The 57505-nt window shown below is 71.5% G+C and carries 48 protein-coding genes and 2 pseudogenes (2 of these 50 running past the window's edge); 27 read left to right on the plus strand and 23 right to left on the minus strand.

Going from position 1 to position 57505, the window contains the following annotated elements:
- The 3 genes from ABH928_RS05795 to ABH928_RS05805 all read left to right on the plus strand — a co-directional run.
- Positions 1–1284, plus strand: the 3' portion of a protein-coding gene (locus ABH928_RS05795; protein WP_370062706.1) for a M20/M25/M40 family metallo-hydrolase. Its footprint begins 63 nt before the window's first position; the window shows 1284 of its 1347 coding nt (coding positions 64–1347); the start codon falls outside the window, past its left edge; the stop codon is at positions 1282–1284.
- 85 nt (positions 1285–1369) lie between these two features.
- Positions 1370–2314 (plus strand): LD-carboxypeptidase, encoded by a 945-nt coding sequence (locus ABH928_RS05800; RefSeq protein WP_370062708.1) that lies wholly within the window; start codon positions 1370–1372, stop codon positions 2312–2314.
- Between the two features lie 99 nt (positions 2315–2413).
- On the plus strand, positions 2414–3247 hold the full coding sequence (locus tag ABH928_RS05805) for a M55 family metallopeptidase (RefSeq protein WP_370062710.1): 834 nt from the start codon (positions 2414–2416) through the stop codon (positions 3245–3247).
- A 7-nt stretch (positions 3248–3254) separates the two neighbouring features.
- Here ABH928_RS05805 and ABH928_RS05810 read toward each other — a convergent pair whose 3' ends face one another.
- Complete coding sequence (locus ABH928_RS05810) at positions 3255–4154, minus strand: SGNH/GDSL hydrolase family protein (RefSeq protein ID WP_370062712.1); 900 nt, start codon at positions 4152–4154, stop codon at positions 3255–3257.
- 461 nt (positions 4155–4615) lie between these two features.
- Here ABH928_RS05810 and ABH928_RS05815 point away from each other — a divergent pair, with 461 nt between their 5' ends.
- On the plus strand, positions 4616–5848 hold the full coding sequence (locus ABH928_RS05815) for an MFS transporter (protein WP_370062714.1): 1233 nt from the start codon (positions 4616–4618) through the stop codon (positions 5846–5848).
- 152 nt (positions 5849–6000) lie between these two features.
- Here ABH928_RS05815 and ABH928_RS05820 read toward each other — a convergent pair whose 3' ends face one another.
- Positions 6001–7455 (minus strand): glycosyltransferase family 39 protein, encoded by a 1455-nt coding sequence (locus ABH928_RS05820; protein ID WP_370062716.1) that lies wholly within the window; start codon positions 7453–7455, stop codon positions 6001–6003.
- Positions 7456–7498: 43 nt separating this feature from the next.
- Positions 7499–8215, minus strand: a complete 717-nt coding sequence (locus tag ABH928_RS05825) for a TetR/AcrR family transcriptional regulator (protein WP_370062718.1) — start codon at positions 8213–8215, stop codon at positions 7499–7501.
- 145 nt (positions 8216–8360) lie between these two features.
- On the opposite strand from ABH928_RS05825, the gene ABH928_RS05830 reads away from it, so the two are divergent.
- The gene (locus tag ABH928_RS05830) at positions 8361–8732 is read left to right on the plus strand and encodes a DUF3099 domain-containing protein (RefSeq protein WP_370062720.1); all 372 of its coding nucleotides are present in this window, start codon (positions 8361–8363) and stop codon (positions 8730–8732) included.
- A gap of 17 nt (positions 8733–8749) precedes the next feature.
- Here the strand turns inward: ABH928_RS05830 and ABH928_RS05835 are convergent, their stop codons facing one another.
- Positions 8750–9523: a nuclear transport factor 2 family protein gene (locus ABH928_RS05835; protein ID WP_370062722.1), complete on the minus strand. Its 774-nt coding sequence runs from the start codon at positions 9521–9523 to the stop codon at positions 8750–8752.
- Between the two features lie 234 nt (positions 9524–9757).
- Between ABH928_RS05835 and ABH928_RS05840 the strand changes: the two genes are divergently transcribed.
- A complete protein-coding gene (locus tag ABH928_RS05840) occupies positions 9758–12238 on the plus strand; it encodes a SpoIIE family protein phosphatase (protein WP_370062724.1) in 2481 nt (826 codons plus the stop codon).
- Positions 12239–12272: 34 nt separating this feature from the next.
- On the opposite strand, the gene ABH928_RS05845 is transcribed toward ABH928_RS05840, so the two are convergent.
- Positions 12273–13466, minus strand: a complete 1194-nt coding sequence (locus ABH928_RS05845) for an ROK family protein (protein ID WP_370062993.1) — start codon at positions 13464–13466, stop codon at positions 12273–12275.
- A gap of 107 nt (positions 13467–13573) precedes the next feature.
- Complete coding sequence (gene xylB / locus ABH928_RS05850; protein ID WP_370062726.1) at positions 13574–15058, minus strand: xylulokinase; 1485 nt, start codon at positions 15056–15058, stop codon at positions 13574–13576.
- Between the two features lie 115 nt (positions 15059–15173).
- Here xylB and xylA point away from each other — a divergent pair, with 115 nt between their 5' ends.
- Positions 15174–16346, plus strand: a complete 1173-nt coding sequence (xylA, locus tag ABH928_RS05855; protein WP_370062728.1) for a xylose isomerase — start codon at positions 15174–15176, stop codon at positions 16344–16346.
- A 15-nt stretch (positions 16347–16361) separates the two neighbouring features.
- Here xylA and ABH928_RS05860 read toward each other — a convergent pair whose 3' ends face one another.
- Both ABH928_RS05860 and ABH928_RS05865 read right to left on the minus strand, forming a co-directional pair.
- Positions 16362–17336 (minus strand): hypothetical protein, encoded by a 975-nt coding sequence (locus ABH928_RS05860; protein ID WP_370062730.1) that lies wholly within the window; start codon positions 17334–17336, stop codon positions 16362–16364.
- A gap of 69 nt (positions 17337–17405) precedes the next feature.
- On the minus strand, positions 17406–18551 hold the full coding sequence (locus tag ABH928_RS05865; RefSeq protein WP_370062732.1) for a glycosyltransferase family 2 protein: 1146 nt from the start codon (positions 18549–18551) through the stop codon (positions 17406–17408).
- A gap of 146 nt (positions 18552–18697) precedes the next feature.
- On the opposite strand from ABH928_RS05865, the gene ABH928_RS05870 reads away from it, so the two are divergent.
- Positions 18698–18877 (plus strand): hypothetical protein, encoded by a 180-nt coding sequence (locus ABH928_RS05870; RefSeq protein ID WP_370062734.1) that lies wholly within the window; start codon positions 18698–18700, stop codon positions 18875–18877.
- Positions 18878–19058: 181 nt separating this feature from the next.
- Positions 19059–20273 carry a beta-1,3-glucanase family protein gene (locus tag ABH928_RS05875; protein WP_370062736.1) on the plus strand — a complete coding sequence of 405 codons (1215 nt, stop codon included), beginning with the start codon at positions 19059–19061 and terminating at the stop codon, positions 20271–20273.
- Positions 20274–20284: 11 nt separating this feature from the next.
- On the opposite strand, the gene ABH928_RS05880 is transcribed toward ABH928_RS05875, so the two are convergent.
- From ABH928_RS05880 to ABH928_RS05905, 6 genes are all read right to left on the minus strand, one after another.
- Complete coding sequence (locus ABH928_RS05880; protein WP_370062738.1) at positions 20285–23251, minus strand: PKD domain-containing protein; 2967 nt, start codon at positions 23249–23251, stop codon at positions 20285–20287.
- A 26-nt stretch (positions 23252–23277) separates the two neighbouring features.
- Entirely contained in the window at positions 23278–24306 is a 1029-nt protein-coding gene (locus tag ABH928_RS05885) for a carbohydrate ABC transporter permease (protein ID WP_370062740.1), read from the minus strand.
- An 8-nt stretch (positions 24307–24314) separates the two neighbouring features.
- Entirely contained in the window at positions 24315–25664 is a 1350-nt protein-coding gene (locus tag ABH928_RS05890; RefSeq protein WP_370062742.1) for an ABC transporter substrate-binding protein, read from the minus strand.
- 90 nt (positions 25665–25754) lie between these two features.
- Entirely contained in the window at positions 25755–26651 is an 897-nt protein-coding gene (locus tag ABH928_RS05895) for a carbohydrate ABC transporter permease (protein WP_370062744.1), read from the minus strand.
- Positions 26652–26867: 216 nt separating this feature from the next.
- Complete coding sequence (locus ABH928_RS05900) at positions 26868–27992, minus strand: serine hydrolase domain-containing protein (RefSeq protein WP_370062746.1); 1125 nt, start codon at positions 27990–27992, stop codon at positions 26868–26870.
- Positions 27989–29260 carry an exo-beta-N-acetylmuramidase NamZ domain-containing protein gene (locus ABH928_RS05905; RefSeq protein ID WP_370062748.1) on the minus strand — a complete coding sequence of 424 codons (1272 nt, stop codon included), beginning with the start codon at positions 29258–29260 and terminating at the stop codon, positions 27989–27991. The genes ABH928_RS05900 and ABH928_RS05905 overlap by 4 nt, the downstream gene beginning before the upstream one ends.
- Before the next feature lie 161 nt (positions 29261–29421).
- Here ABH928_RS05905 and ABH928_RS05910 point away from each other — a divergent pair, with 161 nt between their 5' ends.
- Positions 29422–30348 (plus strand): MurR/RpiR family transcriptional regulator, encoded by a 927-nt coding sequence (locus tag ABH928_RS05910; protein WP_370062750.1) that lies wholly within the window; start codon positions 29422–29424, stop codon positions 30346–30348.
- Positions 30349–30388: 40 nt separating this feature from the next.
- Here ABH928_RS05910 and murQ read toward each other — a convergent pair whose 3' ends face one another.
- Positions 30389–31300: an N-acetylmuramic acid 6-phosphate etherase gene (gene murQ / locus ABH928_RS05915; protein WP_370062752.1), complete on the minus strand. Its 912-nt coding sequence runs from the start codon at positions 31298–31300 to the stop codon at positions 30389–30391.
- Between the two features lie 191 nt (positions 31301–31491).
- Here murQ and ABH928_RS05920 point away from each other — a divergent pair, with 191 nt between their 5' ends.
- The gene (locus tag ABH928_RS05920; protein WP_370062754.1) at positions 31492–32556 is read left to right on the plus strand and encodes a BadF/BadG/BcrA/BcrD ATPase family protein; all 1065 of its coding nucleotides are present in this window, start codon (positions 31492–31494) and stop codon (positions 32554–32556) included.
- An 84-nt stretch (positions 32557–32640) separates the two neighbouring features.
- Entirely contained in the window at positions 32641–33483 is an 843-nt protein-coding gene (locus ABH928_RS05925; protein WP_370062756.1) for a hypothetical protein, read from the plus strand.
- Positions 33484–33544: 61 nt separating this feature from the next.
- Here the strand turns inward: ABH928_RS05925 and ABH928_RS05930 are convergent, their stop codons facing one another.
- The 3 genes from ABH928_RS05930 to ABH928_RS05940 form a co-directional block, all read right to left on the minus strand.
- Entirely contained in the window at positions 33545–33928 is a 384-nt protein-coding gene (locus ABH928_RS05930; RefSeq protein WP_370062758.1) for a hypothetical protein, read from the minus strand.
- 123 nt (positions 33929–34051) lie between these two features.
- On the minus strand, positions 34052–35443 hold the full coding sequence (locus ABH928_RS05935) for a DUF4331 domain-containing protein (RefSeq protein ID WP_370062760.1): 1392 nt from the start codon (positions 35441–35443) through the stop codon (positions 34052–34054).
- A 93-nt stretch (positions 35444–35536) separates the two neighbouring features.
- Positions 35537–35860, minus strand: coding sequence for a hypothetical protein (locus ABH928_RS05940; RefSeq protein WP_370062762.1), 324 nt, complete (start codon positions 35858–35860; stop codon positions 35537–35539).
- Between the two features lie 479 nt (positions 35861–36339).
- Between ABH928_RS05940 and ABH928_RS05945 the strand changes: the two genes are divergently transcribed.
- Positions 36340–36912 carry an AAA family ATPase gene (locus ABH928_RS05945; protein ID WP_370062764.1) on the plus strand — a complete coding sequence of 191 codons (573 nt, stop codon included), beginning with the start codon at positions 36340–36342 and terminating at the stop codon, positions 36910–36912.
- Positions 36913–37049: 137 nt separating this feature from the next.
- On the opposite strand, the gene ABH928_RS05950 is transcribed toward ABH928_RS05945, so the two are convergent.
- Complete coding sequence (locus ABH928_RS05950) at positions 37050–37994, minus strand: S16 family serine protease (protein ID WP_370062766.1); 945 nt, start codon at positions 37992–37994, stop codon at positions 37050–37052.
- A gap of 229 nt (positions 37995–38223) precedes the next feature.
- Here ABH928_RS05950 and ABH928_RS05955 point away from each other — a divergent pair, with 229 nt between their 5' ends.
- Positions 38224–38520 carry a GYD domain-containing protein gene (locus ABH928_RS05955; protein ID WP_370062768.1) on the plus strand — a complete coding sequence of 99 codons (297 nt, stop codon included), beginning with the start codon at positions 38224–38226 and terminating at the stop codon, positions 38518–38520.
- A 219-nt stretch (positions 38521–38739) separates the two neighbouring features.
- Here the strand turns inward: ABH928_RS05955 and ABH928_RS05960 are convergent, their stop codons facing one another.
- Positions 38740–39774, minus strand: coding sequence for a LacI family DNA-binding transcriptional regulator (locus ABH928_RS05960; RefSeq protein WP_370062770.1), 1035 nt, complete (start codon positions 39772–39774; stop codon positions 38740–38742).
- 307 nt (positions 39775–40081) lie between these two features.
- On the opposite strand from ABH928_RS05960, the gene ABH928_RS05965 reads away from it, so the two are divergent.
- The 10 genes and pseudogenes from ABH928_RS05965 to ABH928_RS06010 all read left to right on the plus strand — a co-directional run bounded on the left by ABH928_RS05965 (position 40082) and on the right by ABH928_RS06010 (position 52204).
- On the plus strand, positions 40082–41542 hold the full coding sequence (locus tag ABH928_RS05965) for a GH1 family beta-glucosidase (RefSeq protein WP_370062995.1): 1461 nt from the start codon (positions 40082–40084) through the stop codon (positions 41540–41542).
- A 17-nt stretch (positions 41543–41559) separates the two neighbouring features.
- Complete coding sequence (locus ABH928_RS05970; protein ID WP_370062772.1) at positions 41560–42009, plus strand: LacI family DNA-binding transcriptional regulator; 450 nt, start codon at positions 41560–41562, stop codon at positions 42007–42009.
- Positions 42010–42021: 12 nt separating this feature from the next.
- Complete coding sequence (locus ABH928_RS05975) at positions 42022–43008, plus strand: ABC transporter permease (protein WP_370062774.1); 987 nt, start codon at positions 42022–42024, stop codon at positions 43006–43008.
- A gap of 3 nt (positions 43009–43011) precedes the next feature.
- Positions 43012–43995 (plus strand): ABC transporter permease, encoded by a 984-nt coding sequence (locus ABH928_RS05980; protein ID WP_370062776.1) that lies wholly within the window; start codon positions 43012–43014, stop codon positions 43993–43995.
- Positions 43992–44996 (plus strand): annotated as a pseudogene (locus ABH928_RS05985) (ABC transporter ATP-binding protein); the annotation flags it as partial. The gene ABH928_RS05980 and the pseudogene ABH928_RS05985, both read left to right, overlap by 4 nt.
- A gap of 233 nt (positions 44997–45229) precedes the next feature.
- On the plus strand, positions 45230–46384 hold the full coding sequence (locus ABH928_RS05990; protein ID WP_370062778.1) for an ABC transporter ATP-binding protein: 1155 nt from the start codon (positions 45230–45232) through the stop codon (positions 46382–46384).
- Between the two features lie 238 nt (positions 46385–46622).
- Positions 46623–48344 (plus strand): ABC transporter substrate-binding protein, encoded by a 1722-nt coding sequence (locus tag ABH928_RS05995; protein WP_370062780.1) that lies wholly within the window; start codon positions 46623–46625, stop codon positions 48342–48344.
- 152 nt (positions 48345–48496) lie between these two features.
- A complete protein-coding gene (locus ABH928_RS06000) occupies positions 48497–49453 on the plus strand; it encodes a GlxA family transcriptional regulator (protein ID WP_370062782.1) in 957 nt (318 codons plus the stop codon).
- 152 nt (positions 49454–49605) lie between these two features.
- Positions 49606–50604 (plus strand): type I glyceraldehyde-3-phosphate dehydrogenase, encoded by a 999-nt coding sequence (gap, locus tag ABH928_RS06005; protein ID WP_370062784.1) that lies wholly within the window; start codon positions 49606–49608, stop codon positions 50602–50604.
- Positions 50605–50782: 178 nt separating this feature from the next.
- Positions 50783–52204 carry an amino acid permease gene (locus tag ABH928_RS06010; RefSeq protein ID WP_370062786.1) on the plus strand — a complete coding sequence of 474 codons (1422 nt, stop codon included), beginning with the start codon at positions 50783–50785 and terminating at the stop codon, positions 52202–52204.
- Positions 52205–52492: 288 nt separating this feature from the next.
- Here the strand turns inward: ABH928_RS06010 and ABH928_RS06015 are convergent, their stop codons facing one another.
- Both ABH928_RS06015 and ABH928_RS06020 read right to left on the minus strand, forming a co-directional pair.
- On the minus strand, positions 52493–52855 hold the full coding sequence (locus tag ABH928_RS06015; protein ID WP_370062788.1) for a 5-carboxymethyl-2-hydroxymuconate Delta-isomerase: 363 nt from the start codon (positions 52853–52855) through the stop codon (positions 52493–52495).
- A 78-nt stretch (positions 52856–52933) separates the two neighbouring features.
- Positions 52934–54565: an APC family permease gene (locus ABH928_RS06020; protein ID WP_370062790.1), complete on the minus strand. Its 1632-nt coding sequence runs from the start codon at positions 54563–54565 to the stop codon at positions 52934–52936.
- A gap of 227 nt (positions 54566–54792) precedes the next feature.
- Here ABH928_RS06020 and ABH928_RS06025 point away from each other — a divergent pair, with 227 nt between their 5' ends.
- Positions 54793–55395: a chorismate mutase gene (locus tag ABH928_RS06025; RefSeq protein WP_370062792.1), complete on the plus strand. Its 603-nt coding sequence runs from the start codon at positions 54793–54795 to the stop codon at positions 55393–55395.
- 131 nt (positions 55396–55526) lie between these two features.
- Here the strand turns inward: ABH928_RS06025 and ABH928_RS06030 are convergent, their stop codons facing one another.
- Positions 55527–56249 (minus strand): dienelactone hydrolase family protein, encoded by a 723-nt coding sequence (locus tag ABH928_RS06030; RefSeq protein ID WP_370062794.1) that lies wholly within the window; start codon positions 56247–56249, stop codon positions 55527–55529.
- 439 nt (positions 56250–56688) lie between these two features.
- On the opposite strand from ABH928_RS06030, the pseudogene ABH928_RS06035 reads away from it, so the two are divergent.
- Both ABH928_RS06035 and ABH928_RS06040 read left to right on the plus strand, forming a co-directional pair.
- A pseudogene (locus ABH928_RS06035) lies at positions 56689–57022 on the plus strand (acyl-CoA dehydrogenase family protein); the annotation flags it as partial.
- 101 nt (positions 57023–57123) lie between these two features.
- Positions 57124–57505, plus strand: the 5' portion of a protein-coding gene (locus ABH928_RS06040; protein ID WP_370062796.1) for an SDR family oxidoreductase. 407 nt of this gene lie beyond the right edge of the window; the window shows 382 of its 789 coding nt (coding positions 1–382); its start codon is at positions 57124–57126; its stop codon lies off the right edge, out of view.

Below are 57505 nucleotides of genomic sequence, written 5' to 3' on the forward strand. Positions count from 1 at the left end.
GACGCGGTGGCCTGCTGCTCCCGCCTGATCCGTTTCGACACCAGCAACTTCGGCGGCGGCGAGAGCCGAGGCGAACGTCCCTGCGCGGAATGGGTCGCCGAGCGGCTGACCGACGCCGGGCTCACGCCCGTCGTGCTGGAGTCCGCCCCCGGCCGGGCCAGCACCGTGGTGCGCATCGCGGGCGCCGACCCCGCCGCCCCGGCGCTGCTGGTCCACGGACACCTGGACGTGGTGCCCGCCGAGCCGTCCGACTGGTCGAGCCATCCGTTCGCCGGAGAGGTCCGCGACGGAGCGGTCTGGGGACGCGGCGCGCTCGACATGAAGGACATGGACGCCATGATGCTGGCGTTCGTCCGCCACTTGGCGCGCACCGGCGCCAGGCCACCGCGCGACCTGGTCCTCGCCTTCGTCGCCGACGAGGAGGACGCCGGCGAGTACGGCGCCCGCTTCCTCGTCGAGCAGCACCCCGACCTGTTCGAGGGCGTCAACGCCGCGATCAGCGAGTCCGGCGGCCACGCCGTCCATCTGCCGGGCGGCGGCAGGCTCTACCCGATCGCCGCCGGTGAGCGGGGCAGCGCCTGGATGACCGCCACCGCGCGCGGCACCGCCGGGCACGGATCCCGGCACAACGACGACAACGCCGTGGTCAAGCTGGCCGCGGCGATCGGCCGGTTCGACGGGTACGAGTGGCCGGTCCGGGTGGTGCCGATCGTCGCGGCGCTGCTGGACGGACTCTCCCGGCACCTCGGCGTCACCATCGACCCCGCCGATCTCAGCCCGCTGGGCGCCGCGGCGGATCTGGTGTCGGGAACCCTGGCCAACTCGGTCAACCCGACCATGCTGCGGGCCGGTTACAAGCACAACGTGATCCCCGGCGAGGCGAGTGCCGCTCTGGACGGACGTATCCTGCCCGGCACCGAGGCGGAGTTCTTCGCCACCGTGGACGCCCTGCTCGGCCCGGACGGCACCCGCACGGGCGACTTCCGGGCCCCCGTCAGCGCCGACCACACCGCGCCGGACTTCGCGGCGATGGCAGCGGCCCTGCGCGCCCACGACCCGGAGGCCCTGGTCCTCCCGTACTGCATGACCGGCGGCACCGACGCCAAGGCCTTCGCCGCCCTCGGCATCCCCGGCTTCGGTTTCGTGCCGGGCCGCACCCCCGCGGATTTCGACGCGTGGCAGTACGTCCACGGCGTCGACGAGCACGTGCTCACCGACAGCCTCGCCTTCGGCGCCCGGGTGCTGACGAGCTATCTGATGACGGACCCCCGCGTCTTCGCCTGAACGCCTGGACACCTCCCGGCGGCCGACGGCTACCGTGCTGCTTGCACCTGCGCCACACCGACGCCCTCACGGAGACGGAGTCCGTATGCCCCTGCTGCGTCCACCCGCCCTTCGCCCCGGCGACACCGTCGCCGTCCTCTGCGGCAGTTCGCCCGTCGGCGACCAGGAGCGCCTGGAGTCCGGCCTGCGCGCCCTGACCTCCGTCGGGCTGAAGCCGGAGGTCCTCGCCTCGGCCCGGGCCGTCGGCAGCACGTACGACTACCTCGCCGGGGACGACGCGTTGCGCGCCGCCGACCTCACCCGTGCCCTGACCGATCCCCGTTACGCGGGCGTGCTGACCGCCTGCGGCGGCTACGGCATGCAGCGCACCCTGGAGCTGATCGACTGGGGTCGGATCGACGCCGCCGCGCCCAGGGTCGTGGTCGGCTACTCGGACGTCACCGCACTGTTGGAGGCGCTCGCCGCGAAGCTGGGCTGGGTCTCGCTGTTCGGTCCGATGGTGGCGAGCAGCGGCTTCTGGGAGGGCCCGGAGGAGTACGACTTCCGGGAACTGACGAAGCTGCTGCTCACCCCCGAGCGCGTCACGCAGCTGAGTTTCCCCGGATCCTGGGCGCTGGTACCCGGCGTCGCCGAAGGCGTGACGGTGGGCGGCACCGCGACGTTGCTGACGGCGAGCCTGGGCACCGACACCTCCTACCCGGCGCGCGGCGGGATCCTGCTCCTGGAGGACGTCGACGAGCGCCTGTTCCGGCTGGACCGCGCCTTCACGCAGCTCCGGCGGGCCAAGGACTACATCGACGGCGTGGCGGGAATCGTTCTCGGCACCTTCACCGAGTGCGGCGACCCGGCGCAGGTCGACCGGCTGCTGGACGACCGCTTCGGCGACCTGGGCGTCCCGGTGCTCGCCGGGGTGAACATCGGCCACAACACCGCGATGCAGACCTGGCCGATCGGCGTCCGCGCCCGCCTGGACGCGGACAACGGCACGTTGACCTTCCTGGGTCAGGTGCTGGCGGAGCGTCAGGACTGACGGACCGGCCAGTGATCCGCCCGCCACCGAACGCGGCAGCGTGGCAGACTCCGAGTCTTCGATCGGCGAGCGGCGACTGGCGAGCGGGAGTGGGGCATCATGCGCGTGCTGGTCTCGGCGGACATGGAAGGCGCCACCGGAGTCACCTGGCCGGACGACTGTGAACCGGGAAACCCCGCCTGGCAACGCTGCCGGGCGCTCTTCACCTCGGACGTGAACGCCGCGATCGCGGGCTTCTTCGCAGGCGGCGCCACGTCCGTCCTGGTCAACGAGGCCCATGCGACGATGCGCAACCTGCTGCTGGAGCAGCTCGACCCGCGCGCCGAGATGCTGACGGGCCGTCACAAGGACCTGACCATGGTCGAGGGCGTCCAGCACCCGGACGTCTCGGGCCTGGCGTTCGTCGGCTACCACGCCGGAGCCGGGGCCGAGGGCGTCCTCGCGCACACATACCTGGCCAACTCGATCACTCAGGTCGCCGTCGACGGGGTCCCGGCCAGTGAGGGATACCTGAACTCCCTGGTGGCTGCTGAGTTCGGCGTGCCCGTCGTCCTCGTCACCGGCGACGACCGTGCCTGCGCGGACGCCGCGTCCTACGCGCCCGACGCCGTGACGGCCGCGGTGAAGGACTGCGTCAGCCGGTACGCCGCGGTCTGCCGTCCGCCTGCGGTGACCTTCGAACAGATCCGCGCGGCGGCCGAGCAGGCCGCGCGGCTCTGTACGCGGGCCGAGCCGGTCAGCGGGCGCGGCTTCGAGGTCGAGGTCGAGTTCGACGCCAGCCACCTCGCGGCGGCGACCGCCGGCGTGCCGACGGTCCGGCGGACCGACGTCCGCCGGGTCGCGTTCACCACGGACACCGCGTACGCGATGATCCGCACGTTCAGAACCGTGGTGACGGTCGCTGCCGCCGCGATCGAGAACGCCTACGGCTGACCGCGAATCAGCCCAGCCCGAGGGTGGCCGCGATCTGGTCGCCCATCGCCGCCTCGCCGATCGCGTTCGGGTGGACCGGAACGTAGTTGGTGCCGAAGAGCAGCGGCTCGATCCACCGGGTGCCGACGGGTGCGCACGCGTCGTGGCCGTCGGAAACGGCGGACATGTCGACGTAGGTGACGCCGTTGTCCGCCGCGGCGTGCTGCGCGGCGGCGTTGAGGTGGGCCTCGATGTCGCGGAGGTAGGGGATGTCGCCGGACGCCAGCGGCATCTTGGCGTAGCAGCCGGGGACGGCCTGGGCCGGGACGATCCACGGGTAGCCGACGATGGCGACCCGCGCGTTGGGTGCCTTGGCCTTGACGGCGGCCAGCGCCGAGTCGACCGCGGCGTAGGTGGTGGTGTCGATGGTGTTGTCGAAGCTCGACCCGTACAGGCTCTGGCAGGGGTGCCCGATGCCTAGGGTGGCGATGCCCGCGGAACCGCAGGCGAGGATCGCGTCGATGAAGGTGTTGCTGTCGTTGCCGCCGATGGTCATCGTGACCAGACCGGTGTCGGCGTTCAACGCGTCCAACTGCGGGGCGACGCCAGGGTACTGAGAGCCGGCGAAGTCCTTGGTCTCCGCCCCGCCGCAGGTGACGTCGGTCAGGTTCAGGCCGAATCTCGCGGCCAGGTCGTGGGGGTAGTTCAGCGTCGAGCGCGCGCACTCCAGCGGCGCGCTCAGATCGAGCGGCAGCACCCCGGATCCGGCGCTGTAACTGTCGCCCAGGGCGACATAGTTGACGGAGGAGTCCGCCTGCGCCCGCGCGGGGAGCGCGAGGCACAGGCCGGCCAGGACGGAGACGGCGGCGGTGGCCGCGGCAAGACGCCGCGAGCGGGCACTGTGAACACGAGCCAGACGGAGCGACATGCGGGGATCTCCTTGGACCGGGTGGGGCCGTGACAGGGAGAAAAGCAGACGACGACACGTCAGCAGGCAGATGTCGTCGGCGTTTCCGCTAAGTTACCCGCGGGAAACGTAGCTCCGTCACCTGGAGAGAGCAAGACCTGTGCCGCGATTGCACGCTCGGCGTTCGGGACGATGCCGCTCCGGCTGGATCCCCGGCTCCGCCCGGATCCGGCTCTGGCCCCGACCCAGCGCCGGGCAAGGCCCCCGGGGGCGCGGTTCGCCGGTGGATGCCGCGGACCGTCCGTCTGACTCGGTCAGCCGCGCCCTGGTCGCGATGGTGCTGCCGCACTTCGCCCGCGGTGTCGGTCCGACCTGACGGTGGATCGCCAGCAGGGGCACACGAGCGCCGGACGAACATCGGCGCTCGTACCACCCGCTGATCACTGACATTTGACGATTGACGACAAGAACAGGGAGGCGCTGTGTCGCGTTCCGAACCACTACCCCGCACCGTCCGCTTGCTGTTACTCGCCCGGGTCGTCAACCAACTCGGGGCCTTCTCACTGCCCTTTCTCACCGCGCTGATCAGCACCAACCACGGCGCGAGCCTGACCACCGCCGGGCTGGTCAGCGCCTCCTTCGGGCTCGCGACGATCCCCTCACGGCTGGCCGGGGGACACTTGGCCGACCGAATCGGCCGGCGCACGACCATCGTCCTCGGGCTCTGCGGATGCGCCGCCGCACAGCTGGCGATCGCGGCCTCCGCGTCGCTCACCTGGGCGGTCGCCGGGGCGGTGCTGCTCGGGCTGGCGTTCGAGCTCTACGAGCCCCCGAGCCAGGCGATCATCGGCGAGTCCGTGCCGGAGCAGCACCGGGTGCGCGCGTTCAGCCTGTTCAGCGCCGCGCTCGCGGCGGGCGGCATGGGTTCCGGGCTGCTCGCCGCCCTCCTCGGCCGCTGGGACCTGCGCTGGCTCTTCGTCACCGACGCCGTCACGTGCCTGGCCTGCGCGCTGCTGATCCACCTGGCCCTGCCCCGCGACCGCCCGGCACCGCTCGCAGCGGACCAGGACGACACCGCCGTACGACCGCTGCGCGACCGAGCCCTGCTGGGCGTCTTGGCCACTGGCACCGCCTACGCCCTGATCAACCAACAGACCGTGATCACCCTGCCGCTCGTACTCGCGCGGCAGGGCCTGCCCGCCGCCGAGGCCGGCCTGTTGTTCACCGCCGCCGCGGCCACCACCGTGCTCGCCCAGCCGCTGATCCGCCTGCCCTGGGTGACCCGGCTCACCACCCCTGTCGCACTCGCCCTCGCCCATCTCCTCCTGGCTGCAGGGCTGACCGGCTACGCCCTCACCCGCACCCTGCCGGCGCTGCTCGCCTCGGCCGCCGTGAAGAGCCTCGGCGATCTGCTGGTCATGGGCCGCATCTACGCGCTCGTCACGGACCTCGCACCTCTCGGCGCAAGCGGCCGCTACCTGGCCGTCTTCGGTACCAGCTGGGGAATTGCCGCGACGCTCGCCCCCCTCCTCGGCACCCAACTACTCGCCCACGCTGGGACGATCGCACTGTGGTCGGCAATGGCCGTGTTCTGCCTTCTGCTTGCCGCACTGCATCTTCGTGTGACACCGGAGTCGCCCCGGTCACCGCAACGTCGCGTATCAAGGGAGCGCAGGTCGACCAGGCCAGTGGCTGCACCTCGCCTGCGACGCTGACCAACAGCGCTGTTCAGTTCCACCGAGACTCCCGTTCGACCGACACCCCTCAAGATCGGAACGACAAGAGCGACTCAAGTCCCCTGGGCTACTCCGCGAGTCCGGCTCGGAGGAGCGGCCGTGCGCGGACTCGGAGAGCCTGTGGGGCAACCTCAGTCGAAGTGGACGAGGGTAGGCCAGAGTTGGGCCCAGGTGCCGCGCGGCTGGCGGCAGACGTAGATCGCGGCGTGGTGGTCCGTCTCCTCGTCGTGCACGCCGTGCATCTGGATCGGGGCGACTTCGGTGACCTCGGCCCACGATCGGTGCAGCTGGGCGGGGCCGAACTCGCCCACGCACAGCGCGACGTCCGGGCGCCCGGGTGGCGGACCCCAGAGCGCGTAGGTGTTCTGCGCGCTGAACACCGGCTGCCGGAGGCCCTGCGCGGGGCCGAGGATCGTCAGTGCGCCCGCCTCGCCGTAGTTGCTGGTGAAGATCGGGGTCCCGGGTGGCAGCGTGGCGGCAGCCTTCCGCACCTGTTCGACGAACCCCGGCCACCCGTACGTCTCGATCACCGTGGGGTTCAGTGCCCGCACGGCGTCGGCCGCGCTCACCGGCAGCACCGGTAGCCCCATCAGCAGCGCGGCCAGTGCGGACACCCCGATCCGCCTCGCCCAGCTGTGCCGCCCCGTGGCCCGATCCCGGACCCACCCCGTCGACTCCACCCGCACCGCCCCCGCCGCGAACAGCGCGGCCAGTACCGGGGCCGGGTAGTACGCCTTCCCTCCACTCGCGGTGAACACCACTACCGCCACCACCGCGACCGCCAGCACCCACCGGTGCGCGCGGCCGGCCGGGGACGCCAGCCAGCGGACACCGAGCACCCACAGCGTGATCAGCGGCGGACCGGCCAGCAGCACCCCGATCACCGGGAGATGCTCCAGTGAGCCGAGCGGGCCGCCCTGTCCGGCGGCAAGCACCCGGGCCATCCGCAGGTTCGGCCAGCCGTGCGCGGCGTCCCAGACCACGTTCGGCGCGGCCAGTGCGAGCGTCATGACCCCGGCGAGCCACGGTCCGGCGGTGCGCAGCGCCTCGCGGCGCAGCAGCGCCAGACCGACCACGATGCCGAGCAGCAACACGGCCAGCGTGTCCTTGTTCTCCAGGCCGACACCTGCGGTGACTCCGGCGGCCAGCCATGACCCCGTGGTGCGCAGCCGCAGGGCTCGGGCGACCAGGACCAGCAGGGCCACCCACACCAGCTGGTCCACCACGGTCGTGCCGAACAGCAGCGACGCGGCCACGAACGCCGGACAGGCCGCGATCGCAGCCGCGGTGATGGTCTGGGCGCGGCGCCTGCCGCCGAACTCGGCCGCCAGCATGGGTGCGAGCAGCACGCATCCGACCTGCGCGGCCACCGCCAGGACCCGCAGCGGCAGCACGCCGCCGGGCAGTGCGGCGGCGAGCCGGGCGAGCAGCGGGGCCAGCGGCGGCTGGTCGGCGTAGCCCCAGGCTGGGTGGCGGCCGCAGATCACGTAGTAGAACTCGTCACGGTGCCAGCCGTACCGGGTGGCGACCGCCAGGTGCACCACCGCCACGGCGGTGGCGATCAGCACCACCGGGCGCCACGCCATTCGCTCGCGGCCGGGTGCCAAGGGGGCGGCGGGTAAGACGGATTCACCGATGTCCGTCATGGCTTTCCTCCGTGGTTGGGAAGGCGGCGACCAGAAGGTGGTGCACGGTGCGGCGGCAGTCGTCGTCGGTCAGCGTCTGTGAGTCCGGGTCGCCGTGGCGGTGCATGGCGAACCAGGCGACGGTCTCGACGATGAATCGGGCGGCGACCGGCACATCGGGTACTGGGCGCAGCAGGCCGGCCTCAATCCGGGCGGCCAGGTACGTGCCGACGTGTTCGACCATCGCGCGCCGCCGCTGCACGAAGTACCACTGGGCCAGCTCGGGCAGGTGCTCGGCGCAGCTCTCGACCAGTTGCAGCGCGATCCGGTTCTGCTCGACGAACGCGTACAGCTCATCGACCACGGAGCCCAACTCCGCGGCGGCCGACAGCCCGGACGGCCCGGCCGAAGCCCTGGCCAACAGCGGCAGTGCGGCCTGGTCGCCCGCCCAGGACTCGACCAGCTCGATGACCTCTTCGGCGGTCGGGGTCGAGACGGGCACGTCCAGCCCGGCCACCGCGTTCGGCCGCAGCACCCGCAGCAGTGCCAGGTGGAGCAGGGCCTGCTTGCTCTTCACGTAGGTGTAGAGCGCGCCGTGGCTGAGCCCGAGCGCGGCCGCGACATCGGAGATGCCCGCAGGCCGGAAACCCCGTGCCAGGAACACTCGCACCGCCGCGTCGGCGATCTCCTCCAACGGCCGTATCGGCATCCGTCCTCGCATGGACCGACCATAGACTGACTCAGTCAGTCATTCAATGCGCACGGGAACACCCTGGGGCCCGCTGTCACCCGTTGGGCGGCCGGTTGATCCAGGTCGGGCTCCCCGGCGGCCTACGATGAAACGAGGAGTCACAGGAGTCGACGCCATGCACTTCCCGTTGCACAGACACCCGGTCGTGCGGATCACCGACGCCCGCCCGAGCGTGACCGACGACATCCGCCATCGGCAGCGTCGGTATGCCCTGACCATGGGAATCCGTACGCTCTGCGTCATCCTCGCCGTCGTCCTGTGGCAGGAGAGCCGGATCGCCGCGATCATCGCCCTCGTCTGCGGCGGCGTGCTGCCCTACATCGCGGTGGTGTACGCCAACGCCGGACGCGAGACGACGGTCGACCCGCCCGAGGCCTACATTCCGCCGCAGGCGGGGCCGCCGCCCCAGCCGGGGTCCGAGCCGAAGCCGGAGCAGGCCGGGCCGGACCCGGACGATCCCTCCGACGCGCCGGGTGACGGGTTCTAGGGCCGTTCTATGCCGTTCTAGGCCGCCTTGTCGGCGTAGTGGACCGCGCCCTGCCAGTCGACGAGGACGACCGGCTCGTCACCGATCACCCAGGCGTCGTGCCCGGACGGCAGCATGGTCACGTCTCCCGCCTTCGCGTCGAACTCGGTCCCGTCGGCCATGTGGATGCGCAGGGTCCCGGAGAGGTGGTACTGGAAGTGCGGCGCCTCGCACCATTCGGTGCCCGCCAACGGTTTGACGTCCCGGGACCAGCGCCAACCGGGCTCGAGGGAGAAGCGGCCGACCACGCCGCCGCCCGCGTGGAGGAGCTCCGCGCGCCCGTTCGGGAAGGTGCGGATCTCGTCGGGGACCGTGAAGTCGAGGTGCTCGGTCGCCATGGCCGTCGTCGCTTCGCGGGACTCCGCCCCGCCGAGGCTCTCCTCGTCCCAGGCCTGCACGCTGGTCTGCGCGGTGATGCGCCCGTCCCGCAGGTCGAGCATGGACGTGCACGTGACCCGGGTGCCGTCCGGGTAGCGGCACTGCTCCAGGTACGCCGCATGGCTGCCGTCGGCGGAGACGACGACCTGTTCGAGGCGGTGCTCCATGTCCCGGCCGCACACGTCGTCGAGGAACTCGCCGATCGCGGTGGTCCCGGTCATCTCGTGGGGGTGGCTCGGCTGGTCGCGCTGGTCGACGACGGTCATGTGCGCGTTCTCCGCGTACAGGCCGCGCAGGGCGGAGACGTCACGCCCCTCGATGCCCCGGCGTAGGGCGTCGGTGTCGAACATCGGTGTGCTCTCCATCGTGCTCATCGGTTGCCCACCTTTTGTGATTGTTCGTCCGTGTATGTCGTTGTGGCCCTTCCACTGCATACCACCCTGGGGCGACCGTCAAGGCTTGGTCCCGCCACGCCCGGCCGCGACCTGCGGTTTCGCCTTGACAGGTGGGGTGGGCGAGCGTACAGAGAAGAGATGCACCCGGGTGGGCGGAACCGGCCGCACCGCACGGCCGGAACGGGGCGCCCGCCGACCGGCACGGGTGACCGCGTGCCGGACGCCGACCATCGCTGCGACGATCTTCAGGTCGACGCGCTGGAGCGCACGCTCACCGCCACCGGCGCCTACGGCGCCATGATCTATCTGCGCTCCCACGACCGGCGCTCCCTGCTGCTCAGCACGGCCGCCGGGGTCCCGGTGGCCGCACTGGAGCCGTTTCGGCGGGTCTCGGTGCAGGGGTCCCTGCCTGCACCGGTGGCCTACCGGTCCAGGCGGAGGGTGCACCTGGCCGGAGCCGAGGACACCATGCGGCGGTTCCCACAACTGCTGGCGGGCCTGCCCTATGCGTTCGCGTCCGCGTACGCGCCGGTGACCTGCGGGGAGGAGACCTACGGTGTGCTGTGCGCGCTGTGGCCCGCCATGCCGGAGGGAGTACCCGCGGCGGTCCTGCGGAAGCTGCGTCAGAGCGCGCAGCGGCTCGGCGCGGATCTCGGGAAGCTGGTCGCGCAGGGCGGGACGGTGGAGGGCCGGGCCACCGTCCTGGAACTCCCGTGGCCGCCCGGTCCCGTCGTCCGCTTGGGCCTCTTCGATCTGGATCTGGAGACCCGGTCGATCACGCTCGACGACGAGCTCCGCGCGATCCTCGGTCTCGACCCGTCGGCCGGTCCCCGGACAGCTGCCGGGCGTTCTGTCGCAGGGCTGAGGCCAGGGCGGGAGGCTCGGGAACTCGTCGACGCGATCGACCCGGGCGACCTGCCCAAGATGCGGACCGCGTTGCGCCATGCCGAGCGCACCGGCCGCTTCCGGCCGCTGCGCCTGCGGATCAGGGACGAGACCAAGCGGACACGCCCGGTCCAGGTCTGGGCCGAGGTCCGTGACGCCGGCGGTTCCGCAGGGCGGCATCTGACGGGTGCGGTGCTGGACATCGGGACCGCCGCGGCGGCCGCGCAGGCGGTGGAGCGGCTGCGCAGGGGCGTCTTCTCCCTCGACCCGGACGGGCGGGTCGACTACGTGAATCTGGGAGCCGAGCTCCTCTTCGGGGTCCGTCGTGAGGAGCTCCTCGGCGAACGGCTGTGGGAGGCGCTTCCGTGGCTGGCCGATCCCGCCCATGAGGACCGCCACCGGGCTGCGGCGATCTCCCGGCTGCCGACGGGCTTCCTCGCTCGTCGCCCGCCGGACCGGTGGTTGGCCTTCAGCCTGTACCCGGACGCGCACGGCATGACCGGGACGGTCGTGCCGGGAACCCACCCCGCCGGGGACGATCTCCGCGACTCCGGGAGCACTGCCGCCGCCGGGGCGGGCGGGGAGGAGGCCCGACCGGGACCGGGCGCGGGCGCGACGGCCATCTACCACCTGCTCCGGCTGGCCAGCGCTCTCGCGGAGGCGGTGTCGGTGCGCGAGGTCTGCGAGGTCGTGGCCGAGCAGATCCTGCCCGCGTTCGGCGGGCAGGAGCTCGCGATCTACGTGGCGGAGGAGGGCCGACTGCACCTCGCGCTGCAGGTCGGCTACCCCAAGGGCTTCCTGGACCCGTTCGAGGGCACGCCGATGCGGGCCCGGCTGCCCGGCGCGGAGACGCTGACGAGCGGCGCTCCGATCTTCTTCGCCTCCGTCGACGAACTGTCCAGCGCCTATCCCGGCATTCCCCTGGACGAGATGTGCGCCTGGGCCTTCCTCCCGCTGATCGCCTCGGGGCGTCCGGTCGGCAGCTGCATCCTGGGGTTCGACGAGCCGCATCCGTTCACGTCGGAGGAGCGCGGGGTACTGACCGCCCTGGGCGGTCTGATCGCCCAGGCCCTGGAGCGGGCCCGGTTGTACGACGCCGAGTACGCGCTGGCCCGGGGACTGCAGCGGGCACTGCTCCCGCATGCGCTGCCCCAGCTGGAGGGCGTCGCCGTCGCCGCCAGGTATCTGCCCGGCACCCGTGGCATGGAGATCGGCGGGGACTGGTACGACGTGATCGTCACCCCGGGTGGGGTCTGCCTGGTGGTCGGCGACGTCGAGGGGCACAGCGTGGCGTCGGCCGGGCTGATGGGGCAACTGAGAAGCGCGGTCCGGGCGTTCGTGGCAAGCGGCCACTCGCCGGGCGAGGTGCTGGAGCATCTCAACCGACTGCTGATGGACCTCGGCTCGGGGTTGCTGGCAAGTTGCTGCCTGATCGAGCTGGCCCCCGCCTCGGGGAAGGCCTCCGGCGTGCGCGCGGGCCACCTGCCGCCGCTGCTGCGGCACCCGGACGGCAGCACGCACGTCCTCGAACTGGGCGGCGGAGTGCTGCTCGGCGTCGACCCCTGCGCCGCCTACCCCGCCGAGGAGCTGACCCTGCCCCCCGGGTCGGTACTCGCGTTGTACACCGACGGGTTGGTCGAGCGACCGGGAGTGCCGATCGACCAGGGCATCGACCGGCTGCGCACCTCGCTCGAACGCGCGGACGCCGCCTCCCTGGAGGAGGTCGCGGACCAACTCCTCGCGGACACGCTGCCCCCGTCCCACCGAGCGGACGACGTGGCCCTGCTGCTCGCCGCGCTCCACGGGTGAACGCCTGCTTTTCAGGTGCGGCGCGCCCGGTGCCTCAGGCGGTCAGGGTGGATGCCGGAGATGCCGTCGGGCGGGAGGGGTCCGACCAGCGGGCGGGGTCGGCGAGGATGCGGCGGACGGTGGTGAGTGCCGCGCCGAGGAGCGGGCCGCGCCGGCCGAGGTCGGAGGCCTGCAGTGCGTCAGGGGTCCAGGGTCGTACCCGGACGCGGGCGGTGAGTTCGGCGCCGATCGCGGGGAGCAGCCACTGCGCCAACTCCGCGTAGGCACCGCCGAGGACCAGGGCCGAGGGGTCGACCAGTTGCACGGCCGAGGTGAGCGCGATGCCGAGCGCGCTCCCTGCATCGGCCAGCGCGGTCAGCGTGGTCGGGTCACCCGCTGCGGCCCGTTCGGCGAGGGGCGCGACCGGGTCGCGGTGACCTCCGCGCAGCCCGGCGGCGCGCAGGACGGCACGCGCGCCCGCGTACTGCTCCAGGCAGCCGCGCGCGCCGCAGGCGCAGCGGGGACCGTCGGCGTGGACCGGGACATGCCCGAGCTCGCCCGCGAAGCCGCCCGCTCCGCGGAAGAGGCGTCCGTCGAGGACCAGCGCCGCGCCGATGCCGGTCTCGGCGGAGACGTGGAGCAGAGTCCCGGTGCGGCCTGCGGCCCACAGTTCGGCCAGTGCGCCGAGGTTGGCTTCGTTCTCCAACTCGGGTGCGGGCAAGGTCAGTTCGGCGGGCCAGTGGGCGGCGGGGGAGACCTGGTGCCAGCCGAGGTTGGGGGCGTGTTCAACGGTTCCCGGCGTGTGGCCGAGGATGCCGGGGACGGCCAGGACCGCTCCGGCGGGGTGCAGGCCGGCGGCTTCGGCCTCGGCGGTGGTCCGGGCGGCCAGCGCCGCCAGCTCGGCCAGGACCTGCTCGGGTGGGCGCTTCCGGTTGGCGGCCGGTATCCGGTGCCAGATCCGGGTCGCACCGCGCAGGTCGACCACGCAGGCACCGAGGTGGGCGGGGCCGACCTCCAGCCCGAGGCCGGCGGGTCCCCGGTCGTTGAGCGTGAGCGCCCGGCCGGGGCGGCCGACCCGGCCGGTCGGTGCGCTGTCCTGTTCGACCAGCAGCTCGGTGGCGGCCAGGTCGTCGACCAGGCTGGAGACGGCCGTGCGGGTCAGGCCGGTGCGGGTCGCGACCGCGGCGCGGGAGAGGGGGCCGTGCTCGGCCACGGTGGACAACACCAGCGTGAGGTTCTGGCGTCGCATCCCCTGCTGGGACGCCGGGCCTACGGGCCCGCTCGGCGGCGCGTCGCGCACGGTCACTTCCTCCCTGTCCCTGTCCGGATCCCTGTCCCGGTCCTGGTTCGGCCTGGTCACCGCGGTTGTTGCAGGGCCCGGGCTCGGTGCAGCGTATCGGTGATGCGGTCCAGGGCAACGTCGTCCCTGGGCAGCGGGTCGAGGAGCGGGCCGTCGGCGGTGTGCCAGCGGCGGGCGACCGCGTCGGCGCTCTCGCCGGTCAGCAGTGCGGCGGCCTGCGCGGCGGCGCCGAGGGCCACCAGCTCCTTGGTGCGCGGTACTTGGACCGGGCGCCCGGACAGCCGCTGGACCGTGTGCTGCCATGCACGGCCCTGCGCGCCCCCGCCGATCAGCAGCAGCGGCCGGTCGCTGGAGTCGCGCTCGCCGCCCGCGCGCAGCACCTCGCCGAGTGCGGTGAGCAGCGCGTGCGCGGCACCGTCGTAGGCGGCCTGGAGCAGCTGACCGGGTGTGGTGTCGTGCCGCAGGCCGTGGAGGAGGCCGCTGGCCAGCGGCAGGTTGGGGGTGCGCTCGCCGTCGAGGTAGGGGAGGACGACGGCGGTCCCGCCCGGTTCGACGTCGTCGCGGTCGCGGCCGAGCAGCGCGGCGATCCGGTCCACGGCGAGCGTGCAGTTGAGGGTGCAGGCCAGTGGCAGCCAGCAGCCGAGCGCGTCCGCGAATCCGCAGACGGTGCCGCTCGGGTCCTGCGGCCGACCGGCCGTGGCCGCGTAGACGGTGCCGGAGGTGCCGAGGCTCAGCACGGGCCGGGCCGGTTGCCCGGCTGTGGCGGACAGACCGAGACCGAGTGCGGCGGCCATGTTGTCGCCGGTACCGGTGGCCACCGGCGTCCCGGGGCGCAGCGGTCCGCCCGCGCGGGTCAGGCCTGCTCGCGCGCCGGGAGAGAGGACGGCGGGCAGCTTCGCCGGGTCCAGGCCGATCAGGTCGAGGATCGCGCTGTCGTAAGAGCCGGAGGAGCCCGAGGTGTCGCTGTCGTCGGGGGTCCACCAGCCGGTACCTGACGCGTCGCCTCGGTCGGTGACCGCCTCGCCCGTCAGGCGCTCGGTGAGGTAGTCGTGCGGCAGTCGGACCGCTGCGGTCTGCTCGGCGGCACGGGGTTCGGTCGCGCGCAGCCAGGCCCACTTGGCTGCGGTGAACGCGGCGGTCGGCACACTGCCGGTGTGCTTCGCCCAGGCGTGCGCGCCGAGCGCGTCGGCCAGTGCCTCGGCCTGTGGTGCGGACCGGACGTCGTTCCACAGCATCGCGGGCCGCACAGGCGCGCCCGACGCGTCGAGGGTGACCAGCCCGTGCTGCTGGGCGGCGACCGACACGGCCTGCGCCCGATCGGCCAGGCCGGTGGCGGCGACGGCCTCGGTGAGCGCCCGCCACCACTGCTCCGGGTCGCTCTCGCGGCCGTCCCCGCCGCGCCCGCCGCTGACCTGGTGCGTGGCGCGCCCCTCGCCGACCACGGCGCCCGTGTCGACGTCGACGGCCAATGCCTTGGTCGCCTGGGTCGAGCTGTCCACACCGATGACCACCCGTGTGGTCCCCGCCCTGCTGTGGCTCATCGCGCACGCCTCCCTGCTCTGCCTGATTTCGCGCTCCTGCGCCGTCGGGCTTCCCTCGGCGGCTCTCGCATACTAATTTGTCCAGTGCCATTACGAATAGATCCGGAGACCGCCGATGACCCGTGACAGCCTCGCCCCCGCACCCGAGCACAAGTTCACCTTCGGTCTGTGGACCGTCGGTTGGCAGGGCCGTGATCCCTTCGGCGACGCGACCCGCCCCGCCCTCGACCCGGTCGAGTCGGTGCAGCGCCTGGCCGCGCTCGGCGCGTACGGGGTCACCTTCCACGACGACGACCTGATCCCCTTCGGGGCGGCCGAGGCCGAGCGCGAGGCGACGGTCAAGCGGTTCCGGGCAGCCCTCGACGCCGCCGGGATGCGGGTGCCGATGGCGACGACCAACCTGTTCACCCACCCGGTCTTCAAGGACGGCGCGTTCACCGCCAACGACCGTGACGTGCGCCGCTACGCGCTGCGCAAGACGATCCGCAACATCGACCTCGCGGTCGAGCTCGGCGCCGAGGTCTACGTCGCCTGGGGTGGACGCGAGGGCGCGGAGTCGGGCGCGGCCAAGGACGTCCGGGTCGCGCTGGACCGGCTCAAGGAGGCCTTCGACCTGCTCGGCGAGTACGTCGAGTCGCAGGGCTACGACCTGTGTTTCGCGATCGAGCCGAAGCCCAACGAGCCGCGCGGCGACATCCTGCTCCCGACGGTCGGTCACGCGCTGGCGTTCATCAACGAGTTGGAGCGCCCCGAGCGGGTGGGCCTCAACCCCGAGGTCGGGCACGAGCAGATGGCCGGGCTGAACTTTCCGCATGGCATTGCACAGGCGCTGTGGCACGGCAAGCTGTTCCACATCGACCTCAACGGCCAGTCAGGGATCAAGTTCGACCAGGACCTGCGCTTCGGCGCGGGCGACCTGCGGCAGGCGTTCTGGCTGGTCGACCTGCTGGAGTCGGCCGGGTACCAGGGACCGCGCCACTTCGACTTCAAGCCGTCGCGCACGGAGGACTTCGCAGGAGTGTGGGCGTCGGCCGCGGCCTGCATGCGCACCTACCTGCTGCTGGCCGAGCGCGCCCGCGCCTTCCGCGCCGACCCCGAGGTCGTCGCGGCGCTGGCCGAGTCACGGCTGCCCGAACTCGCCCTTCCCACGGCCGGGGACGGCCTCTCCGGCCTGCTCGCCGACCGGCTCGCCTTCGAGGACTTCGACGTCGAGTCCGCCGCACGCCGGGGCATGGCCTTCGAGGCGCTCGACCAGCTCGCCCTGGAGCACCTCCTCGGCGCGCGGTGAACCTCCCTCGGCGCGCTATTTCTTGACCTCGGTGAGGGAGCGGAGCGCGAGGGCACGTTGGCTCAGCGCGGTGAAGTCCGGCGGGGTGTCCGTCCGGCTCGACTGGCCAGTGAACAGCACCATCGCGACGGTGCTGTTGTCGGCCCAGGCGCAGACCGGCATCCAGACGCCGTTCGCATGGCCCACGGCGCACTGGAGGACGCCGCCGAGGGAGCCGCTCGGCTCGGTCGTCTTGTCGCTCACCGTGCCGATCCCGCTCCAGACGGCCGCCTCCTCGGTGTCCGGCGCGTACACCTTGCCGTAGCCGCCGACCAGGGCGACCTGCGGGAGCTTGTCGCCGACGTGGGTGACGTAGGCGGCGGCGACAGGCGTGGCTCCCGCCTGTTGGAGCGGGCCGCCCGCGGTGCTGAGCGCCGTCAGCATCCCGTTGGTCGGGTCCGAGGTCAGGCCCTGGAAGCTGCTCGGCGGGGCGAGTCGGTAGGTGCCCAGCTTCGCCAGCATCGGGCCGAAGTACGCGTAGGCGCCGCCCGCCGCAGCGACCAGCAGCACGAGAACGCCGAGGCAGCAGCCGAAGCGGCGGCGTCGCCGGGGCTCGGGCGCGGGTCCGGGAGCGTCGACCGGCGTCTCGGAGCGCAGTGGCGGCAGGGCACTTGACGCCTGGTACTCCTCGTCGAGGCGCCCGAGCTCGGCGTAGGGATCCGGCGCCGGACGCTGCCGCGGGGGCCGTTGTGGCTGTGTCTGCGGCTGCGGGGGCTGTGGGGGCTGCGCGTACGGGTCCGGGTACGGGTAGGGCGCGGGGTGCTGGTAGGCGTCCGCGGGGACGTCGCCGTACCCGGACCCGTAGCCGTATTCGTACCCGTATGCGTCGGCAGCGGGCTGCGCCGGAGCCTCCCACGGCTGCCCGTAGGGGGCCTGCGGTTGTCCGTACGGATGCTGCGGTTGCCCGTAAGGATCCTCGGACTGCCCGAACGGAGGCGGGTAGGTCGACATGGGTGCCCATGAGAGCGCCGTGTTCGACCACGTGTCAACGGTTGTCAGAGCCCTGCCAGCGCCCGGTTCTTACAGTGCCGGGCCCTGGGCCGGACGCTTTGGAGTGCCATATTCCGATTGGGGTGAATTGGCGTGCCTTCGAAGGCGCAGGATTCTTACCGGGGCGGTGCGGGTCAGTAGCCTGCGCAGTCGCCAGTAGTGCTGCTGCGTCCGCTGGACGAGGGTCAGGGCGGTGATGCGGTCGCACGACGTCAGCCGGTACTTGAGCCGTAGGGGCGGACTGAGCGTGGCCAGGTGCTCGGGGTCGACCTCCTGGAGCAGTCGGCTGACGTGCTGTTGGTAGGCCGCGCGGTAGGCGCGGTCGCCGCGGCAGACCCAGGCGAAGAACATGGGGAGCTCCTCGCGGAGCGTGTTGTCGTCGTAGAGGCGCAGCTGGGCCGCGCGGTCGGCGGGATCCACGTGGTCGCGGGCAAGCAGCCAGGCGCGGACCAGCTCGACGGAGCGGACGCGGTCGATCAGGCCCTGGGGGTCGGTGCGCTTCTGGGTGATCGACAGCTGGCCTTCCTGGCGGATCCGCCAGTGGTAGACGGGCTCGTGGAGGACGTCGACGCCGGCGGCCAGGAAGTGGAGCGGGATGCTGACGGGCGCGTCCTCGTAGAGCATGCCTTCCGGGTAGAGCAGGCCGGCGTCCTCGAAGAAGCGGCGGCGGTAGACCTTGTTCCACGCGGTACGGTCCCTGACCAGCGTGGGCAGGCGGGTGACGTGCGTGGCGGGCAGGTCCCGGCGGAACGGTTCCTGGTGGACCCGGGAGGGCACGTAGCCGTCGGCGGTCAGCCGCAGCACGTTGCCGGTGGCGAAGTCCGACCCGGTCCGGTCGAGCGACGCGACCATCCGGCGGTAGGCGTCGGGCGGCAGGGTGTCGTCGCTGTCCATGAAGGCGAGGTACTCGGCCCGGTCGCTGACGTTGCGCCATCCGGTGTTCCTGGCCGCGCCCAGCCCCCGGTTCTCCTGGCGCACCAGCCGGAAGCGGGGGTCCGCCTCCGCGTACGCCTGCGCGATCGCGGCGGACCGGTCGGTGGACCCGTCGTCGACCATGACGCACTCGAAGGCGTCCAGGGACTGGCCGGCGATCGAGTCCAGGCATTCCTGGAGGTAGTCCTCGACGTTGTAGATCGGGACGACGACGGAAAGTCGTGGCGTCATCGCTGGAGCCATGAGGGTCTCCTGCCTCGCACATCGTGTTCGTGAGGTCACGCTAAGCGGTGGGCAGGCCTCCCGCGAACGGGCGTGCGCGGCGTGCGACGCGCCGACGGCCCTGCTGAGCTGGCGGGGCATCGGTGGGGTCGACGGAGGAGGACACGATGGCGCGAGACGGCTGGGCAGCGTCCCGGGAGCCGGGGTCGGACGACGACCTCCGGGCGTTCGCGGAGCCGGACGACCTGTCGGACGCGCCTTTGGTGCGCGGCGACCGCACCGACGGCGACGACCGTGGCGACGAGTTCGAGCTGCCGGACGAGCTTCCTGTCGAGGACCGGCGGTAGACGGTCGTTCGTTGCCGTCGTTCGTTCAGAACCTGAACGCTCCAGGGATTCTCACGGCATCGCCGGTCCTAAGTCTTGACGTGTCCGCGACGGTGAACCAGACTCTCGACGAGTGGACCTGAGGTCTACACCAATCCTCCGCGCGTGCGGACGCGGGCCCCGTCGTCCCCTGGAGTGACGCATGCTCTCCCGACGCACCTTCCTCGCCGCCACGGCCACCGCCACGGCGACCGCACTCACCGCCCCGGCCTGGCTGCCGGGGCTCGCCGCACCGGCTGCAGCCGCCGCGTCGCTGCCGATCACGCTGCAGAACAACTCCGGCTCGAACACCGTCTACGCCTACATCTCCGGTGCGGACAGCACCGGGTGGCCCGGATTCGTCGCGGCGGACGGATCCTTCCAGCAGCTGCCGAGCCCCTCGTCGAACCTCACGCCGGCGCCCGACTACTCCATCGCGCTGGGCGCTTCGGGCACGTCCACCACGGTCCCGCTCTCCGAGTACGTCATCGGCGGTCGCGTCTGGTTCTCCGTCGGCCAGAAGATCCAGTTCTTCGTCAACCCGCCCAACGGCGGCGGGGTTCCCGGCCTCGTCCAGCCGGGGTTCACCACTTCGGACCCCAACTGGCAGACCAACTGGACGTTCTGCGAGTTCACCTACAACAGCGCCAACCTCTACGCCAACATCAGCTACGTCGACCTGGTCGCCTCGCCGATCTCCATGCAGTCCACCGGAAGCGCCGGCAACCAGAGCGTCAGCCCGCTGCCCGACGGTGCGCTGTCCTCGATCGCGTCCGGGCTGGTCGCCCAGCATGCGAGCGACGGTGCGCCGTGGGACACCCTGGTGGCCACCGACAGCGGCGGCACCGTGCTGCGCGTCATGGCCCCCACGCACTCCACCGTCGACTTCGGCGGCTACTGGACGTCCTACCTCGACCAGGTCTGGAGCCGCTTCGCGGGAACGACGCTGACGGTCGACACTCAGTCCCTCGGCGTCTTCTCCGGCACGGTCTCGGGCGGCGTCCTCACCTTCTCCGGTCTGAACGACGACGGCGTGGCGTTCACCGTGCCCAGCGCGGCGGACATCTTCAGCTGCAACAGCGGGCCGCTCTACAACTCCGGCGGCGACGCCCGCGGCGCGGTGGCCGCCCGCCTGGCCGCCGCGCTGAACCGCAGCACGCTGCTGCTGGCCGGGGGCGAGAACCAGCCCAGCGGGGTCACGCCCGCCCAGTACTACACGGACGCGACCACCAACCACTACGCCCGCCTGGTCCACCAGTACGCGTCCATCGGGTACGCGTTCCCGTACGACGATGTCGGCCCGACCGGTAGCGCGCCGGTCGACGGACACCTCCAGGACCCCGCGCCGACCTCCTGGACCATCTCGCTGGGTAGTTGACCAGCCGTCAGTTATCTGCCAGCGCGCCGCCATTGGAGGCCGCCGACGGTGCCGCCGCACGCCCGGGTGGGTGCGGCGGCCGCGGGGACGGCCGGTTCGCCCGGCGGGAGAGTGCCGTGGGCGGCGAAGTAGGCCAGGTCGGTGGCCCGTTCGGCGGTCAGCGCGGCGGTCGACGCGGCGGCGTTCTCGTAGGAGTCGGCCGGGGCGGGGCCCGCGAGAGGCCCGGCGACCGTGGAGAACGGGGTGGACCCCGGGTCCTCGCCGGAGGGGTTGGTCCAGCCGCATTCGTTGAAGTACAGCGCGTCCGTGGCAGCGGACCCGACCGCGATCACCAGGTAACGGCCCGTCAGCGCGGCTGCCCAGGCGGAGGCGAAGGACCGGGTCACCTGGCTCGCGGGCAGCCCGGCCGCTGCCGCGGCGGACTGGGCGGTGGCGGCGTCGGCCGGGGTGGCCGCGTAGAGCAGGACCTCGTCGGGCCAGGCCGACGGCTGGGACGGCAGGGCGGACAGGGTCCAGTCCGCGCCCGGCGCGGCGCCCAGGACGGTGCTCGTGTCCGCCGACAGGCCGGCGCTCTCGGTGAGGCCGGGCTCCTGGAACAGAAAGAGTTCCTGCGGGTGGCCGTACTGCGGATAGGCGCTCATTCCGGCGAGCCCTTCGGCGGTGCCGGGCAGCGTGGTGGTGGACCAGGCGCTGCCGTCCCAGGCGGTGACAGCCGGTGCGCCCGAGGCGGTGAGGTAGGACACCTCGACGCCCGTCGCGCCGGTGCTGCCTGCGCCGGCGGTGGCCGACGGCAGCAGGGCGGTGGTCGCGATGAGCGGCGTACCGGGCGCGGGTGCTCCGGGCAGCTCGGCGACGGACCAGCCGCCGCGCCCGGTCGAGACGGCCTCGGCGAGGTGGCCCCCGGTGTCGGTGTAGAAGGCCGCGACCCGGTCGGAGGCCTCGGTCACCGCGGTCAGCGCGCTGTCGTGGGCGATCGGGAAGTCCGAGCCGATCCGCTCGCTCGTCCAGGCGCCGGAGGTGTTCTGGGTGACCGCCAGGGTCCCGTCGCCCGAGTGGTGGAAGAGCACGACTGCGGTGCCGGCGCCGCCGCCGCCGGTCGCGGCGAGGGCGAGGGCCCCGCGCGCCGCGTCGGGGAAGGCCGGGCCGGGGAGCACGGTGGTGGTCCACCGGCCGTTGTGCTCGGCGGCTTCGGCGAGCCGCCCGTCGGCGGCGTAGAAGAAGACCTCAGGGGTGGGCGAACCGCCCTCGGCGGCGTTCCCGTCGCCGTTCACGGCTGCCGCGACGATCGCGCTGCCCGGAGCCGGGGAGCCGGGCAGGGTGGTCGCCGTCCAGCCGCCGCTGCCCAGTGAGGTCTCGGCGAGCGTGCCGTCGGCCGCGCGGTAGAAGGAGTGCGGGGTGCGGGCGTCCGCTGCCGCCGGGTCGGACCAGCCGAGCGAGGCCACCGCCGGTGCGTGCGCGGGGACGACGGGGGAGGGCTGCCCGGGGACGGTCTGACGCAGCCAGTCCACGCCGTCCGAGGTCTCGGCGGCGAGGGTGCCGTCCGCGCCCGGGGTGATCAGGTACTGGTCCAGCAGGCGCGCGGAGTACCAGAGCGAGGGGTCGGGGACGTCGACGACGGTCGAGGAACTGCCCGCCACGTCCACGGTCCAGGCCCTGACGGCGGCGGTGCCCAGGTCGGAGGTCGCGGTGAGGGTGACGGTGTAGACGCCGGGGCCGGGGAAGACGTGGTCCACCGACTGCGTGGCGGTGTTGGTGTCGCGGCCGTCGCCGAAGGTCCAGTAGTACTGGGCGACCGTGCCGCCGGTTTGCGCGGCGTGCCCGTCGAGGTGGATCTGCGCTCCCGCGACCGCGGCGTGCGGGCCGCTGATCGAGACCGCCGGGGCGGGCGCCTGGCGGACGGCGGGCGGCTTGACGATCACCCACTGCTCGCCCGCGCCCCAGACCCCGGCGGCCCAACTGGTCAGCGATACGTTGGTGTCGTACTCGGCGGTGATGCCGTTCGCGCCGAGGAAGTCGCCGTCGACCAGGTCGACCGTGCCGTCCGGGTGCGTGGCGGAGACGATGCCGACATGGTCGGCGAAGCGGGACGCGTTCACCGGGCCGGGAGGGAAGAACACCACGGCGTCTCCGGGAGCGGCCGTGCCGCCGTCCACCGTCGGCGTCTGCCCGTGCTGGAGCGCCCACGCGTAGAAGGAGACGGACCCGGCGTTGAGGGTGTCGACGTCCTGAGTGACACCCGCCTGCATCCAGGCCCACTTGGCGAAGTCGGCGCACCAGGACTCGTTCTCGTTCTCCACGCCGAAGCGGGTGTCGGAGCCGCAGCCGTCGGAGTTGGGCGAGAAGGCGCCGTCCAGGGTGCTGAACGGGTCGCAGTCGACACCGTCGAAGGAGGTGACCGCAGGGGTGGTGGCGAGCCCGACCTGGCCGAGCGCGATCCGCGCGATCGAGCCGCCGAGTCCTTCGCCGGTGGTGCCGGTGGTGCCGGTGGTGCCGGCGGCTCTGGCCGTGGCTGCGGTGCCCGTGTGGGCGGCGCAGGCCGCCGGACCGGCCAGGCCCCAGGCGGTGCGCACCGCCTGCGGGAGACCGAGGCCGCACTCCAGCGGCCCGGCCTCGCCCACCAGGCGCCAACTGCGCCCGGAGTCCGTACTGGTGAAGAGGCCGGTGCCCGCGCCGTCCTGGAACGACGCTTGCACCTGGGCCCCGGCCGAGGCGGCGGGCAGGAACGAGGCCTCCGCCCACCGCGTGCCCGTCGCCGGGTCGGTGGCGGTGCGCACCGAGCCGGCACGAACCCCCGCTACGGCGTCGGACGACAGGTGACGTCCCGTCATGAAGGCCTGCTCCAGCACCGACGCCGAGGTTGACGCCGATGCTGACGCCGGATCAGCGACGGCGGTCGCGGTGGGCGCAGTGGCGACGCAGCCCACCGCGACCATCGCCGCTCCCACCGTGAACCGCATCAGTGCGCGGAATGCGGGCACCTGAAATACCTCCAACCGGAGAGGAGTCAGTCGGCGAAGCGCTTCTGCAGCCGCAGCAGGACCGCGGAGACCGCGACCACGATGACGAAGCCGAGCAGGGCCAGGGCCGTGGCCAGGCCCATGGACTGGGCGGTGGTGCCGAAGCCCCCGAAGCCCGTGCGGTAGAACAACGTGCCGAGGACGTCGGTGGAGTAGTCCGGCCCGGCCTGGGAGCCTTCGAGGATGTAGATCAGGTCGAAGGTTCCGAACGCGCCGATGAAGTTCATGGTGGTGACCAGGAGGATGGTCGGCCGGATCGCGGGGATGAGCACCGACCACAGCGTGCGGAACCGTCCGGCGCCGTCCAGGGCGGCGGCGTCCAGCATGTCCTGCGGCACGTCCATCAGCGAGGCGAGGAAGAGCAGCACCGGGAAGCCCATCCCGGCCCATGCCGTGATCACCGCGATGGTGGGCAGCGCCAGCGTCGGGGAGCCGAGGAACGGCGCGGCCAGCGCGTCCAGGTGCAGCGTGTGCAGGACGCTGTAGACCACACCGGTGTCGGGCTCCAGGTACACCGTCCACACGTAGGCGATGGCCACCGGCGGCAGGGTGAACGGCAGCATCAGGATGACCGAGTAGCGCCGCGACGCCTTCTCGTTCTGCAGCAGCAGGAGGTAGGCCAGCGCGATGCCGACCACCAGCGTGAGCACCATCGAGATGGCGAAGAAGCACAGGTTGTGCTCGACGGCGTGCCAGAACTCGGGCGCGAACTGGGAGTCGAAGAGCGTGTACGTGTAGTTGCGCAGGCCGATGAAGTCGTTGAGCGGGCCGGTGCCGTCCCAGTTGTAGAAGCTGTACCGGACGCCGGAGAGCAGCGGGTACACGACGAACACGGAGAACAGCGCCAGGCAGGGCAGCACCAGCCCGGCGAGCACCAGGCGCTGACGCCGCGCGCCCCGCCGTCGCGCGGAGCGGCCCGCGTCGGCCGGGCGCGCCTCCGGGGCGTCTGCCGCTGCCTCGACGGTGGTCGACACCGAGGCGTCGACGGCACCGGAGGTGGTCGTGGGAACGTCCATCGCGGTCGTCAGTTCTTCTTGCCGAAGTACCAGGTGAGCTGTGAGTCGATCCGCGCGGCGGCCTGTTGCGGCGTGATCTTGCCCTCCAGCAGCGGCACGGCGATGTTCTGCTCGGCGGTGAAGATGCCCGGATCGGTGGTCGCGGACTTCGTCCTGATGTCCGTCGAGCTGACCGGCGGGGTGTCCATGGGCGAGCGGATGCCGAAGACCGGGTTGACGCTCTGCGTCTGGTACCACTGCGCCGCCTGCACGCTCAGCGGGTAGCTGGACGGCACCTGCACGCCCTGGACCGGCGAGATCTCACCGGCGATCTGGGTGAACGCGTCACCGAAGGCCTTGGTCGCGGTGAAGGCGACGACCTTCTTGGCCGCGGCGGCATCGGCGGAGGACGTGATGTTCGCGTTGAGGGAGATGTCGCCGTCCGCGTACCAGTCCTCGCGCGGCTGCTTGCCGTCCGGCGAGGGCACCAGCATCTGGCCGTACTTCAACGACGGGTCGACCTGGTTGATCGTCGCCGTGTCGAAGCCGCCGTCGATGATGAACGCGGCCTTGCCGAGCGCGAACTGGGTCTCCTGCTCGTTGCCTGCCGAGCCGACGGCCTGCCAGTTCGACTCCAGGTACGGCGCGAGCTGCTGGAACGCGGCCAGCGTGTTGACGAACTGCGGCGTGGTGTAGTCGGCCTGCTTGGCGGTGATGGCCTGGGCCGTGGCGTCGTCGAGGGTCGACGCCCCGATCGCGTCGATCTGCAGGGCGAGCAGCCACTGCTGCACGCCCATCGCGTACATCGGCGTGACCCCCTTGGACTTCAGCTGCCCCATGGCCGACAGCAGTTGCTGCCAGGTCTGCGGCACGGCCACGCCGTTGCCGGAGAGCAGCTTGGTGTTGTAGTAGAGCTCCATCGTCTGCACGGCGAACGGCACGCCGTAGGTCCTGCCCTGGTACTGGGTGGGGGCCAGCGCGGTCCTGCTGATCGTCGAGGTGTCGACGCTGCCGTCCAGCGGGGCGGCCATCTTGGCGGCGGCGTACTTCATGGTGCCCTCGCCGGCGCGGTCGTAGAAGACGTCCGGACCGGCGCCGCCGTTCATCGCGGTCTGCAGCACCGAGTCGTAGGACGTCGGGCTGATGGCGCGGAAGTTGATCCGGACGTCGACGCCCTGTTTGTTGAGGTCCTGCTGCACGGTCTGCCAGACCGGCGCGTCCTGGGACCGCCAGGACCACACCGTCACGGTCGGCTCGCCGGAGGACCCGCCGGAGGTGCCGCAACCGGAGAGGCCGAGCGTGGCTGCGACGACCGTGCACGAGAGCAGCGCTGCCGTGGTGCGCGGGCTGCGGCGGCGGGCGCCGGGGGTGGAGGTCATGTGGGGGTGCATCCTTTCGAGGACCCGGAACAGGGGAGAAGGACTGGGGCGGGGCGACTGGTGCAAGGCGGCCACAGCGGTGCGCGGGGGTCACATCTTGACGCCGCCGCTCGTCAGGCCGCGCCGGAACTGCCGTGCGACCAGCAGGAATCCCACGATCGTGGGCAGCGAGACGATCACCAGTCCGGCCAGCAGCAGTTGCCAGGCGGTGGTGTGCTCGCCGACGAACGACAGGATGCCGACGGGGACCGTCATGTTCTGCGGATCCTGGATCAGCAGCAGCGGGAGGAAGAACTCCTTCCAGGCCATGAGGAACTGGAAGACGGCGACGATGCCGAGGGCCGGGCGCACCAGGGGCAGGACGACGTGCCAGTAGATCCGCAGCGGTCCGGCGCCGTCCATCACGGCCGCCTCCTGCAGCTCGAACGGGATTGAGCGCATGTAGTTGACCAGGATGAAGACGCTGTAGGAGATGCCGCCGGAGGCGAAGACCAGCACCAGCGCGGTGAGGGTGTTCAGCAGCTGCAGGTTCTCGATCAGGATGAAGATCGGCAGCGCGATGATCTGGATCGGCAGGGCCAGGCCCGACACGAAGAACAGGTACAGCAACTGGTTGCCGCGGAAGCGGTAGCGCGAGATGACGAACGCCGCCAGCGAGGACACCAGCAGGATCACCGCGACCGTCGCACCCGCCACGATCAGGGTGTTGAGCAGGAACTGGCCGAGATCGCCCTCGGACCAGGACTGCGAGTAGTTCTCCAGATGGACCTTGGTCGGCAGGGACAGCGGCGTGCCCAGGATGCCGGGGATGTCCTTGATCGAGAGGTAGACCACGAACAGCAGCGGCACCAGGACGACCGCGGAGGCGAGCACCAGCACGGTGTGGCCGACGAAGGGTGCGGCGCCGGCTCTCCCCCTCCCGCGCTCGCGCCGGAGAGCGCGTCCGGGACGGCGGGTGGCCCCGGAAGGCTGGTTGACGGCGGCCACAACGAGGGTCCTTCCGTAGGTGGGTTCGGGTCGGTCCCAATCTCCGAAGGTGGTCGGAAGGTTACCGATGGTGGAAAAAATGCGTCAATGGTTTACGCGAATCCGCGTGCCCCGCGTCGCGCTGGGCCCGGATGACGCTCGCGCTGGGCCCGCCGGACAGACGCTAGGCCGCAGGAGACCCCTGCGGGCGCCGGAATCCCGGTATATGACGGAGCATCAGCACGTCGCCGCCGCGAAGGCCTGCGCGGCATCGGCGACGGCGGCGCGCAGGGGGTGCACGCTGCCGCCGTCACGTGTCGGGTGGACGCGGTTGGTCAGCAGCACCACCGTCAGGCCGCGGTCGCGATCCGTCAGCAGCGAGGTGCCGGTGAAGCCGGTATGCCCACGGGAGGCGACGCCCGCTGTGCCCATCCACGCCGTCTCGCCGATGCGCAGGCCCAATGAGGCGCCGTGGGACGGGCGTTCGCCGTCGGGCGGGAGCACGGTGGGGAGCTGGTCGTCCCACATCCACGCGGCGGTGCGCTCATCCTCACCGCGGCGGACGGCCTCGGCGAACCGCACCACGTCCTCCAGCGTCGCGAAGAGCCCGGCGTTGGCCGCCGTTCCGCCCAACGACCATGACGCCTCGTCATGCACGATCCCGCGGACGGTGCCCCGGGCGAACTCCGGCTGGCGCTCGGTCGCGGCGGTGCGCGCGGGGTCGGGCCGGAAGGTGGTCGCGGCGAGGCCGAGCGGGGTGAGCGTGTGCCGTCGGACCAGGGCCTCCCACGGCTCGCCGGTGGCGCGCTCCGCCAGCAGCATCGCGGTGAGGTAGCCGGTGCAGGCGTACTCCCAGCGGGTGCCGGGCGGGGCGGTGAGCGGGGTGGCGGCCAGGTCGGCCAGGAGCGCGCGGCGGTCGGGAGGCCAGGAGCCCTGGGCACCCGGGGCGGTGCGCCCCTCCGCCGCCGGACGCCAGCCGTCCCAGACGGCGGGCAGGCCGGAGGTGTGGGTCAGTAGCTGACGCAGCGTCACCTTGGCGCGCTCACCCTCGCGGTACTCCGGCAGCTGCTCAGCCAGCGGCGCGTCCAATGCCAGCGCGCCGGACGCGACGAGGCCGAGCAGCGTGTGGGCGGAGTAGGCCTTGGTGACGGAGGCCAGGTCGAAGAGGGTGTCGGGGTCGACCGACTGCTGTCGGTCCGCGGGGAGTTCGGTGCCGTCGTCGCCGACCTGCTGCAGCACGCCCGTCCGGTGCCGCAGCACCGGCTCGCCGAGGACGGTCACCGCGACGACGGCGGCCGAGCAGGTTCGGCGGGCGACGGCGGCGTCGACGAGGGCGGTGATCCGGTGGAGCGGGTCGGTCATGGTGCGCAGGCCCCCTCGCGTGCCTCCTCGGTTGCCTTCTCGCGTGCCGCCTGGGTTGCCTCCTCGGTTGCCTCCCCGGACGTGAACAGGGCGGCCGGGTAGGTCGCGTGGACCGTGGTGGCCGGGCCGCTCAGTGAGCGCGGGTCGCGTCCCTCCTCCAGCGCGCGGCGCAGGGTGTCCGAGCCCCACAGCCGGTCCAACGCGCAGCCCTGCTCCGACGCGGGTGTCCCGGAGCCGCGCGGCAGGACGCGCAGCTCGTCCGGGTAGAGCCCGGCCAGCGCCCACAGCAGGGTCAGCCCCGTCCGCACGGGGGCGAACGCCGCGGCGTCGGTGACGTGGAGTGAGACCCCGCGCAGCACCTGGCCTGCGTACATGTGGAACACCGGCCGGAACCAGGTCTCCCGCCAGAGCACGCCGGGCAGCTCCTGCTCGCGCAGCAGGGGCAGCAGCCGGTCGTCGACGTAGGGTGCGCCGACGGTCTCGAACGGGCGGGTCGTGCCGCGTCCCTCGCTCGCGTTGACTCCTTCGACCAGCCCGGTCGCGGGGTAGACCAGCGCGGTGTCCGCGGTCGGCAGGTTGGGGGAGGGCGGCACGAAGGGGTGGCACGCGCCCGGCGACCGGTCCTTCCAGCCGCCGACCGTCACCACGACCGGATCCGGTAGCGGGGTTGACGTCCCGGCCGAGCGCAGGGCGGCCAGCCGGGCGATCTCCCCGGCGGTCAGGCCGTGCCGCAGCGGGATGTCCAGCCGCCCGACGAAGCTCCGGTACGCCGGGTCCAGGCCGGGGCCCTCGACCGTGGTCCCGCCGAGCGGGTTGGGGCGGTCGAGGACGGCGAAGGGGACGCCGGTGCGGGCGGCAGCAGCCATGCAGTCCAGCATGGTCGAGGTGTAGGTCCAGTAGCGAGTACCTACGTCCTGCATGTCGAAGACGACGGCCTCGGGTCCGGTGGCGGCGATCGCCGCATCCAGGTCGGCGGCGGGCAGTTCGTAGGTGTCGACGATCGGGATGCCGGTGGCCGGGTCGTTGCCGGTGCCCTCGGACCTGCCGGCCTGCGCCGTGCCGTGCAGGCCGTGCTCGGGCGCCAGCAGCGCGGTCACGGTGAAGCCGCGTTCGCGCAGCGCGTCCACTCCGCGCCGCAGGTCGGCGGTGAGGCCGGTGGCGTTGGTGGCCAGCGCGATGCGACGGGCGGGCAGCAGGTCCGGATCGGCCAGCAGCCGGTCCAGGCCGGTGGTCACGGTCGGCATCGCGGTGGGCGTCGCGGTCCTCACGGCGGAACACGCTAGCCGGGGCTCCGGGATGGGTCAACGGGTTCCGGCATCTGTCGTTCGGACGTAAATTATCGACCTCGTCTTCGCCCGTGCCCCGACCACCTGGCAGGCATGTGCGAAGGCCGTCGACCTGGTCGGCTGCGAGTCCGTAGGATTTCGCCATGACGCAAGGGACTGAACGGCGGCGGCGCGACGCAGGGAAGGCGACGGCTGTGCCCTCCGTGCCGCCGCAGAGCGTGGTGGTCCGGATCAGGGCCCTGCTGCCGACCCTGCCGCCCTCCGAACGGCGGGTGGCGGAGGCGGCGATCGCGGATCCCGGCGCGGTGGCGGGCAAGACCATCAGCGAGTTGGCCGCCGAGTGCCGCACGTCCGAGACGACCGTGGTGCGGTTCTGCCGTGCCGTCGGTCTGAAGGGCTACCCCGATCTCAGGATCGGGCTGGCCGCCGCGGCCGGGCAGGAGGACGGCTCCGCGAGCTGGACCGCCGTCGGCAGCGACATCGGCCCGCGCGACCCGCTCGCGGAGGTGGTCAACAAGCTCGCCTTCGCGGACGCCCGCGCGGTGGAGGACACCGCCGCGCAACTGGATCTGGACGCCCTGCAGCGGGCCATCGACGCGGTGGCCGCGGCCGACGCGGTCGACCTCTACGGAGCCGGGGCCAGCGCGCTGATCGCCCTGGACCTGCAGCAGAAGCTGCAGCGGATAGGCCGCCGGGTCAACGCGTTCCCGGATCCGGACGGGGCGCTCACCTCCGCGGCGCTGCTGGGCCGGGGTGATCTCGCCATCGGCATCTCCCACACCGGGTCCACCGCGCACACGGTGGCCGCGCTCGCCGAGGCGCGGGACAACGGCGCGGCCACCCTCGCCATCACCAACTTCCCCCGCTCGCCGATCGCGGAGGTGGCCGACCACGTGCTGACCACGGCCGTGCGCGAGACCACCTTCCGGTCCGGGGCGATGGCCAGCCGGATCGCTGCGCTGACGGTCGTCGACTGCCTGTTCGTGGGTGTGGCGCAGCGCAACTACAGCCGCACCATGCGCGCGTTGGAACGCACCTACACGGCCGTCCACGGGCACGCGGAGCCCTGAGGCCTCCGCCGCAGGCGCGCCGTCAGTCCGGCCCTCAGCCTCAGGTGCGGTCGGCGGGGGCGGCGGCGACGGCCGTCCGCACGTCTCCCTCGGACCCGGACAGCAGCGCTTCGGCCTGCGCGGCGTCACATCGGGTCAGCAGCATGATGATCGCCGTCTTCGCGTGGCCGTCGGCGGCGGCCAGGGCCCGCTCGGCGGAGTCGAGGTCGGTGTGCGCGGCCTCAGCCACGATGCGGCGGGCGCGGTCGCGCAGCTTGTCGTTGGTCGGGCGCAGGTCGACCATGAGGTTGCCGTAGACCTTGCCGATCCGCACCATCGCGGCGGTGGACAGCATGTTGCAGACCAGCTTCTGCGCGGTGCCCGCCTTGAGCCGGGTTGAGCCGGTCAGCACCTCGGGGCCGGTCACGACCTCGATCGCGACGTCGGCGTGGGCGCTGATCGGCGCCCGGGGGTTGCACGCGACGGACACCGTCGACGCCCCGAGGGAGCGCGCGTGCCGCAACCCGCCCACGACGTAGGGCGTCCGGCCGCTGGCGGCGAGCCCGACGACGGTGTCCCGGGCGCCGACGCCGAGCGCGTCGAGGCCGACGACCGCGCCCTGCGGGTCGTCCTCGGCGCCCTCGACGGCGGTGGTGAACGCGCCCGGCCCGCCGGCGAGCAGGGTGACCACCTGGGCCGGATCGGTGCCGAACGTGGGCGGGCACTCGACCGCGTCGAGCATGCCGATCCGGCCGCTGGTCCCGGCCCCGAGGTAGACGAGTCGGCCGCCCTGTCGCAGCGAGGCGGCGATCAGCTCCACGGCGGACCCGACGGCCGGAAGGACGGCCCGGACAGCCCTGACCGCTGCGCCGTCCTCGTCGTTCATGGTGGCGAGGAGGTCCGACACCGGCATCCGGTCCAGGTCTCCGGTGCCGGAGTGCGGGGATTCGGTGCCCAGCAGACTGAGATCCACGGCGCATGGTCCTTTCGCAGGTCGGGCGGCAGCGCGTCCGAGCGGGGTCCACCGTAGTCAGCCTCCCCGGGACGGTCAAAAACATACGGCCTTCTGTTTATGCAGGTAAATGATTGACATGCCCGTCCACCTCTTCGATACTCGCTGGAACGCAGGCCGGTCACTGGGTCCGAGCGAACGGAGCACGGGTCATGGCAGCCGTACTCGCGGTGGACCTCGGCAAGACCGGCTGCCGCGCCGGGCTGTGGTCCGACCCTGCCGAGCCCGGCACCGATCGCGCCAAGCGTGGTGCGGACCCCGCCCTGGCGGTCCGTCAACTGCCGGGCGCTCCGGGGCTGGCGAGCCCCGGGGGAGCGGCCCGGGCGGAGGCGCTGATCAGAAAGGTGTCCGCCGACCTCCTCGCCGAGACGGGAACCGACCGACTCGCCGCGCTCTGCGTCGGCGCGGCCGGAGCCGTCGCCGCCCCGGACGCCGCCCGCGCCCTGGCCGAGGCCCTGCTGGACGCCCTCCCCACCGACCAGGTGGCCGTCACCAGCGACGCCGTCACCGCCCACGCGGGTGCCCTCGGCATGACGAGCGGAGTCGTACTCGCGGCCGGCACGGGTGCGGTCGCCGTCGGCGTGGGCGAGACGGGGGCCCTCTCCGTCGTCGACGGATGGGGTCCGTGGCTCGGCGACGAAGGGGGCGGCGCCTGGATCGGCCTGGCCGGTCTGCGCGCCGCACTGCGCGCCCGCGACGGCAGGGGCGAGCCCACGGCGCTGAGCCAGGAGGCCGCAGACCTGTTCGGCGATCTGGGCCGCCTGCCCGGCGTGCTGGAGCAGGACGGCAATCCGGCCCGGTCCGCCGCCCGGTTCGCCCCGGCCGTGGCCCGGAGCGCCGCTGCCGGTGACCCCGCCGCCGTCGCCATCCTGCACGCCGCGGCCACCGCGCTCGCCGCGACCGTCGCCACTGCCGCCCGGCTGACCGCGGGGACTGGCGCCGAACCCGTTCAGGCTCCCGAACCCGTTCCCTCTCCCATCGCCGTAGCCGTGACCGGCGGCCTGGTGCACCTGGGCGCACCGCTCCTGGACCCGCTCCACGCCGCGCTGGCCCTGCGACACCCGCGGCTCGTCGTCCGGGACGCCCTCGGTGACCCCCTGTACGGCGCCCGGCTGCTGGCCCGTCAGTCCGACGGCCCGCACGAGCCGTTGGTAACTCGGCTGTACCGCCGGACCGCGTCGGCCGACTCGACCGGCAGAGAAGCAGGCCTCTCCTGAGTCCCGGCTCCACGCGTTTTCGGCGCCTGCCGCCTGCGGCGTTTCGCTCGTGGGACGTCCGGGCGGTAGGTCTAGGCTCGGCCCGTGGAGAAGCCGGAACAGCACGCCGAGGGAGCGGGACCGTTCACCACCCGCCTCACCTGGCGTGTTCCCGGCGGCGGCACGGCTGTGTGGGAGTCACGACTCGCCCGTCGACGCGGACGGATCGCCGTGCGCCCGCCCGGTGCGACGACCAGCCGCAGCACCAGCGCCGACGACGTCGCCCTCAGCCGCCTGCGCAGGCTCAATGCCATTGCGGCGACCGCCTTCGTCATCGGCGGAGCCCTCTTCGCGGGCGGCGCCGGAGTCGCGCAGTTCGGCTCGGGTGATGCCACGACCTGCGCGTCGATCTACTTTGCCGGAGGCCTGTTCTTCAACACTGGTGGTTATGTCTCGCTGCTCCAGGACATCAACTCGCCTCGTCACCTACCGGGAGGCGAGGGACGGTTGGTCACCCTCGGCTGGCGCTGGTGGAGTTACGAGCCGACGCGGGTGGACTGGCTGAGTACGTTCCTGCTCTTTGCCGGCACGCTGGTGTTCGGTGTGAACCTGCTGGATTCCTTCGTTCAGGGGCTCAGCGTCCAGCAGGTCAACCGGCTGATCTGGGGACCCGACGTGGTCGGCTGCCTGCTCTTCCTGATCTCCGGCCACCTCGCACTCGTCGAGATCTGTCACGGCCGGCCCGGTGTGCGCCTGCGCAGCCTGGGCTGGTGGATCGTCGCAGTGAACCAGCTCGGCTCCACCCTCTTCATGGTCTCGGCGCTCGCCGCCTACACCCGTCCCTCGACCGGCAGCCTGATCAACGTCGACATCGCCAACTGGGGCACCCTCACCGGCGCTCTCTGCTTCTCGCTCGGCGGCTTCCTGCAATTTGTCGAACGCCCCTGAACACCGATGAACGTCCCCGATCCTCGGCCGAAGTGATCGGCGTCGGCCGCCACGCCCGGGTTCAACAGGTCCACTGGTAGTCGCTGACGTGTCCTTCGGTGATGGTGGCGGTGCCGTGCGGTGTGTCGTCCTGGCTCCAGACGGTGTAGCGGCCGACGGGGAGGGGGGTGATGACCGCTGCGTACAGGGTCCGGTCGGGGAGGTGGCGTGGGCGGACGGCCGCGTGTGTCCGCTGTTCCGGCAGGTCCGTCGGGCTGACGTGGATCTCGAGTTCGTCCTCCGCGCTGGTGGTGTGGATGACCAACGCTCCGGTCCCGGTGCCGATGTCGAGGACGACGCTGCCCTGACGGGAGGGGGCCGGCAGCGGCGGGTGCGTGTGCCCCTGCCCGTGCTGGTGCTGGTGCTGGTCGAGGGCGGGCTGGTCGTGGATCTCTGTGCGGGTCATGACCGGTTCCTTGGAAGCGAGTTGGGCTCCGGTGCCCGTCGACTGGGAGGTTCCTTCCGCGCGGGGCACCGGAGCGATCAAGCGATCAAGCAGGAAGAGAGGCCGTGGGCGATGGCGCGGGGCTCAGGAGGCGGGGTGGTGGTAGCCGTCGTACGGGACGCCGAGGTACGGGAACCGGCTCAGGTAGGGGTTCTCGGGTGAGCTGCTGTCGAGGCCGTCGGTGATCTCGCCGGCTGCGGCGTCCGGGGTGAAGGACTTGTCGACGAGCGCGTAGGTCAGGCCCGCGATGGCGCGTAGTTCGACGGTCACGACGTCGTCGAAGACCCGGCGCCCGTTCGGGAATCCGGCCGGGTCGCCGCCGATCAGGCCGAGGATGTTCGGCTTTGCCGCAGGCGGGATGGCGACGTTGAGGCGCAGCATGTCGGCCTCGGTGGGGCCGGTGAAGTTCTCGAAGCCGGGGACGACGCCCTTCGGGATGCCGGTGAGCAGGATCGCGAGCAGGTCGGCGCGGGGCTTGCCGGACTTGTCGAGCGCTTCCAGGTTCGCGAAGACGCCCGGGTAGAGCACCGGCAGCAGTCCGGCGAGTTCGGGCTTGGCGACGTAGGAGGCGAACCTCTTGTCGTCCGCCGGGGGCAGGGCGTTCCACTCGTCCTTGCGGGCCATCGGGACGAGGACCTCGTTGAACAGCGGGTTGCCCAGCCGGGAGACCTGGACGAACGGACCGGACTCGGAGTCCTTGCCGCGGCCCTGCTCGATGATGCGGGAGGCGCGGCGGCTCGCGGTCGTCCACACGCCGATGACGGCGTGCGGGCTGTCGACGTCCTTGCCGTTCCAGCAACCCTGGGTCAGTTCGTCGACGGGAACCTGCAGGGCGATGCTGTGGACGTTGAGTTCCTTGGTGCTGTCGACGCCGGGGGCGTCCTGGAAGTGCATCGCCTTGGCGAAGACCTGCAGCGACTGGAAGGGGCGCAGGTCGGCGAGGTCGAAGATGGAGCCGAGGTCGACGTAGAACCCCTCCGCGCGCTGCCCGGCGAAGACCTTCCGACTGCCCAGGCGGTGCACGGCCTCGTTCGCGAGGGCCGGGTAGTCGGGGGTGGACAGCGGGCCGATGTTGCACGGCGGGCACATCAGGTCCTTGCCCAGCACCGTCTGACGTCCGCCGTGCTCGACGCGGGTGACGGTGTAGGTCTGGAAGCGGTTCCAGTTCGGCGAGTCCAGGGACGTGATCGGGCCGGTGTTGTAGAGGAACGTGTCCTGGTTCCGCAGGTGGGTGGTGAAGCGGAACTGGTACGTGATGTCCGGACGGGCGTCGCCGTCGTTGTCGATGTGGATCTCGTAGAGCACGTCGTCGCCGAACTCGTAGAAGTTCGGGCCGCCCGCCGGGTTCTGGAGCGGGATGTAGTTGGCGATCAGCGTGACGGTGCCAGGGGAGTCGGGGCTGACGAACGCGTACAGGTCGGTGCTGTCGGCGACCGGGTCCTTGGCGATCTCGGGGGCTTCACGGTGGGAGGACATGGAGAACCTCGCAGATGGGTGATGGGTGCCGGAGGACAGGTGGGGTCCGGCCGGGGGAGTCCCCGGCCGGGGCACCCCAGGGACGATCTGGGGTCAGCGCGCGGCGCGCAGCAGTTCGGCGACGAGCTTCGGGTCGCGGACCCGGTGATGCCGCTCGCCGTGGAAGATGTCCAGTTCACCGCTGCGGGCGTCGACCACGCGGACCACGAAGGGCTCGGCAGCGGTGTGCCGGGGAGCGTCGTGCGACAACGCCGTGTCCGGTCGCGGTGCCGCGGCAGCGGCGTCGGTGGCACCGGCGTTCAGGGCGAATCCCGCCGCCACGGTCACGGCGCCTGCGGCGGTGGCGTTCTGGATCAGGCGGCGACGTGACAGGGGTGACGGATCGCCAGGCCGTTCGGTGTCGAGGGTTTCGGACATGCGCAGTCCTCCGCTGGGACGTGGGTGCGAGGAGCCGCGATCGCCGGGTTCCGCGCCGATGGCCGACGCAGGCGGCAACCGGCCCCACGGGGCAGGTCGGGTGGCGGCGAGGAGCAAAGATCCGGACGGGGGCGGCGCTGGTCGCTCGCAGTCAAGCCCCGACATGACGGACAGTCAAGAACCGTATACGCACCGTAGACCCCGCCCCGACCGGCGGCGCCGCGTGGAATGCCAGCTCACGGCCATCCCGGCAGCTCCGATCGGGTGAACCTGTCCAGGCGCTGACGGGTCGCACCGGCGGCCCTGCTGACCAGCGCGGAATCATCGTGGTGACGGACGATCCGCTCACGCCCTCCGCCGTGGCCGGACACTTCACCGTGCCCCGGAGCGTCGGAGGCGCCTTGGCAGCCTCAGCCCTTGGTCCGCGCCGGCGCCCGAGTCGAGAATGGTGTCCTGGTCGAACGAGAGGTGGCAGCACTGTGGGACGCCCGACACTGGTTGCCGTCAGCGGCCCTCCCGGGGCCGGCAAGACGACGTTGGCGCACGCCCTGTCCGACGCGCTCGGCTGGCCTGCGGTCTGCCGCGACGAGATCAAGGAGAACCTGGCCGCCGCTGGTGCCGAGCCCGCCGACCAGGTGGACCTGAAGACGCTGGAGACGTTTTTTCGGACCCTGGCTGAGCTCCTGAAGTCGGGCAGGAGCCTGGTGGCGGAGGCTGCGTTCCAGGACCGTCTGTGGCGCCCGGGGTTGGAGCCGCTGGCGGACCTGGCAAGCATCCGGATCGTGCGCTGCGTTGTCGATCCGGAATTCGCCCGCGTGCGCGTCGCCCGCAGATCTGTCGAGGTGCCCTCGCGTGCGGTGCACGGAGACGCTGACCTCCTGCGCCGAATTGCGGAAGGGGAACGGCCGATCGAGTCGTGGGTCCCGATTGCCCTCGACGTTCCCTGCCTGGTGGTGGACACCACACAGGGCTGGAAGCCGTCCCTGGACCGGATCGTCGCATTCGCCACCCTCAACCTCCCCCCGGGGCGGGGCTTGCTCGCGTCCGGGTGACGGCCGCGTGTCCGCTCGGACCGCCGGCCGCATGCGGCGTGAGACTGGTGTCGGGTCCCGACAGCTGCAGGCTCCGCGACGGACCGCTGTCGGGTCCTGCCATGGTCGCCTCTGCGCGGGGCCCGACACAGGGACGGCTAGCGTGCCTTCAACGCACGCCTGGCGAGGGCCTTGTGCAGGGCCTCATCCACCTGCCCGGCGAAGACGAGCTCGACGCCCTGGCGCCGCCGCTGCCCGATCTTCGTCGCCTCCGCCTGGTTGCCGGCCGGGGCGACGAGCACCGTGGCGTAGCTGTGCTTGGCCGCGTCCAGGGCCTCGCCGAAGCCCTCGATCGGCACCAACTCGCCGGTGGCCGTGACCGCGCCGGTCACGGCCACCTCGGGACGCACCAGGTGGCCGCCGAGGTAGGAGACCAGGGCCGCGACCACTGCCGCGCCGGCGGCATGCCCGTCGGCGACGGTCGCGCCGACCGGGACGTTGCCGTAGGCCTGGACCACCTGCACGTCGTTCTTGGTGAACCAGGACGCATCCAGCTCCGGCAGGAGCCGGGCGGTGTTGGCCCGGACGTAGGCGAAGGCCGCCTGCGCGGGCTCCTCCAGCAGTGCCGACCACTTCCGTGGGACCGTGAGCCGCCCCTTGCCCGTGGCCGCAGTGACCTCCACCGGCACGAGCTCCCCGGAGAGCGGGGTCCAGGCCAGCCCCAGCCGACTGTCGTGACGATGCATCAGCAGGTCGGAGTGGGCGGCGAGGTGTATCTTGTTCTCGACGTCGGCCTCGTAGTCGACCACGACACGGGAGTGGTCCTCCGGGTCGTACCAGACCGGTACGTGGCTGCCCTGCCACTTGAGGGTGTGCACCCGGGACTTCACGGTCGCCTCGAAGGGCGGCTGCGAGCGGTCGACCGGCTGTACGAGGAGCTTCATCCAGCAGTCGAACCAGGTGGTGGTGAGGTCCTCGTCCGACGACCACGCGGAGCGCATGTTGCCGCCCTCCCCGATGGTCCGCATGGAGAGGATCTCGGCGTTCCCCTCGCGTCCGTGCTCACGCAGGTCCTTGAGCAGATGCTTGTGCTTGAAGAACATGGCAACCCCCTGGTGGTGACGCTGATGCCCCTCGTGCCAGAACTCTCGGCGACCCATGCTGCGGGCGGGCGCGCAGATTGTGCCACGTTCCCGACCGCTCGCGCAGCGTGCACCCGGTCATGCCGATGGGACCGACCGCGCCGTGCGCGGGCAACTGGCCCGGGCCCGCGCACTCGCCCGGCCGGCGGCGAGGGACGACGATGGAAGGGTCGGAGAGGAGTGAACATCCATGGCCACCTTCATCAGCCTTGTGAGCTGGACCGACCAGGGCGTCCGGGGCTACCGGGACACGACCGAGCGGGCCGCGGCCTTCGGCGCGGCGCTGGAGCGGCTGGGCGGGAATCTGATCTCGATCTACTGGACTGTCGGACCCTACGACCTTGTGATCACCGTCGAGGCGCCGGACGACGAGACGGCCACCGCCGCCCTGCTGCAGATCAGCGCCGTCGGCAACGTCCGGACGGTGAGCATGCGGGCCTTCAGCGCGGAGGAAATGGACGCGATCGTCACCAAGGCAGCGGGGTGAGGCGCGTCGCCTCCTTCGTGAACCCGATCCCTCTTGAATCCGAGACGCGACCGGCTAGGCCCTGTCGTCAAACTCGCGTCGGATCAGCCCGGGTTGTCTGGTGCGGACAGCTGCAAGGCGGAGGGTCGCCCTCGTACTGGGCCGTACTTGGGCGATCCGACAACGCGGCAGAAGGGCGTGCCAGGCAAGCCGGGCCCGGCGGGAGTTTGACGACAGGGCCTACGCGGACTCGCGGACCACGAGCTCGGTGGAGAGGATGATCTGTCGGTGGCTGCGGCTCGGGGCGGCGATCTGCTCCAGCAGGAGCCGGGCCATGGCCCGTCCCATCTCCTCGCTCGGCTGACGCACCGTGGTCATGGGGGGTTCGGTATGCCGGGCGATGGGGGAGTCGTCGAAGCCGACCAGTGCGACGTCGGCCGGAATCCGGCGGCCCGCCCGGCGCAGGGTGCGCATCGCGCCCGCGGCCATCAGATCCGAGGCGCAGAAGACCGCGTCGAGGGCGGGTTCGCGTGCGAGCAGTTCGGCCATGGCCTGTTCGCCGGAGCTCTCGGTGAAGTCACCGTGGGCGATCAGTCCCGGGTCGACGGCGAGCTCGGCCTCGCGGAGTGCCCGACGGTAGCCCTCCAGACGGACGCCGGAGGCTTCCATGTCGAGCGGGCCGGTGATCGTCGCCACCCGCCGACGCCCGAGGTCCAGGAGATGGCGTACGGCGGCCCAGGCGCCGCGAAGGTTGTCCGAGTCCACGTAGCTGAGCGGTTCCAGGTCGGAGCGGCGTCCGCCGAGGACCGTGGGCAGGCCCGACTGTTCCAGCAGCTCGACCACGGGGTCGTCCGTGTGGACGGAGACCAGCAGCACGCCGTCGACGCGGCGTCCGTCGAGGAAGCCGGCCAGGCGGCGGCGCTCGCGCTCGGTGCTGACCAGGATCAGCAGCAACTGCAGGTCGGTGTCCGAGATCTCGCTGGCCACGCCGCGGATGATCGACGCGAAGAAGGGCTCGGAGGCGAGCCGCGTCTCGGTCTCGGGAACGATGAGGGCGATGGCGTCGGTCCGGCTCGTGACCAGGGAGCGGGCGGCCAGGTTCGGGACGTAGCCGAGTTCGGCGATCGCCTGCTCGACGGCCTTGCGCGCCCGCGGGCTGACCCCTGCCGACCCGTTGACGACGCGTGAGACCGTGCCACGACCGACACCGGCCCGTGCCGCGACGGCCTCGAGTGTGGGGCGTCCGTCGCCGCGCTCGGCCGACCTGGTGCTCATTCCGTTCCCTTCGTCCCCGGGCTCATGACGCGCTCGCTCTTCCTGCGCCGGGGTGTGCACAGGGACGGCCGCTGCTCGCGGGGTCACCACCCTAGCGCGATCTGATTGGGATCGCTCCCAGATGTATCGGACAGGTTTCTGCGCGGGTCTTGACAGTGGCGCACGAGAAGATTCAGGCTTCCGGCACCGAGCGATATGGGAGCGCTCCCATCTGATGGTCTCCACTCCTCGGTCCCACGGCAGTCCGTTCCGGTTCCGCCTCCGTCGTCCGTCCAGGGAGTCAGCTGCGATGAGTTCCACCGGTGCCATGCCATCCCTCCGCCCGCCCGCTCCACCGTCGGCGACCCGCGCCTCTCCCGCTGACGACGGGCTGCTGCACTTCCCGCCCGGATTCCTCTGGGGTGCGGCCACCTCGGCCTACCAGATCGAGGGCGCCGCCTCCGAGGACGGCCGCACCTCCTCGATCTGGGACACCTTCTGCGCCACGCCGGGCAAGGTGCACCACGGCGACACGGGGGAGGTCGCAGTGGACCACTACCGCCGCTTCCGCGAGGACGTGGCCCTGATGCGCGAGCTCGGGCTCACGGCGTACCGGTTCTCGATCGCGTGGCCCCGGGTACAGCCGACCGGGCACGGGCCTGCGGTCGAGCGCGGGCTCGACTTCTACCGCCAGCTGGTGGACAACCTGCTGGAGGCGGGGATCACCCCCGTGGCCACGCTCTACCACTGGGACCTGCCACAGGAGTTGGAGGATGCGGGCGGTTGGCCGGTCCGGGCGACCGCCGAGCGGTTCGGTGAGTACGCGGCCCTGGCCGCCGGTGCGCTGGGCGACCGGGTGAAGAACTGGACGACGTTGAACGAGCCTTGGTGCTCGGCCTTCCTCGGGTACGGGTCCGGCGTCCACGCGCCCGGCCGGACGGATCCGGCCGCGGCGCTGCGTGCGGCGCACCATCTGAACCTCGGCCACGGCCTGGCCGCCGCCGCGGTGCGCGCGGCAGTGCCGGACGCTTCGCTGTCGGTCAGCCTCAACCTGCACCAGATCCGACCGCTCACCGACAGCGCGGCGGACGTGGAGGCGGCCCGGCGCATCGACGCGGTGGGCAACCGGGTCTTCCTCGGCCCCATGCTCCACGGCCGGTACGACGACGACCTCTTGCGCGACACGGCCCACCTGGTCGACTGGGAGCGGCTTGTCCGACCCGGCGACACCGCGACGGCCCACGCCCCGATCGGCGCGCTCGGGATCAACTACTACACCCCCGCCTGGGTTTCCGCAGATGGCCGCCCGGGCACCAGCGCGGTGCACGGGACCGGCGAGGGCTCGCCCTGGCCGGGCTCCGAGTCCGTGGCCTTCCACCAGCCGACGGGACCGGTCAGCAGTATGGGGTGGGCGATCGACGCCACCGGGCTCTTCGACCTGCTCTCCCGGGTGCGCGAGGAACGGCCCGACCTCCCGATTCTGATCACCGAGAACGGCATGGCCTGCGAGGACTATCCGAACCCCGACGGCGAGGTGCGCGATCCGGAGCGGGTCGCCTACCTGCGGGAACACCTCGCCGCCGTCCACCGGGCGGTGGCGGCCGGAATCGACGTCCGCGGCTACTTCGCCTGGTCCCTGCTGGACAACTTCGAATGGGCTTACGGCTACTCGAAGCGGTTCGGCATGGTCTACGTCGACTACGCCACACAGCGTCGTACGCCCAAGTCGAGCGCCTACTGGTACGGCGAGGCGGCACGGAAGGGGGCGATACCCGTGCCGGTGAACTGACGCGGAATTCACAGCGCTTGGACTCTTGTGAGGAGCCGAAGGCGGTCCTACGTCCCGCCTGGCAGGGCGACTACTCGGCCGCCCGCGGCGTCGAGATCGTCCGCGGGCTGATCGCCCGGGACGAGGAACTGCCACGTGCCATCGCCTGCGCCAACGACCAGACCGCGCTCGGTGTGATCCACGCCCTGGCCGAGCACGGGCTCGACGTCCCCGGCGACGTCGCCGTCACCGGCTTCAACGACCTGCCCTTCGCCCGCCACCTGCGTCCCCAGCTCACCACCGTGCGGCAGCCGATCCAGGAGATCGGCGCGCGAGCCTTCGAGGTCCTGCACTCCATGATCACTACATCTCAGCCGGCCACGGCCCCCACCCGCGCCGACGTCGTCCTGCCCACCCGCGTGATCCGCCGCGAGAGCTGCGGCTGTCCGCCCGACCCCGCGACGCCTGCCCGGCGTCGGCTCGTCTGACGGGAGACCAGCATGCGAGCTCTCCTGAGAAGGCTCTGGTTCTACCTGATAGCCGCCGTCGCGGCGATCACCCTGAACTTCTTCATCCCCCGGATGGTGCCGGGCAGCGCCTTGCAGAACTTCCTTGCCAAGATGAACACCGCCTCGCTGACCCAGGCTCAGCTCCAGGCCCTGGAGGCCCAGTACGGCGGGGGACACCAGAGCCTGGTCGGGCAGTACCTAACGTATCTGGGCAACCTGGCCCACGGCGACCTGGGTGTCTCCAGCTCGCTGTCCACACCGGTTTCCACGGTGCTGGCCAACGACCTGCCCTGGACGATCGGCCTGGTCGGCTCGGCCACCGTGATCGCCTTTCTGGTCGGCACGTTGATCGGCGTCCTGGCGGGCTGGCGGCGCAGCGGGCTGCTGGACTCGCTGTTGCCGGCGGCCACCTTCTTCCAGGCGGTCCCGTACTTCATCCTCGCCTCGCTGCTGATGCTGAGTTTCGGCTTCTACTGGGGGGTCCTCCCGACCGGCGGAGCCTACGACACCGGCCGCTACGCGACGGTGACACCGGGGTGGAACCTGCCCTTCATCGGCAACGTGATCGAACACGGCGCCCTGCCCGCCGCCACCGTGGCGTTGGCCTCCATCGCCGGGTGGATCATCGGGATGCGCAACATGATGATCACGACCATGGACGAGGACTACGTCCTGGTCGCCGCCGCCAAGGGCCTGCCCCAGTGGCGCGTGGTCGCGGTGGCGGCCCGGAACGCACTGCTGCCCAGCATCTCCAACTTCGCGCTGTCCATCAGCCTGGTGGTCACCGGCTCCATCGTCACCGAGATCGTCTTCAACTACGCCGGCGTCGGGCGCGAGATCTTCAACGCCGCCCAGGCCGCCGACTACCCCGTGATGCAGGGAATCCTGCTGGTCGTCACCTTCACCGTGCTCGGTGCGAACCTGCTCGCGGACATCGTCTACGTCGCGCTCGACCCCCGCGCGAGAAGGGCGGCCTGAGCCGTGTCCCCGACACTCCGACCGCGACGAGGTCGCCCGCGCTCCGCCTCCGGCGGCAGCCGCTCCCGCTGGCTGCGCTCGCCCAAGGTGACGATCGGTTCGCTGATGCTGGTCATCTTTGTGCTGCTCGCGGTCTTCGGGCCGATGGTGGCCCCGCACGCGCCCGACTGGCAGGCGTCCACGCTGGACAACGTCCCGCATCCGCCGTCGGCACAGTTCTGGCTCGGCACCGACGTCCAGCAGCACGACCTGTTCTCACAGCTCCTGGCCGGCGGCCGGGACACGCTGCTGATCGCCTTCGTGGCCGGGATCGTCGCCACCGTGCTGTCCGTGCTCGTCGGGGTCAGCGCCGGCTACCTCGGCGGCAAGGCGGACGAGGTGCTGTCGATCCTGACCAACATCTTCCTGGCCCTGCCCGGTCTGCTGATCCTCATGGTCGTCATGAAGATGATGCCGGACAGCGACACCGGCAACCCGCTGCTGATCGGCGCGGTCATCGCGCTGAGCGCCTGGGCCTGGGGAGCCCGGGTACTGCGGGCGCAGACGCTGGCCCTGCGCAGCCAGGACTACGTCGAGTCGGCCCGGGTCATCGGCGAGGGCCGGAGCAGGATCATCCTCTTCGAGATCCTCCCCAACCTGCTGCCGATCCTGGCCTCGTCCTTCATCTTCACCGTGATCTACGGCGTCGGTGCCTACGCCTCCCTCGCCTGGCTCGGTCTGATCAACCCGACCAACGCCTCGTGGGGCACCATGCTCAACACCGCCCAGCAGTTCAGCGCCACCACCAGCGGCACCTGGTGGTGGTACGGGCCACCGGCCCTCTGCATCGCCTTCGTCGGCATCGCCCTGGCACTGCTCAACTTCGGCATCGACGAGATCGTCAACCCGCGTATGCGCAGCACCCGGCGGGGCCTGCGCAACCGGGGACCGCGCTTCCAGCTCGGCCTGACCCCCGTCGTCCGCGCCGAGGAAGGAAGCCGACCGTGACGCAGCCCCAGACCGTCAGCCCGCCCCGGGCGGAGACCGGGCGCGAGGCCGTCCTCGAGGTCCGCGGTCTCGACGTGGACTACGGCTACGGTCCCGACGCGGTCCGCGCCGTCAGCGGAGTCGACCTCTTGTTGCACCGCGGCGAGGTGCTCGGCCTGGCCGGAGAGAGCGGATCGGGCAAGTCGACGCTCGCCTATGCGCTCACCCGGCTGCTGCGCGCACCCGGCGTGATCACCGGCGGCGAGGTGCTGTTCCACTCCCGGCCGCAGGGCGCCGACGCCGGTCCCGCGGAGACCGTCGACATCCTGGCCGCCGACGTCAAGGAGCTGGGCCGGATCCGCTGGTCGGAGCTGGCCGTCGTGTTCCAGAGCGCCATGCACGCGCTGAACCCGGTAGCCCGGATCGACGCCCAGCTGACCGACGTGCTCAAGGCGCACCGGCGGCAGATGAGCGCCACCCAGCGGCGCGAGCGCGCGGTGGAGCTGCTGCGGATGGTCGGCATCAGTGCCGACCGGCTGCGCAGCTACCCGCACGAGCTCTCCGGCGGCATGCGGCAGCGCGTGATGATCGCGATGTCGCTGGCGCTGGAGCCGCAGGTCGTCATCATGGACGAACCCACCACCGCGCTCGACGTGGTGACGCAGCGCGAGATTCTCGAAGAGCTGATGCGGCTGCGCGAACGCCTCGGCTTCGCGGTCGTCTTCATCACGCACGACCTGTCACTCCTGCTGGAGTTGGCCGACTCGATCGCCGTGATGTACGCCGGGCGGATCGTGGAGCGCGCCAGCGCGGCCGAGCTGTTCCGCGCCCCGCGCCACCCGTACAGCCTCGGCCTCAAGGGCTCCTTCCCGAGCCTGCACGGCGAGCGGGTCCGGATGGAGGGCATTCCCGGCTCCCCGCCGAGCCTGCGCTCGATGCCGGGCGGCTGCGCCTTCCACCCGCGCTGTCCCTTCGCGAAGGACCGCTGTGCCGAGGACCTCCCGCCGCTGGTCACCCCGGCAGTCGACCTGACGACCAGTCAGCAGCGCGTGGACGCCACGCTGTCGACCAGCCGGGTCAGCGCCTGCTGGCAACAGGACGGGCAGCAGCCCGCCCCGGAGGCCCTTTCCCTCCCCTCACCGACCCTGATCCCCTGGCCCGTCCGGGCGTCCGCCGCGCCGACCGTCGAGGCTGCGTCCGTGGTCGGCGGGATGGACGACACGACCGCAAGCACCTCATCCCTCGGGAGCTCCTCATGACCGACACCGTGAGCGCAGGGAGCACCGGAAGCGCCGTCCGTCCCGGTCCGGTGGTCCACGGGCCGGAGCGCCCGGGGGCTCCGGCTCTGGAGGCTCGCAACCTGACCAAGCACTTCACGGTCCACGGCGGCCTCGGCCGCGGTGCCGGGATCGTGCACGCCGTCGAGGACATCTCCCTCGCCCTGCCACGCGGCACAGTCACCGCGGTGGTCGGTGAGAGCGGCTCCGGCAAGTCCACCCTGGCCCGGCTGCTGACCCAGCTGATCACCCCGACCTCGGGCGAGCTGCTGCTGGACGGTGAGCGGGTGCGCGGCGACGCCCGGTCCCGCCGCGCCTACGCCAGCCGGGTGCACCTGGTGCTGCAGGACCCGTTCTCCTCGCTCAACTCCGTGCACACCGTCCGCTACCACCTGGAGCGACCGCTCAAGCTCCACGCCGGGCGCCGCCTCGGCCGCGAGGCGCTGGAGCGGCAGGTGCTCGAACTTCTGGAGCGCGTCTCGCTCACTCCCGCCGAGAACTACGTGGACAAGTACCCGCACGAGCTCTCCGGCGGGCAGCGCCAACGCGTCGCCATCGCACGCGGCCTGGCTGTCGGGCCGGAGGTGCTGCTGGCGGACGAGCCGGTCTCCATGCTCGACGTGTCGATCCGGCTGGGCGTGCTGAACCTGCTCCACGAGCTGCGTGAGCGGGAGCAGTTGGCGATCCTCTACGTGACCCATGACATCGCCTCGGCCCGCTACCTCGCCGACTCGATCGTGGTGATGTACGCGGGGCAGATCGTCGAGTCGGGCGACGCGGTGCGGGTCACCGACGCACCGGCCCACCCGTACACCCAGCTGCTGCTCAGTGCCGCCCCTGACCCGGAGCGGGCCGAACCCCCGGTCCTGCGCGGGCGGGGCGCGCCGCCCAGTCTGGTCTCCCCGCCCAGCGGCTGCCGCTTCCACCCGCGTTGCCCCTTCGCGATGCCGCTCTGCTCGCAGCAGGCACCGCCGACCCTGGAGGTGCCAAGTGCGGGCGACGGTCGGCAGGTTGCCGCCTGCTGGCTGCTCGGCCCCGAGCACGCGACGAGCCCGGACGTCGAGCCGGACGTCGATCCGGCCGCCGAGCCGGTCCGGTCGGCAGGAGACGCAGACAGCACCGACGTCCGCTGAGGGGGACACCACGGGCCCGGTCTGAGCCGGGCCGCCACAGCCGCGCGGCCTCTGCCGCAGGACGGACGCGGAGCCCCGGGCGAGGGCCAACTCGCCCGAGGCGTCATCCGCCTCCGACAGCTGTGACCCGTCCGGCTCGCACCGGTCGGGTCACCGCACTGCACCACTGCTCACGGACCTGGACCTGGTCGCTCACCACAGCCGGCGCCCGCCGGTCGGACACAAGGAGCGTACGACAATGAGACGCAGCACCACCATCAAGGGACTGGCCGTCATGGCCGCACTCGGCATGGGCCTGACGGCCTGCAGCGGCAGTTCCTCCCCCAAGGCCGGCGGCTCGGGCGGGAGCGGCAACGTCGCGGCGGAGACCCTCTATCTGGAGGACAACACCGGCGCCACCGCCTTCACCGAGGACTTCAACCCCTTCGACGGCAACTCCCTCGGCCGCACCCAGAACACCGACTCGCTGATCTACGAGCCGCTGCTGCAGTACGACACCCTCAACCCGAGCCAGGCGCCCACCCCTTGGCTCGCGAACAGCATCACCTGGTCGACCGACGGCAGGACCGCGACCATCCACCTGCGCCCCGGCGTCAAGTGGTCCAACGGATCCGCCTTCACCTCCGCCGACGTCGCCTTCACCTACCAGCTGGTGACCGCCAACGCCGCAGCCAACACGCAGGGCGTGCCGAAGGCCTCCTCGATCACCACCCCGGACGCGAACACAGTGGTCCTCAGCTTCGCCACGCCGGAGCTGGCCGGCGCCCAGGCCATCGGCAACCAGCTGATCGTGTCCAAGGCACAGTGGTCCTCCGTCTCCGACCCGGCGACCGCGGTCATCCCGTCCGCGCAGGCGATCGGTACCGGGCCCTACCTCGTCGACGCCTTCACCGCACAGAAGGTCAGCTACAAGGCCAACCCCGGCTACTGGGGCGGCAAGGCCAAGGTCCCCGAGGTGGCCGTGGCCAACTACGCCAGTAACGACGCTGCCACCACCGCACTCGCCCAGGGACAGCTCGACCTGGCCGGCAACGACATCAACAACGTGCTGACCTCGTTCGTCGCCAAGGACCCGCAGACCAACCACCTGTTCCAGTCCTCCGCGCCGTACTTCCCGGCCGGGAACACGGTCGCGCTGCTGATGAACACCCAGAGCCCGACCGCGCCCGCACTCGCGGACGTGGCGGTGCGCAAGGCCATCAGCGCGGCCATCGACCGGGCCTCCATGGCCAGCCAGTGCGAGACCGACTACGAACTGCCCGCCTCCTCGTCCGGTGGCCTGACCCTGCCGCTGGACCAGTCCTCGCTCGACCCGGCCACCGCCAACGACCTGAAGTCCTCCTCCGACCCGGCCACCGTCCAGTCCCTGCTGACCGCCGACGGCTACGCCAAGGCCGGAGGGAAGTGGACCAAGAACGGGAAGACCATCTCGTTCACGATCATCGACCCCAACTCGTTCACCGACTACTGGTGCGACGCCAAGTCCATGCAGCAGACCCTGAACGGGCTGGGCTTCGACGTGCAGATCAACGGTGACATGGACTACAACGGCTGGAACACCGCGATCACCACGGGCAAGTACGACGTGGCGCTGCACTGGGGCCAGGGCACCACGGCCTTCCAGCGGCTCCAGTTCATGATCGACTCCACCATGTCCGCGCCCATCGGTCAGCCGTCGGCGGGCGACTTCAGCCACTACCGGAGCAGCGCAGCAGACGCAGCGGTCCAGGCGTACGAGAACGCCACCACCCCGGCGGCACAGCAGGCCGCGCTGAACAGCCTGCAGCAGCAGCTCTCGACGGACGTGCCGGCGATTCCGGTCCTCTACGGCGCGTCCTGGTACGAGTTCAGCACGGCGAACTTCACCGGCTGGCCCACCCAGGCCGACGCCTACGTCAACCCGTCCCCGCAGGACCAGGCTTACGAGTACATGATCCTGCACCTCACGCCCGTCAAGTGACGCGGCGGAACGGATGATCATCCCTCAGCCGACCCGGGAGTACCTTTCCGGGCCGGCTGAGGCGAGCCCGGAGGACTCGCGTTGCGAGGGCAGGAGTTGTCGCGGTACGAGGCGTTGACGGCGGAGCCGGGCGACCGCCGTACCCTCTTCCTGTGTCAGCCTCCCGCCTTCATCGCGTCGCCGTCCTCGTGCTCGAGGGGGCGAAGCCGCTCGATGTCGGAATTCCCGCGCAGGTCTTCACGACCCGCGCGAGCATGCCGTACGAGGTGCGGGTCTGCGGGGCGATGCCCGGCCTCGTGACCGGGGGCGACGGCCTCGCGTACTACGTCGCCCACGGGCTCGACGCGCTTGCGTGGGCCGACGTCGTCTTCGTCCCCGGCTACCGGTTCCCGGACCGCGACGACCCGCCGCGGGCCGTCGTCGACGCCCTGCTGGCCGCCCACGACCGGGGCGCGCGGCTGGCCGCCATCTCGACGGGGGCGTTCGCGCTCGCGGCCACGGGCCTGCTCGACGGCAGGCGCGCCACGACGCACTGGCACTACACGCGGGCCCTCGCGGCCAGGCATCCGCTCGTCCGGGTCGACGAGAACGTGCTGTTCGTCGACGAGGGCAGCGTGCTCACCTCGGCCGGCGCCGCCTCCGGCATCGACCTGTGCCTGCACATCCTGCGCGGCGACCTCGGAGTGGCGGCGTCCAACCACGCGGCCCGGCGTCTGGTCGCGGCGCCCTACCGGAGCGGCGGCCAGGCCCAGTACGTGCCGCGCAGCGTCCCCGAGCCGCTCGGCGAGCGGTTCGCCGTGACCCGGGAGTGGGCGCTGCACCGGCTCGGCGAGCCCCTCACCCTCGACATACTGGCGCGGCAGGCGGGGGTCTCGCCGCGCACGTTCTCCCGGCGCTTCGTCGAGGAGACCGGCTACACGCCGATGCAGTGGGTGATGCGCGCCCGCATCGACCTGGCCCGCGCACTGCTCGAGCGCTCGGAGCGCAGCGTCGAACAGATCGCCGCCGACGTCGGGCTCGGCACCGGCGCGAATCTGCGCCTGCACTTCCAGCGCATCCTCGGCACCACGCCGAGCGAGTACCGGCGCACCTTCACCCGGGGCGAGTGACCCGCCTGCCCGGACACCGCGCTGCGGTCGGGTGGGCGGAATCCGGGTTGGCGGGATCCTTGGCGGGATCCTTTTGAACCGTGGCGATCCCGCCACTGTCAGCGGTCTGAGCTGCAGGCGAGGCTGGAGTGGAAGGGAAGGGACATCACTCAATGACTCGCATCGCCATCAACGGATTCGGCCGCATCGGGCGCAACGTGCTGCGCGCACTGCTGGAGCGCGACAGCGCCCTCGAGATCGTCGCCGTCAACGACCTGACGGAGCCCGCCGCTCTCGCCCGCCTGCTCGCCTACGACAGCACGGCCGGCCGGCTCGGGCGCCCGGTGAGCGTCGACGGGAACGTCCTCGTCGTCGACGGCCGTCGGATCACGGTGCTGGCCGAGCGCGAACCGGAGCAGCTGCCCTGGGCCGAACTCGGCGTCGACATCGTTCTGGAGGCCACCGGCCGCTTCACCTCGGCCAAGGCCGCCCGGGCGCACCTCGACGCGGGCGCGAAGAAGGTGCTCGTCAGCGCGCCGTCGGACGGCGCCGACGTCACGCTCGCTTTCGGGGTCAACACCGACGCCTACGACCCGGACCTGCACACGATCGTCTCGAACGCCTCCTGCACCACCAACGCGCTCGCGCCGCTGGCCGCGGTCCTCGACGAACTCGCCGGTATCGAACACGGGTTCATGACGACGGTGCACGCCTACACGCAGGAGCAGAACCTGCAGGACGGCCCGCACCGCGACCCCCGTCGCGCCCGAGCCGCCGGCGTCAACATCGTGCCGACCACGACCGGCGCCGCCAAGGCGATCGGACTGGTGCTGCCGAAGCTCGAGGGCAAGCTCTCGGGCGACTCGATCCGCGTACCGGTGCCGGTGGGCTCGATCGTCGAACTCAACACGACCGTCGCCCGCGACGTGACCCGCGACGACGTGCTGGCGGCGTACCGCGCCGCAGCACAGGGGCCGCTCGCCGGCATCCTGGAGTACTCGGACGACCCGCTCGTGTCGTCCGACATCACGGGCAATCCCGCCTCGTCGATCTTCGACTCGGCCCTGACCCGCGTCGACGGCCGCCACGTCAAGGTGGTCGCGTGGTACGACAACGAGTGGGGCTTCTCGAACCGCGTGATCGACACGCTCGAGCTCCTCGCCACCCGCTGACCGGACGCCGGCGCGGCCAGGACGCCGGGGCGCGCTGGCGTCCGAAGGGGCGGAACCTCAGATAACCCTCAACATATGTTGTCGATTTGGGTCAGAGGGTTACATCTAGGGGATAGTCGGGCTACTTTTCCTGAGTTTGCACGGAACACCACATCGTGCAGGAGAGGTAGCACAATCCATGAGTACCGAGACCTCAAGGCCGGTTCCTCCGACCGCCTCCACCGAGGCGGCCGGAGGCGGTCACCTTCAGGCGGGGCTGAAGAGCCGCCACCTGTCCATGATTGCCATCGGCGGAGTGATCGGCGCCGGTCTGTTCGTCGGCTCCGGCGCCGGCATCGCGGCGGCCGGCCCGGGCATTCTGCTCTCGTACGCGCTGGCCGGTGTGCTGGTCGTGCTGGTGATGCGGATGCTCGGCGAGATGGCCGCCGCCAACCCGCAGAGCGGGTCGTTCTCCGCCTACGCCGACCGGGCACTCGGCCGCTGGGCCGGCTTTGCCATCGGCTGGCTGTACTGGTTCTTCTGGGTGGTGGTGCTGGCGGTCGAGGCGACCGCCGGTGCGAAGATCCTGCACGGCTGGCTGCCCGGCGTCCCGCAGTGGGCCTTCGCCCTGCTCGTGATCGCCGTGCTGACCGTCAGCAACCTGGGCTCGGTCTCCTCGTACGGCGAGTTCGAGTTCTGGTTCGCCGGGATCAAGGTCGTGGCGATCGCGGCCTTCATCGTGGTCGGCGTCCTGGCGATCTTCGGCGTGCTGCCCGGCACCCACGCGGTCGGCACGGACAACCTGACCGGACACGGCGGCTTCCTGCCGCACGGCGTCGGCGCCGTGTTCACCGGCATGCTGACCGTCGTCTTCTCCTTCATGGGCAGCGAGATCGTCACGCTGGCGGCGGGCGAGACCGCGGACCCGCGCCGCGCCGTGACGAAGGCGACCAACAGCGTGATCTGGCGGATCGGCGTCTTCTACCTGGGCTCGATCCTCATCGTGGTCACCCTGCTCCCGTGGGACGCGGCCTCCGTCAAGGGCAGCCCGTACGTCGCGGTCCTGGAGCACGTCGGCATCCCGGGCGCCGCGCAGCTGATGAACGTCATCGTGCTCACGGCCGTGCTCTCGTGCCTCAACTCGGGCCTGTACACCGCCTCCCGGATGGCCTTCTCGCTCGGGCAGCGCGGTGACGCCCCGCGTGCCTTCGCCAAGGTCAGCCGACGTGGTGTGCCGCACGCGGCGATCCTCGCCTCGGTGGTCTTCGGCTTCGTCGCGGTGTTCTTCAACTACACCTCGCCTGACACGGTGTTCAGCTTCCTGCTGAACTCCTCCGGCGCCGTGGCGCTGTTCGTCTGGCTGGTGATCTGTCTGTCCCAGCTGCGGATGCGGAAGATCATCGAGCGCGAGTCGCCCGAGAAGCTGACCGTCCGGATGTGGCTCTACCCGTACCTGACCTGGGCCACCATCGGACTGATCTGCTTCGTGATGGCATACATGTTCACCACGTCCGCCGGCCGGATGCAGATGGTGCTCTCGCTGGTGGCCGCAGCCGTCGTGCTGACGGCCGCCCCGATCGTGCAACGTCGGCGCGCGGCGGCCTCCGGTTCCACCCGCTGACCGAATCGGCGAGTGCCGTCTCCTGGCGGCACTCGCCGTGCGGCGGGGCTTTCGGGTTAGCGAACCTCGACGTCCTCGACCGCCTTCGACGGTGGCTGGGGCCAACGGCCCCCCTGCCGGGCGCTCGTGTGCATGGGGTGATCCTCGCCGCGGTGCGTGGGATGAAGCGGCCAGCCCGTGCAACGGCCCTCGCACCGCCGCGCCCTGCGCCTGTGTTCGCTGTGCGATCGAGTCGATCGCACAGCGCCGCCCAGGCCGCTGACGGTCCGCCACACAGAACCGTCCCCGTCACACCACGACACGCTTGTGGTAGTTGACCCGGTCGATGTCGCGTACCTCGACTGTCACCTGGACGGTCAAGCCGGGCACCGGCGCAAGGTAGCGGCTGGCTGTCTCCAGGGCGGTGCGGCCAAGCTCTTGCTTGGTCTCGGGCGTGCGCCCCGACAGGATCGCAAGCTCCACGTGGATCATCGCGTTACTCCCGGAGCCCTCCCCGATGACGCTCTCCCCGCTTGCGTAGAACCTGGTCTTGAAGTCGTCCAGCGGACCGTCGAGCAGGTCCGCCGCCAGAGGGTGCAGGGCGAGGGTGAAACCTCGCCGGTCGAAAGCATCGGTCAGCTCGGCGGAGTACTCAACGGTGATCTGCGGCATGAGGAACTCTTACCACGTGGACCTCTTCGGTGGGGCCCGCGGTCTGCGCGATGACCCGCCGCATCGCATCGTGGTCGCTCAGTCCGGCGGCGCGGACTCTGCGGCTTCCAGCTCTTCCACCGTGGCCGCGCCGACCGGCACGTCGGGGTTGCGGAACCAGGAGCCCTGGACGGCCCACTGGATGAGCATCAGCACGAGGCCGAGCACCAGCGCGCCGATGCCGATCACGGAGACGCCGCCGACCTTGCCGACCACGGGCAGCGTCATGGTGGTGTGGCCGTAGTTCGGGTCGGCGTAGACGTCGAAGGCGGCGTAGCAGAAGAAGTACAGCAGTATGACGCCGCCGAGCAGCGGCAGGATGCCCTTGAACCAGAGATCGCGGGCGCTGCGGCGCAGCACCTTGCGGAAGTACCAGGCGCAGGCGAAACCGGTCAGTCCGTAGTAGAACGCGATGCCGAGGCCGACCGAGGAGATCGAGTCCGCGAGAACGTTGCTGCTGATCCGGGTCAGCAGGACGTAGAAGGCGATGGAGACCAGGCCCATCCCCACCGTGGACCATGTCGGGGTGGCGAAGCGCGGGTGCACCCGGCCGAATTGCGAGGGGATGGCCTTGTGCAAGGCCATGGAGAAACTGGTGCGCGCGGTCGGCAGGATCGTGGTCTGGGTCGAGGCGGCGGCTGAGGTGAGCACCATGAAGATCAGCAGCTTGGACAGGAACCAGCCGAGCCCCGAGGTGCCGAAGACGGCTCCGCCGAGGCCGGAGAGCACGTCGCCGGAGTTGTCCGGGTTGGTCAGCCCGATGCCCTTGTCGCCAACGCCCGCGAAAGCCTGCGCCGAGGTGGAGACCAGGGCGTAGATCAACAGCAGGATGACCGTCGAGAGCACCGCCGCCCGGCCGGGGGTGCGCGACTTGTCGGCGGTCTCTTCGTTGACCGAGACGGCCGTGTCCCAGCCCCAGTAGATGAAGACCGCGGCGAGGACGCCGGCGGTCAGCGCGCTCGGGGAGGACACCTGGAAGGGGTTGAACCACGAGCCCGAGACGCGGATCGCCGTCGCGGGCGCGTGGCTGCTGTAGACCTTGACCAGCGCGGTCACCGACAGGAGCGCCAGCATGGCGACCTCGACGCAGAGCAGGACGCGCTGCAGCGCCGCGGAGATCTCGATGCCGATGTAGCAGATGAAGGTCATCAGGACGATCCAGACGACCCCGGCCACGGTCGTCCACAGCGTGCTCGAAGCGAGGTTCGCGTGGCCCACGAGCTGGAAGCCGTAGATGCCGGCGATCTGGGCCAGATTGGCCATGACGATGATGTCGGCGATGATGATGCCCCAGCCGCCCATCCACCCGGTGCGGGGCCCGAAGGCCCGGGCGGCCCAGGTGAAGGTGGTGCCGCAGTCCGGGTCGACCGCGTTCATCTCCTTGTAGGCATAGGCGATCAGCAGCATCGGGATGAACGCCAGGATGGTGATGATCGGCGCCTGCAGACCGACGCCGACGACGATCAGTCCGAGCGTCGCCGCCAGGCTGTAGGCGGGTGCGGTCGACGCCAGGCCGATCGCCACCGAGGAGAACAGGCCGAGGGCGTTGCCCCGCAGACCCTTCTCGCCCGAACCGGAACCGGAGACCTCACCGGGCACGACGGACGCGCCCAGGCCCCACGACGAATCAGACGGTTCGGAGGACTCAGGAGTCGGAGACGAGGCACCCATGGTGAAACCTCCAGGCGCTCGTGCAGCGCCGGACCGCGGTCGGAGACGTGTCCCTATGATCACTCGATTCCCCGATTCCTGCCCACCCGGGGTGCCGCGGCGACACTCGGCGGGCCGGCATCGGGGCAGTGTCTGCGCGGGAAGGCAAATCCCGCCGAATCGCCGCGTTGCGGCGATTCCCGCCGGTAGGATCGGCGCGACATTCCGTACACGACTGGGGGATTCCTGTGCGACTGTTCATCACGTCGAGGCGATCGACGGCCACCGTCGTCGGTGCGGCACTGCTGCTCACCACCGCGGCAGCGGGGGTCGGGCTCGGAGCGGGCTCCGCTGCCGCCGCGCCGAGGACGACGCCGTTGGAGACCATCGCGGCGCTGTCCGCGCAGCGGGTCGAGGTGGGCGACCAGGTGGCGGCGGCCAAATACGGGACCGGCAGCCCGATCGACGACCCGGCGCGCGAGGCGGCCGAGATCGCCACCGCCGAGCAGCAGGCCACGGCTCTGGGTATCGACCCCGCGCCGGTCGCGAAGATCTTCCGCGACCAGATCGAGGCCAACAAGGTCGTCCAGCGCGCCCTGTACGCCGAGTGGGACGCCGACCCGTCGCTCGTCCCGACCACCAGGCCCAGCCTGGCCACCATCCGGGTCGAGCTCGACACCATCGGCACCGAACTCGTCCAGGCCATCGCCGCGGCCGAAGCCAGCCGCCAGGCGCCCTCCTGCGACGGGCAGTTGACCGCAGCGGCGGTCCACGCCCGGCACCAGCAGAGCCTCGACGCCCTTCACTACGCCGCTCTGCTCCGCGCCCTGCCGTCGGTCTGCGCCGACTGATCCGCGACACGGCAGGATGCCGCTCGTCGAGGAGGGCCGGGACCTGTCCTCGACGAGCGGCATCCTGGTCGACGCCGTCTAGCGCCGCCCGCTTACCGCCTAGGGTCTGCGGTCGGCCTGACGGCCCGGCCTCACCTCAGATGCCGACCGAAGAACTGGTTCCCGTCCTTCAGCTCGAACCACGGGGTGCCCGTGTGCCCGCCCATGTTGGCGTGCAGCGTCTTCTCCTTGCTGCCGAAGGCGTCGAACAGGTCCAGGGCGCGCTGCCGAGGGTTCCCCTCGTCGTCCCACTGCAGCAGGAACAGCAGCGGAATGGTGAGCTGCCGGGCTTCCTCGCGCTGGGCGCGGGGCACGTAACCCCCGGCGAAGAAACCCGCGGCCGCGATGCGCGGCTCGGCCACCGCCAGCCGAATGCCGACGGCGGTCCACCCCGAGTACCCGACCGGGCCGTCGATCTCGGGCAGTTCAAGGAGGGCGTCCAGGGTGGTCCGCCAGTCCGGGACCGCCTTGTCGACCAGCGGGCCGATGAAGGACTCGAAGATCTCGTCAACCGGCTCGCCGGCCTGCATCGCCCTGCGGAGGTCCGCGCGGGCCTGGTCGTCGGCGGCTGAACGGGGCCGACTACCGCATCCAGCTGCGTCGATGGAGGCCACCGCGTAGCCGTTCGCCGCGGTGTGCCGGGCCCGGGCGACCAGCCGGGGTTCGTTCTTGGGCAGGCCGTTGTTGTGGGCCATCAGGACCAGCGGTACCGGTGCGGAGGCGGATCCGGGCATCCACAGGGTGCCGGGGATCTCGCCGAGGGTGAACTCGCGCTCGACGACGCCGTCGAGACGCTGCTCGGAAGTGAATTCCATGGTCGTGCCTTTCGGGAGTGCTCGTAAAAACGGCGCTCCCGGACGACCTATCGCCCGACCATGACCCCAGAGGGGAGCACCCATGTCGTTTGTGTGTTCACGGGTACCACCTCCTCGTTCTCCTGCACGGTCTCGGCATAGCTAAGCAGGGGTTGCCGTGGTCTGCAAACAGGTTTCGCCCTGCGTCGGTTCGGCGGTGTTCACGCCGGAGGCGCTGCTCGCCTCCGGCGACGCGGAGGCCTGCGCCGAGCTGTTGCCGGGGTTGGCGGACGGCACGTCCGTCGGGACGATGGACCTCGGTCTGCCGGCGGCCTGAGCCGGTTACGCCATCGGGGCGGGCTGCGACGTCCAGCCTGCGCCCTCTTCTCTAACAACTGTTTGGTAGGTTAGCGTGCCCCTAGGGCGTCGCGAGCCACGTTCGAGAGCCAAGGGGCTGAGTATGACCACAGTCGACGCCTTCCGGGCCGAGATCCGGGACTGGCTGAAGGGCAACCTCGCCGGTGAGTACGCGCTTGCCGACGCGCCCGCCCGGGTCAACCACATCGGCGAGCACCCGCGCCGAACTCGTCCGCGATGCACGGGTGGTGACGGGCCAGAGGATCTGGACCTCGCTGGCAGACGAGTCCGACTGGTGCTTCGTCATCGCCCGGACCGCCGCCCGATCACGCCGCGACCAGGGACCGTCCTACTTGCTGGTGCCCATGCACCAGCCGGGCGTCGAGGTGCGGCCGATCGTTCAGCTCACGGGGACCAGCGAGTTCAACGAGGTCTACCTCCTCTTCTCCCGTCCGGACACCGTCTACGCCGGTACCGACGAGATCCAGCGCACCATCATCGCCGAGCGCGTGCTCGGCCTGCCGAGGGAGGCTCGCGCATGACGCCCACGACCCCCGAGTACGTTCCCGCACACGGCTTGCTGACCGGCCGCACCGCCGTGGTCACCGCCGCCGCCGGAGCCGGCATCGGCGGTGCGACCGCCCGCCGACTGCTGGAGGAGGGCGCGGACATCGTCATCGGCGACGCACACGCCCGCCGCACCAAGGAGACGGTCGACCAACTCGCGGCGGAGTTCGGCGCGGACCGGGTGGCCGGACGCAGCTGCGACGTCACCGACGAGGAGCAGGTCGCCGCACTGTACGACCTCGCGGAGGAACGCCACGGCCGCCTCGACATCGTCGTCAACAACGCCGGCCTCGGCGGCACCGCCGAACTCGTAGACATGACCGACGAACAGTGGGACCGGGTCATCGACGTCA

This window comes from Streptacidiphilus sp. MAP5-3, from assembly GCF_041262505.1.
GTDB lineage: Bacteria > Actinomycetota > Actinomycetes > Streptomycetales > Streptomycetaceae > Streptacidiphilus.

Bases quoted from the DNA above. Each gene is read 5' to 3' on its own strand.
- ABH928_RS05800 (WP_370062708.1), top strand. From the start codon at position 1,370: ATGCCCCTGCTGCGTCCACCCGCCCTTCGCCCCGGCGACACCGTCGCC.
- ABH928_RS05805 (WP_370062710.1), top strand. From the start codon at position 2,414: ATGCGCGTGCTGGTCTCGGCGGACATGGAAGGCGCCACCGGAGTCACC.
- ABH928_RS05810 (WP_370062712.1), bottom strand. From the start codon at position 4,154: ATGTCGCTCCGTCTGGCTCGTGTTCACAGTGCCCGCTCGCGGCGTCTT.
- ABH928_RS05820 (WP_370062716.1), bottom strand. From the start codon at position 7,455: ATGGCGTGGCGCCCGGTGGTGCTGATCGCCACCGCCGTGGCGGTGGTG.
- ABH928_RS05825 (WP_370062718.1), bottom strand. From the start codon at position 8,215: ATGCGAGGACGGATGCCGATACGGCCGTTGGAGGAGATCGCCGACGCG.
- ABH928_RS05830 (WP_370062720.1), top strand. From the start codon at position 8,361: ATGCACTTCCCGTTGCACAGACACCCGGTCGTGCGGATCACCGACGCC.
- ABH928_RS05835 (WP_370062722.1), bottom strand. From the start codon at position 9,523: ATGAGCACGATGGAGAGCACACCGATGTTCGACACCGACGCCCTACGC.
- ABH928_RS05845 (WP_370062993.1), bottom strand. From the start codon at position 13,466: ATGCGACGCCAGAACCTCACGCTGGTGTTGTCCACCGTGGCCGAGCAC.
- xylB (WP_370062726.1), bottom strand. From the start codon at position 15,058: ATGAGCCACAGCAGGGCGGGGACCACACGGGTGGTCATCGGTGTGGAC.
- xylA (WP_370062728.1), top strand. From the start codon at position 15,174: ATGACCCGTGACAGCCTCGCCCCCGCACCCGAGCACAAGTTCACCTTC.
- ABH928_RS05860 (WP_370062730.1), bottom strand. From the start codon at position 17,336: ATGTCGACCTACCCGCCTCCGTTCGGGCAGTCCGAGGATCCTTACGGG.
- ABH928_RS05865 (WP_370062732.1), bottom strand. From the start codon at position 18,551: ATGGCTCCAGCGATGACGCCACGACTTTCCGTCGTCGTCCCGATCTAC.
- ABH928_RS05870 (WP_370062734.1), top strand. From the start codon at position 18,698: ATGGCGCGAGACGGCTGGGCAGCGTCCCGGGAGCCGGGGTCGGACGAC.
- ABH928_RS05875 (WP_370062736.1), top strand. From the start codon at position 19,059: ATGCTCTCCCGACGCACCTTCCTCGCCGCCACGGCCACCGCCACGGCG.
- ABH928_RS05885 (WP_370062740.1), bottom strand. From the start codon at position 24,306: ATGGACGTTCCCACGACCACCTCCGGTGCCGTCGACGCCTCGGTGTCG.
- ABH928_RS05890 (WP_370062742.1), bottom strand. From the start codon at position 25,664: ATGACCTCCACCCCCGGCGCCCGCCGCCGCAGCCCGCGCACCACGGCA.
- ABH928_RS05900 (WP_370062746.1), bottom strand. From the start codon at position 27,992: ATGACCGACCCGCTCCACCGGATCACCGCCCTCGTCGACGCCGCCGTC.
- ABH928_RS05910 (WP_370062750.1), top strand. From the start codon at position 29,422: ATGACGCAAGGGACTGAACGGCGGCGGCGCGACGCAGGGAAGGCGACG.
- ABH928_RS05920 (WP_370062754.1), top strand. From the start codon at position 31,492: ATGGCAGCCGTACTCGCGGTGGACCTCGGCAAGACCGGCTGCCGCGCC.
- ABH928_RS05930 (WP_370062758.1), bottom strand. From the start codon at position 33,928: ATGACCCGCACAGAGATCCACGACCAGCCCGCCCTCGACCAGCACCAG.
- ABH928_RS05935 (WP_370062760.1), bottom strand. From the start codon at position 35,443: ATGTCCTCCCACCGTGAAGCCCCCGAGATCGCCAAGGACCCGGTCGCC.
- ABH928_RS05940 (WP_370062762.1), bottom strand. From the start codon at position 35,860: ATGTCCGAAACCCTCGACACCGAACGGCCTGGCGATCCGTCACCCCTG.
- ABH928_RS05950 (WP_370062766.1), bottom strand. From the start codon at position 37,994: ATGTTCTTCAAGCACAAGCATCTGCTCAAGGACCTGCGTGAGCACGGA.
- ABH928_RS05955 (WP_370062768.1), top strand. From the start codon at position 38,224: ATGGCCACCTTCATCAGCCTTGTGAGCTGGACCGACCAGGGCGTCCGG.
- ABH928_RS05960 (WP_370062770.1), bottom strand. From the start codon at position 39,774: ATGAGCACCAGGTCGGCCGAGCGCGGCGACGGACGCCCCACACTCGAG.
- ABH928_RS05965 (WP_370062995.1), top strand. From the start codon at position 40,082: ATGCCATCCCTCCGCCCGCCCGCTCCACCGTCGGCGACCCGCGCCTCT.
- ABH928_RS05975 (WP_370062774.1), top strand. From the start codon at position 42,022: ATGCGAGCTCTCCTGAGAAGGCTCTGGTTCTACCTGATAGCCGCCGTC.
- ABH928_RS05990 (WP_370062778.1), top strand. From the start codon at position 45,230: ATGACCGACACCGTGAGCGCAGGGAGCACCGGAAGCGCCGTCCGTCCC.
- ABH928_RS05995 (WP_370062780.1), top strand. From the start codon at position 46,623: ATGAGACGCAGCACCACCATCAAGGGACTGGCCGTCATGGCCGCACTC.
- gap (WP_370062784.1), top strand. From the start codon at position 49,606: ATGACTCGCATCGCCATCAACGGATTCGGCCGCATCGGGCGCAACGTG.
- ABH928_RS06010 (WP_370062786.1), top strand. From the start codon at position 50,783: ATGAGTACCGAGACCTCAAGGCCGGTTCCTCCGACCGCCTCCACCGAG.
- ABH928_RS06015 (WP_370062788.1), bottom strand. From the start codon at position 52,855: ATGCCGCAGATCACCGTTGAGTACTCCGCCGAGCTGACCGATGCTTTC.
- ABH928_RS06020 (WP_370062790.1), bottom strand. From the start codon at position 54,565: ATGGGTGCCTCGTCTCCGACTCCTGAGTCCTCCGAACCGTCTGATTCG.
- ABH928_RS06030 (WP_370062794.1), bottom strand. From the start codon at position 56,249: ATGGAATTCACTTCCGAGCAGCGTCTCGACGGCGTCGTCGAGCGCGAG.